At 63.6% G+C, this 54,229-nt stretch carries 57 protein-coding genes, 1 tRNA gene and 2 pseudogenes (2 of these 60 only partly in view); 32 read left to right on the top strand and 28 right to left on the bottom strand.

Annotated features, from left to right (window positions below; all coding sequences use genetic code 11):
• The 3 genes from pcsA to MTX21_RS05790 form a co-directional block, all read left to right on the top strand.
• Positions 1 to 267: the 3' portion of a phosphatidylcholine synthase gene (pcsA, locus tag MTX21_RS05780; RefSeq protein ID WP_280963860.1), read on the top strand. It extends 501 nt beyond the left edge of the window; only the last 267 of its 768 coding nucleotides appear in the window; the start codon falls outside the window, past its left edge; the stop codon is at positions 265 to 267.
• The gene (locus MTX21_RS05785; RefSeq protein ID WP_280963861.1) at positions 264 to 998 is read left to right on the top strand and encodes a TerC family protein; all 735 of its coding nucleotides are present in this window, start codon (positions 264 to 266) and stop codon (positions 996 to 998) included. The genes pcsA and MTX21_RS05785 overlap by 4 nt, the downstream gene beginning before the upstream one ends.
• 89 nt (positions 999 to 1,087) lie before the next feature.
• Positions 1,088 to 2,062, top strand: a complete 975-nt coding sequence (locus MTX21_RS05790; protein WP_280963862.1) for a quinone oxidoreductase — start codon at positions 1,088 to 1,090, stop codon at positions 2,060 to 2,062.
• Positions 2,063 to 2,122: 60 nt separating this feature from the next.
• On the opposite strand, the gene MTX21_RS05795 is transcribed toward MTX21_RS05790, so the two are convergent.
• Positions 2,123 to 3,319: an acetylornithine transaminase gene (locus tag MTX21_RS05795; protein ID WP_280963863.1), complete on the bottom strand. Its 1,197-nt coding sequence runs from the start codon at positions 3,317 to 3,319 to the stop codon at positions 2,123 to 2,125.
• Between the two features lie 441 nt (positions 3,320 to 3,760).
• On the opposite strand from MTX21_RS05795, the gene MTX21_RS05800 reads away from it, so the two are divergent.
• Positions 3,761 to 4,705: a hypothetical protein gene (locus tag MTX21_RS05800; protein ID WP_280963864.1), complete on the top strand. Its 945-nt coding sequence runs from the start codon at positions 3,761 to 3,763 to the stop codon at positions 4,703 to 4,705.
• A 10-nt stretch (positions 4,706 to 4,715) separates the two neighbouring features.
• Here the strand turns inward: MTX21_RS05800 and rimO are convergent, their stop codons facing one another.
• Positions 4,716 to 6,041: a 30S ribosomal protein S12 methylthiotransferase RimO gene (gene rimO, locus MTX21_RS05805; protein WP_280963865.1), complete on the bottom strand. Its 1,326-nt coding sequence runs from the start codon at positions 6,039 to 6,041 to the stop codon at positions 4,716 to 4,718.
• 114 nt (positions 6,042 to 6,155) lie between these two features.
• Here rimO and MTX21_RS05810 point away from each other — a divergent pair, with 114 nt between their 5' ends.
• From MTX21_RS05810 to MTX21_RS05835, 6 genes are all read left to right on the top strand, one after another.
• Complete coding sequence (locus MTX21_RS05810) at positions 6,156 to 6,746, top strand: ANTAR domain-containing protein (RefSeq protein WP_063699152.1); 591 nt, start codon at positions 6,156 to 6,158, stop codon at positions 6,744 to 6,746.
• Complete coding sequence (locus tag MTX21_RS05815; RefSeq protein WP_280963866.1) at positions 6,743 to 7,909, top strand: CmpA/NrtA family ABC transporter substrate-binding protein; 1,167 nt, start codon at positions 6,743 to 6,745, stop codon at positions 7,907 to 7,909. Before MTX21_RS05810 ends, MTX21_RS05815 begins: the two co-directional genes overlap by 4 nt.
• Before the next feature lie 350 nt (positions 7,910 to 8,259).
• Positions 8,260 to 9,090 (top strand): formate/nitrite transporter family protein, encoded by an 831-nt coding sequence (locus tag MTX21_RS05820; protein ID WP_280963867.1) that lies wholly within the window; start codon positions 8,260 to 8,262, stop codon positions 9,088 to 9,090.
• Positions 9,091 to 9,103: 13 nt separating this feature from the next.
• A complete protein-coding gene (locus MTX21_RS05825; RefSeq protein ID WP_280963868.1) occupies positions 9,104 to 10,906 on the top strand; it encodes a NirA family protein in 1,803 nt (600 codons plus the stop codon).
• The gene (locus MTX21_RS05830) at positions 10,903 to 12,519 is read left to right on the top strand and encodes a sulfite reductase subunit alpha (protein WP_280963869.1); all 1,617 of its coding nucleotides are present in this window, start codon (positions 10,903 to 10,905) and stop codon (positions 12,517 to 12,519) included. The genes MTX21_RS05825 and MTX21_RS05830 overlap by 4 nt, the downstream gene beginning before the upstream one ends.
• Before the next feature lie 186 nt (positions 12,520 to 12,705).
• Complete coding sequence (locus MTX21_RS05835; RefSeq protein ID WP_279369863.1) at positions 12,706 to 12,858, top strand: hypothetical protein; 153 nt, start codon at positions 12,706 to 12,708, stop codon at positions 12,856 to 12,858.
• 139 nt (positions 12,859 to 12,997) lie between these two features.
• Here MTX21_RS05835 and MTX21_RS05840 read toward each other — a convergent pair whose 3' ends face one another.
• From MTX21_RS05840 to pxpB, 3 genes are read right to left on the bottom strand one after another with little or no spacing between them, the layout of a single operon-like run.
• The gene (locus tag MTX21_RS05840; RefSeq protein ID WP_280963870.1) at positions 12,998 to 13,768 is read right to left on the bottom strand and encodes a 5-oxoprolinase subunit PxpA; all 771 of its coding nucleotides are present in this window, start codon (positions 13,766 to 13,768) and stop codon (positions 12,998 to 13,000) included.
• Between the two features lie 31 nt (positions 13,769 to 13,799).
• Positions 13,800 to 14,837, bottom strand: a complete 1,038-nt coding sequence (locus tag MTX21_RS05845; protein ID WP_280963871.1) for a biotin-dependent carboxyltransferase family protein — start codon at positions 14,835 to 14,837, stop codon at positions 13,800 to 13,802.
• Positions 14,834 to 15,565, bottom strand: coding sequence for a 5-oxoprolinase subunit PxpB (gene pxpB, locus MTX21_RS05850; protein ID WP_280963872.1), 732 nt, complete (start codon positions 15,563 to 15,565; stop codon positions 14,834 to 14,836). The genes MTX21_RS05845 and pxpB overlap by 4 nt, the downstream gene beginning before the upstream one ends.
• Positions 15,566 to 15,815: 250 nt before the next feature.
• Between pxpB and MTX21_RS05855 the strand changes: the two genes are divergently transcribed.
• Together MTX21_RS05855 and MTX21_RS05860 are read left to right on the top strand one after the other, a co-directional pair.
• Entirely contained in the window at positions 15,816 to 16,514 is a 699-nt protein-coding gene (locus MTX21_RS05855; RefSeq protein ID WP_027550912.1) for a ribonuclease activity regulator RraA, read from the top strand.
• Positions 16,515 to 16,538: 24 nt separating this feature from the next.
• On the top strand, positions 16,539 to 16,943 hold the full coding sequence (locus MTX21_RS05860; protein ID WP_280963873.1) for a cupin domain-containing protein: 405 nt from the start codon (positions 16,539 to 16,541) through the stop codon (positions 16,941 to 16,943).
• Between the two features lie 175 nt (positions 16,944 to 17,118).
• Here MTX21_RS05860 and MTX21_RS05865 read toward each other — a convergent pair whose 3' ends face one another.
• The 3 genes from MTX21_RS05865 to MTX21_RS05875 form a co-directional block, all read right to left on the bottom strand.
• The gene (locus MTX21_RS05865; RefSeq protein WP_280963874.1) at positions 17,119 to 17,901 is read right to left on the bottom strand and encodes a DUF2147 domain-containing protein; all 783 of its coding nucleotides are present in this window, start codon (positions 17,899 to 17,901) and stop codon (positions 17,119 to 17,121) included.
• Between the two features lie 212 nt (positions 17,902 to 18,113).
• Positions 18,114 to 18,614, bottom strand: a complete 501-nt coding sequence (locus tag MTX21_RS05870; protein ID WP_280963875.1) for a hypothetical protein — start codon at positions 18,612 to 18,614, stop codon at positions 18,114 to 18,116.
• A 51-nt stretch (positions 18,615 to 18,665) separates the two neighbouring features.
• Positions 18,666 to 19,445, bottom strand: a complete 780-nt coding sequence (locus tag MTX21_RS05875; protein ID WP_280963876.1) for a transporter substrate-binding domain-containing protein — start codon at positions 19,443 to 19,445, stop codon at positions 18,666 to 18,668.
• 118 nt (positions 19,446 to 19,563) lie between these two features.
• Between MTX21_RS05875 and MTX21_RS05880 the strand changes: the two genes are divergently transcribed.
• Positions 19,564 to 20,061, top strand: a complete 498-nt coding sequence (locus MTX21_RS05880; RefSeq protein ID WP_280970979.1) for a DUF1993 domain-containing protein — start codon at positions 19,564 to 19,566, stop codon at positions 20,059 to 20,061.
• Between the two features lie 5 nt (positions 20,062 to 20,066).
• Here MTX21_RS05880 and MTX21_RS05885 read toward each other — a convergent pair whose 3' ends face one another.
• The 6 genes from MTX21_RS05885 to MTX21_RS05910 all read right to left on the bottom strand — a co-directional run bounded on the left by MTX21_RS05885 (position 20,067) and on the right by MTX21_RS05910 (position 26,153).
• Positions 20,067 to 20,507: a hypothetical protein gene (locus MTX21_RS05885; RefSeq protein ID WP_280963877.1), complete on the bottom strand. Its 441-nt coding sequence runs from the start codon at positions 20,505 to 20,507 to the stop codon at positions 20,067 to 20,069.
• A gap of 169 nt (positions 20,508 to 20,676) precedes the next feature.
• Positions 20,677 to 21,666 (bottom strand): hydroxyacid dehydrogenase, encoded by a 990-nt coding sequence (locus MTX21_RS05890; protein WP_280963878.1) that lies wholly within the window; start codon positions 21,664 to 21,666, stop codon positions 20,677 to 20,679.
• Between the two features lie 34 nt (positions 21,667 to 21,700).
• Positions 21,701 to 22,801 carry a sn-glycerol-3-phosphate ABC transporter ATP-binding protein UgpC gene (gene ugpC, locus MTX21_RS05895; RefSeq protein ID WP_280963879.1) on the bottom strand — a complete coding sequence of 367 codons (1,101 nt, stop codon included), beginning with the start codon at positions 22,799 to 22,801 and terminating at the stop codon, positions 21,701 to 21,703.
• A 20-nt stretch (positions 22,802 to 22,821) separates the two neighbouring features.
• Complete coding sequence (locus MTX21_RS05900; protein WP_280963880.1) at positions 22,822 to 23,733, bottom strand: carbohydrate ABC transporter permease; 912 nt, start codon at positions 23,731 to 23,733, stop codon at positions 22,822 to 22,824.
• On the bottom strand, positions 23,733 to 24,671 hold the full coding sequence (locus tag MTX21_RS05905) for a sugar ABC transporter permease (RefSeq protein WP_280963881.1): 939 nt from the start codon (positions 24,669 to 24,671) through the stop codon (positions 23,733 to 23,735). The genes MTX21_RS05900 and MTX21_RS05905 overlap by 1 nt, the downstream gene beginning before the upstream one ends.
• Positions 24,672 to 24,812: 141 nt before the next feature.
• The gene (locus MTX21_RS05910; protein WP_280963882.1) at positions 24,813 to 26,153 is read right to left on the bottom strand and encodes an extracellular solute-binding protein; all 1,341 of its coding nucleotides are present in this window, start codon (positions 26,151 to 26,153) and stop codon (positions 24,813 to 24,815) included.
• 443 nt (positions 26,154 to 26,596) lie between these two features.
• On the opposite strand from MTX21_RS05910, the gene MTX21_RS05915 reads away from it, so the two are divergent.
• Both MTX21_RS05915 and MTX21_RS05920 read left to right on the top strand, forming a co-directional pair.
• Complete coding sequence (locus tag MTX21_RS05915; protein WP_280963883.1) at positions 26,597 to 27,394, top strand: Spy/CpxP family protein refolding chaperone; 798 nt, start codon at positions 26,597 to 26,599, stop codon at positions 27,392 to 27,394.
• A 111-nt stretch (positions 27,395 to 27,505) separates the two neighbouring features.
• Positions 27,506 to 27,883 (top strand): response regulator, encoded by a 378-nt coding sequence (locus tag MTX21_RS05920; RefSeq protein WP_280963884.1) that lies wholly within the window; start codon positions 27,506 to 27,508, stop codon positions 27,881 to 27,883.
• 301 nt (positions 27,884 to 28,184) lie between these two features.
• Here the strand turns inward: MTX21_RS05920 and MTX21_RS05925 are convergent, their stop codons facing one another.
• The 3 genes from MTX21_RS05925 to glk form a co-directional block, all read right to left on the bottom strand.
• Positions 28,185 to 28,340 (bottom strand): hypothetical protein, encoded by a 156-nt coding sequence (locus MTX21_RS05925; protein WP_280963885.1) that lies wholly within the window; start codon positions 28,338 to 28,340, stop codon positions 28,185 to 28,187.
• 144 nt (positions 28,341 to 28,484) lie between these two features.
• Entirely contained in the window at positions 28,485 to 28,688 is a 204-nt protein-coding gene (locus tag MTX21_RS05930) for a hypothetical protein (protein ID WP_280963886.1), read from the bottom strand.
• 159 nt (positions 28,689 to 28,847) lie between these two features.
• On the bottom strand, positions 28,848 to 29,822 hold the full coding sequence (gene glk / locus MTX21_RS05935; protein WP_280963887.1) for a glucokinase: 975 nt from the start codon (positions 29,820 to 29,822) through the stop codon (positions 28,848 to 28,850).
• Between the two features lie 261 nt (positions 29,823 to 30,083).
• Here glk and pncA point away from each other — a divergent pair, with 261 nt between their 5' ends.
• From pncA to MTX21_RS05965, 6 genes are all read left to right on the top strand, one after another.
• A complete protein-coding gene (pncA, locus tag MTX21_RS05940) occupies positions 30,084 to 30,710 on the top strand; it encodes a bifunctional nicotinamidase/pyrazinamidase (RefSeq protein WP_280963888.1) in 627 nt (208 codons plus the stop codon).
• Between the two features lie 16 nt (positions 30,711 to 30,726).
• The gene (locus MTX21_RS05945; protein ID WP_280963889.1) at positions 30,727 to 31,842 is read left to right on the top strand and encodes an alpha/beta fold hydrolase; all 1,116 of its coding nucleotides are present in this window, start codon (positions 30,727 to 30,729) and stop codon (positions 31,840 to 31,842) included.
• 124 nt (positions 31,843 to 31,966) lie between these two features.
• Positions 31,967 to 34,000, top strand: a complete 2,034-nt coding sequence (locus tag MTX21_RS05950; RefSeq protein WP_280963890.1) for an NAD(+) synthase — start codon at positions 31,967 to 31,969, stop codon at positions 33,998 to 34,000.
• 545 nt (positions 34,001 to 34,545) lie between these two features.
• Positions 34,546 to 36,396, top strand: coding sequence for a dihydroxy-acid dehydratase (gene ilvD, locus MTX21_RS05955; RefSeq protein ID WP_280963891.1), 1,851 nt, complete (start codon positions 34,546 to 34,548; stop codon positions 36,394 to 36,396).
• Positions 36,397 to 36,623: 227 nt separating this feature from the next.
• Positions 36,624 to 36,947 (top strand): hypothetical protein, encoded by a 324-nt coding sequence (locus MTX21_RS05960; protein ID WP_280970980.1) that lies wholly within the window; start codon positions 36,624 to 36,626, stop codon positions 36,945 to 36,947.
• A gap of 279 nt (positions 36,948 to 37,226) precedes the next feature.
• Positions 37,227 to 37,316, top strand: a tRNA-Ser gene (locus MTX21_RS05965).
• Positions 37,317 to 37,439: 123 nt separating this feature from the next.
• Here MTX21_RS05965 and MTX21_RS05970 read toward each other — a convergent pair.
• From MTX21_RS05970 to MTX21_RS05985, 3 genes and pseudogenes are all read right to left on the bottom strand, one after another.
• A pseudogene (locus MTX21_RS05970) lies at positions 37,440 to 37,610 on the bottom strand (DNA ligase); the annotation flags it as partial.
• A 524-nt stretch (positions 37,611 to 38,134) separates the two neighbouring features.
• Positions 38,135 to 38,353, bottom strand: a complete 219-nt coding sequence (locus tag MTX21_RS05980; RefSeq protein ID WP_280963892.1) for a PRC-barrel domain containing protein — start codon at positions 38,351 to 38,353, stop codon at positions 38,135 to 38,137.
• A 34-nt stretch (positions 38,354 to 38,387) separates the two neighbouring features.
• On the bottom strand, positions 38,388 to 38,630 hold the full coding sequence (locus MTX21_RS05985; RefSeq protein WP_280963893.1) for a hypothetical protein: 243 nt from the start codon (positions 38,628 to 38,630) through the stop codon (positions 38,388 to 38,390).
• Positions 38,631 to 39,669: 1,039 nt separating this feature from the next.
• Here MTX21_RS05985 and MTX21_RS05990 point away from each other — a divergent pair.
• A complete protein-coding gene (locus MTX21_RS05990) occupies positions 39,670 to 40,767 on the top strand; it encodes a transglycosylase SLT domain-containing protein (RefSeq protein WP_280963894.1) in 1,098 nt (365 codons plus the stop codon).
• A gap of 1,172 nt (positions 40,768 to 41,939) precedes the next feature.
• Here the strand turns inward: MTX21_RS05990 and MTX21_RS05995 are convergent.
• The 5 genes and pseudogenes from MTX21_RS05995 to MTX21_RS06015 all read right to left on the bottom strand — a co-directional run bounded on the left by MTX21_RS05995 (position 41,940) and on the right by MTX21_RS06015 (position 45,887).
• The gene (locus MTX21_RS05995) at positions 41,940 to 42,173 is read right to left on the bottom strand and encodes a hypothetical protein (protein WP_280963895.1); all 234 of its coding nucleotides are present in this window, start codon (positions 42,171 to 42,173) and stop codon (positions 41,940 to 41,942) included.
• Between the two features lie 742 nt (positions 42,174 to 42,915).
• Positions 42,916 to 43,026, bottom strand: a pseudogene (locus MTX21_RS06000) (efflux RND transporter periplasmic adaptor subunit); the annotation flags it as partial.
• Positions 43,027 to 43,069: 43 nt separating this feature from the next.
• On the bottom strand, positions 43,070 to 43,930 hold the full coding sequence (locus MTX21_RS06005; protein ID WP_280963896.1) for a methyltransferase domain-containing protein: 861 nt from the start codon (positions 43,928 to 43,930) through the stop codon (positions 43,070 to 43,072).
• 201 nt (positions 43,931 to 44,131) lie between these two features.
• The gene (locus MTX21_RS06010; protein WP_280963897.1) at positions 44,132 to 44,932 is read right to left on the bottom strand and encodes an SDR family NAD(P)-dependent oxidoreductase; all 801 of its coding nucleotides are present in this window, start codon (positions 44,930 to 44,932) and stop codon (positions 44,132 to 44,134) included.
• 61 nt (positions 44,933 to 44,993) lie between these two features.
• The gene (locus MTX21_RS06015; protein WP_280963898.1) at positions 44,994 to 45,887 is read right to left on the bottom strand and encodes an NAD(P)/FAD-dependent oxidoreductase; all 894 of its coding nucleotides are present in this window, start codon (positions 45,885 to 45,887) and stop codon (positions 44,994 to 44,996) included.
• Between the two features lie 211 nt (positions 45,888 to 46,098).
• Here MTX21_RS06015 and MTX21_RS06020 point away from each other — a divergent pair, with 211 nt between their 5' ends.
• Positions 46,099 to 46,782 carry a TetR/AcrR family transcriptional regulator gene (locus MTX21_RS06020; RefSeq protein WP_280963899.1) on the top strand — a complete coding sequence of 228 codons (684 nt, stop codon included), beginning with the start codon at positions 46,099 to 46,101 and terminating at the stop codon, positions 46,780 to 46,782.
• Between the two features lie 226 nt (positions 46,783 to 47,008).
• Complete coding sequence (locus tag MTX21_RS06025; protein WP_280963900.1) at positions 47,009 to 47,764, top strand: IS5 family transposase; 756 nt, start codon at positions 47,009 to 47,011, stop codon at positions 47,762 to 47,764.
• 132 nt (positions 47,765 to 47,896) lie between these two features.
• On the opposite strand, the gene MTX21_RS06030 is transcribed toward MTX21_RS06025, so the two are convergent.
• Positions 47,897 to 48,073: a hypothetical protein gene (locus MTX21_RS06030; RefSeq protein ID WP_280963901.1), complete on the bottom strand. Its 177-nt coding sequence runs from the start codon at positions 48,071 to 48,073 to the stop codon at positions 47,897 to 47,899.
• Positions 48,074 to 48,278: 205 nt separating this feature from the next.
• Between MTX21_RS06030 and MTX21_RS06035 the strand changes: the two genes are divergently transcribed.
• The 4 genes from MTX21_RS06035 to MTX21_RS06050 all read left to right on the top strand — a co-directional run bounded on the left by MTX21_RS06035 (position 48,279) and on the right by MTX21_RS06050 (position 50,358).
• Positions 48,279 to 48,437 carry a hypothetical protein gene (locus MTX21_RS06035; protein ID WP_280963902.1) on the top strand — a complete coding sequence of 53 codons (159 nt, stop codon included), beginning with the start codon at positions 48,279 to 48,281 and terminating at the stop codon, positions 48,435 to 48,437.
• A 66-nt stretch (positions 48,438 to 48,503) separates the two neighbouring features.
• A complete protein-coding gene (locus tag MTX21_RS06040; RefSeq protein ID WP_280963903.1) occupies positions 48,504 to 49,082 on the top strand; it encodes a DUF2939 domain-containing protein in 579 nt (192 codons plus the stop codon).
• Positions 49,083 to 49,157: 75 nt separating this feature from the next.
• Positions 49,158 to 49,346, top strand: coding sequence for a hypothetical protein (locus MTX21_RS06045; RefSeq protein WP_280963904.1), 189 nt, complete (start codon positions 49,158 to 49,160; stop codon positions 49,344 to 49,346).
• Positions 49,347 to 49,590: 244 nt separating this feature from the next.
• The gene (locus tag MTX21_RS06050; RefSeq protein ID WP_280970981.1) at positions 49,591 to 50,358 is read left to right on the top strand and encodes an LssY C-terminal domain-containing protein; all 768 of its coding nucleotides are present in this window, start codon (positions 49,591 to 49,593) and stop codon (positions 50,356 to 50,358) included.
• Between the two features lie 12 nt (positions 50,359 to 50,370).
• Here MTX21_RS06050 and MTX21_RS06055 read toward each other — a convergent pair whose 3' ends face one another.
• Complete coding sequence (locus tag MTX21_RS06055; protein WP_280963905.1) at positions 50,371 to 50,619, bottom strand: hypothetical protein; 249 nt, start codon at positions 50,617 to 50,619, stop codon at positions 50,371 to 50,373.
• Between the two features lie 230 nt (positions 50,620 to 50,849).
• Between MTX21_RS06055 and MTX21_RS06060 the strand changes: the two genes are divergently transcribed.
• Together MTX21_RS06060 and MTX21_RS06065 are read left to right on the top strand one after the other, a co-directional pair.
• Positions 50,850 to 51,041: a hypothetical protein gene (locus tag MTX21_RS06060; protein ID WP_280963906.1), complete on the top strand. Its 192-nt coding sequence runs from the start codon at positions 50,850 to 50,852 to the stop codon at positions 51,039 to 51,041.
• Positions 51,042 to 51,270: 229 nt separating this feature from the next.
• On the top strand, positions 51,271 to 51,600 hold the full coding sequence (locus tag MTX21_RS06065) for a DUF1476 domain-containing protein (RefSeq protein WP_280963907.1): 330 nt from the start codon (positions 51,271 to 51,273) through the stop codon (positions 51,598 to 51,600).
• A gap of 45 nt (positions 51,601 to 51,645) precedes the next feature.
• Here the strand turns inward: MTX21_RS06065 and MTX21_RS06070 are convergent, their stop codons facing one another.
• Entirely contained in the window at positions 51,646 to 52,224 is a 579-nt protein-coding gene (locus MTX21_RS06070; protein ID WP_280963908.1) for a TIGR00645 family protein, read from the bottom strand.
• 183 nt (positions 52,225 to 52,407) lie between these two features.
• On the opposite strand from MTX21_RS06070, the gene MTX21_RS06075 reads away from it, so the two are divergent.
• Complete coding sequence (locus MTX21_RS06075; protein ID WP_280970982.1) at positions 52,408 to 52,662, top strand: hypothetical protein; 255 nt, start codon at positions 52,408 to 52,410, stop codon at positions 52,660 to 52,662.
• A 972-nt stretch (positions 52,663 to 53,634) separates the two neighbouring features.
• Positions 53,635 to 54,229 carry the 5' portion of a septal ring lytic transglycosylase RlpA family protein gene (locus MTX21_RS06080; protein WP_280963909.1) on the top strand. Its footprint extends 332 nt past the window's final position, so 595 of the gene's 927 nt are visible here — the first part of the coding sequence; it begins with the start codon at positions 53,635 to 53,637; the stop codon falls past the right edge of the window.

Below are 54,229 nucleotides of genomic sequence, written 5' to 3' on the forward strand. Positions count from 1 at the left end.
CTGCACTGGCCGCCGGTAGCGTCGACGCTGCTGGTCGCGGCGCTGGTCGTGCTGACATTCATTCCCTTCCACGTGCTGCATCCGGTCCGCGTCGTGCGGCTGCGCTGGCTGACGATGTCGCTGATCGTGCTCTGGGCGCTGCTCGGGCTTTACACCCTGGAGATGGATTTCCGCGTCGGTCCCGTCGTCACCGTCGCGCTGTGCGCGATCGCGCTCTGGATCACCTTCAGCGACGCACTGATCCGGCTCGTAAAATCATTCGCATGATGCATCTGTTGACCAGCCCCGAAGCCTGGGCCGCGCTCTTGACGCTGACCTCGCTCGAGATCGTGCTCGGCATCGACAACGTCATCTTCATCTCCGTCATCGTCTCGCGCATTCCGGAAAAGCAGGCCAACCGCGCGCGTCAGATCGGTCTGGGGCTGGCGCTGGTGTTCCGCATCATCCTGCTGAGCGCGCTGGTCTGGTTGATCGGGTTGACCGAGCCGGTTTTTACCGTGAAGGGCAGTGCGTTTTCCTGGCGCGACATCATCCTGATCGGCGGCGGCCTGTTCCTGATCGCCAAGGCCACGCACGAGATTCACGGCGAGGTCGAGGCCGACGAGGCGGGCGACGGGAATGGATCCGGCCGCAGCGCCTTCTTCTTGGTGATCGCTCAGATCATCGTCATCGACATGGTGTTCTCGCTGGACTCGATCATCACCGCGATCGGCATGGCGCAGGATATCGAGATCATGATCGCGGCCGTCGTGATCGCCTGCCTGATCATGTACATCTCGTCGGGGCCGGTGGCGCGATTCGTCGCAGAGCATCCGACCACCAAGATGCTGGCGCTTGCGTTCCTGGTGCTGATCGGCGTCGCGCTGGTGGCGGATGGATTCAAGTTTCACATTCCGCGCGGCTACATCTATTTCGCAATTGCGTTCTCGGCGGCGGTGGAGTTCTTCAACGTTCTGGCGAAGCGCAACCGCAAGAAGGCCCGCCAATCGCCGCTGTAGGCGTTCTATCCGGCGTCGAGTTGACAACGCAGGCGCGATGCCTTTCGCTTGTAGAGCGAAGCGGGGCGGGGAGCGAGGGAGGCCATGTGATGACCAAAGCCGTCCGGGTGCACAAGGTCGGAGGTCCCGAGGCCCTGGTCTATGAGAGCGTCGACGTGCCGGCGCCGGACCGCGGCGAGGTGCGCATCCGCCAGCACGCGGTCGGGCTGAACTTCATCGACGTCTATTATCGCACCGGGCTCTACAAGGCGCCGGAGCTTCCCTTCGTCGCCGGCAACGAGGCTGCAGGCGAGGTCGTCGCGGTCGGACCCGGCGTGACGCATTTCCATCCCGGCGATCGCGTCGCCTACTACCACAATCTCGGCGCCTATACTGGCGAACGGAATATGCCTTGGGAGCGGCTGGTCAAGCTGCCCGATCACATCACCTACGAGCAGGGCGCCGTGCTGATGCTGAAGGGGTTGACGGTCTGGTATCTCCTGCACAAGACCTTCAAGGTCGAGCAGCATCATCGCGTGCTGATCCATGCCGCGGCCGGCGGCATCGGCCTGCTCGCCTGCCAATGGGCGCGGGCGATGGGGGCGCATGTCATCGGCACGGTCGGCTCGCGCGCCAAGGCCGAGCTCGCGGCGGCGAATGGCTGCGACCACGTCATCCTCTACAACGAAGAAGATTTCGTCGCGCGTGTGAAGCAGATCAGCCGCAACGAAGGCTGCGACGTCGTCTATGACGGCGTCGGCAAGGCGACATTCCCGGGCTCGCTCGCCTGCCTGAAGCCGCGCGGCATGTTCGTCTCGTTCGGCAATGCTTCGGGCCCGGTGCCTCCCTTCGCGATCGCCGAACTCAACAGTCACGGCTCGCTGTTTGCGACCCGGCCGAAGCTCAACGACTACATCGGCAAGCGCTCGGAGCTGCTGGAAGGCGCCGACACCCTGTTTGCCGCTGTCATCAGCGGCAAGCTGCACGTGCCGATCAACCATGCCTATGCGCTGAAGGATGCAGCGAAGGCGCATATCGATCTGGAAAGCCGGGCCACGACCGGCGCGTCGATCTTGAAGCCGTAGGTAACCGTCATTCCGGGTTCGGTCCTGCAGACCGCCCCGGAATGACGTGAGTGTGCAGAGCTACGCCACCCGCCGTGCCGCGCCGGCCTTGGTGAGGATCCCGTCCAGGCAATCGATCATCTCGGCGATCTCCTGCCGCGTGACGTTGAGCGCCGGCATGAAGCGCAGTGCGTCGAGCTGCGGTGCATTCAGGAGCACGCCTGCTTCGAACGCCTGTGCCACGATCGCGGGCGCGATCGGCAGCTTGAGGTCGAGCGCCAGCAGGAGGCCGCGGCCACGCACGCCGCCAAGGCCGTGCCGGGCCGAGATCTTCTGCAACTCGCTCTCGAGCAGGAGGCCAGTGTCCGCGACCGACTTCAGGAAGGCGGGCTTGCTGACCTGCTCCAGCACGGCGAGCCCGGCTGCGCACATGATCGGGTTGCCGTTGAACGTGCCGCCCTGGTCACCATGCTCGAAACAGGACGCGCGTTCGGTCGCGAGCAGCGCCGCGAGCGGCACGCCGCCGCCGATACCCTTGCCGAGCGTCATGATGTCGGGCGCGATCGCGGCGTGCTCGTAGTCGAAGAGCTTTCCGGTCCGGCCCATGCCGGTCTGGATCTCGTCGAAGATCAGCAACAGGCCATGCGCGGCGGTGAGCGCGCGCAGCTCTTGCAGGAATTGATCGGTCGCCGGCCACACGCCGGATTCGCCCTGGATCGGCTCCAGCATCACGGCGACGGTGTTGTCGTTGATCAGCCTCTCGACGGAGGCGATGTCGTTCAGCCTCGCTTTCTTGAAACCGGCGACCTTCGGTTCGAACAGCGGCTCGAAAGCCTTCTTGCCCGATGCCGACATCGTCGCCAGCGTGCGGCCGTGAAAGCCGCCTTCGAAGCTGATGATCTCGAAGGCGCCGCCCTTGTGTAGGCTGCCATATTTGCGCGCGAGCTTGATCGCACCCTCATTGGCCTCCGCGCCGGAATTGGCGAAGAACACCTGGTCGAAGACGCTGTTTTCGACCAGCGCCTGCGCGAGCTTGAGGCTCGGCTCGTTGTAGAACGCCGGGCTCGGCGTCAAGAGCCGCTTGGCCTGCGCGGCAAGCGCCTCGGCAATCACGGGCGGCGAGTGACCGAGGCTGTTGACGGCCCAGCCCTGCACGAAATCGAGATAGCGCTTGCGGCTGTCGTCCCAGAGGTAAGAGCCCGCGCCGCGGACGAACACGGCCTTGGGCCGTGCGGTGATGTCCATCAGCGCGTCATACGGATGGGTGGCGTTGGTCATGTCGAACTCCTCTGGAGGCGGGTGAAAAAGGCGCGCGAAAAGCAAGAAGGCCGCACTTTGCGGGTGCGGCCTTCTCGAAAACTCGGCTGATGTCAGTGCTTCAGCGGCGTCGTCGGACATGGCGCAACCCATCATCGTCGCGGGTGCGACGACGGAAAGCTGCGCGGCGGTTGGTCCGAGAATTGATCATGGGGCGCGGCCATACAGCCGAATGGCAGGGTTTGTCAAGGCGGTGCCGTTCCGAGCACCGGCGCGACCAACGGCAAAAGCGACCGCCCGGTCGCGGCTTCGCACAGGCCGCGCCGGATATCGATCACTCATCCCGCATAGAAACCATCGGGCCCCTAGCGCGTTTGTGATCGACAGACTCCGTTTGGTTCGAACCGGAGGCGCGACGAATCAGACCAAAAGGGGCGCGGGACCAACCAGACAGTTTTAGCTTTGCCCAATACGCCTTACCCGATCGACCTCGACAGCATTCGCGGCGCGTTTCCGCCGGGCATCGAGGCGCCGCCACTGCTGCTCGATTTCGCCAATTGGCTCAAGGGGCGCCCCTGGGGCAGCGTCGGCTGCTTCTCGCTGCAAGGTCAGTTCTCCGATCAGGCACCGATCTTCGATGGCAGTCCGCTGCGCGACAGGTTCGCATTGTTCATGCGCTTGCCGGACGGCTCCGCCGTCGGCGGCTGGTACGGCGCCGGTCTCGACCGGGACAATCCGCCCATCGTCGGACTCGGTTCGGAGGGCGACTATGCAGTTCTCGCGCCGACACTCGACGGCCTGCTGGGGCGGCTGACGTCGCATGCGTTTGAAAACGCCTGGCACGATCTGATGCCGGACGAGGAAGTCGAATGCCAGACGATCGAGCTCGCGCGGTGGCTGGCGGGACGCTCGCCTGGCGAGCAGCCGGCCCCGCCTGCGGAGCCGTCCTCGGAGCTGCCAGATTTCCGCGGCTTCGTCGAGAAATGGAGCCGCGATCGCGAGGACTATTGGGCCAATCACCGGATGATGGCCGAGCTCGGCTGGCGGCTTGCGGCGCACCTGCCGAAGAGCAAGAACGCCTGCGACAGGACACGGTTCGAGATCGCGATCGTCGGCGCGCAATATCAGGCGCGCGTTCTGTCGCGCGGCCCGCAGCCGTTCGAGGAGGCTGCATCGATCGAATCTCTCCTGCGCGACTTGCGCGAGGAGATGCGGCGGAAGCAGCCCGAGCTGGGGTTGTGGTATGCGATGAGCTTCGAGCTCTATGCCGACGGCCGCGTCATGCCGAGCTTCGAATACGATGTGCGGCCGACCATCGACGGCGAGCCGGCGGAGCTGTCTGGAGCAAAGGCGGATCTCGCCCGGGCACCGCGGCCGGAACGCTGGGTGCCGAAATGGCTGATCTGACGCAGCGAGATCAGAATCCCGCGACGCTGCCGTGCAGATCGTATGCGTCCGCACGCTCGATCTTGGCGGTGACGATCTCGCCGACGCGCAGGGGGCGGCGGCTCGACAGATAGACCGCACCGTCGATCTCCGGTGCATCCGACTTGGAGCGGCCCTTAGCAACGGTCGGGCCAACCTCGTCGATAATCACCTGCTGGCGGGTGCCGACCTTGCGCTTCAGCCGGCGCGCGGAGATCTTCTGCTGCCGCGCCATCAGCGCGTTGTAGCGCTCCTGCTTCACCTCATCCGGCACGGCGCCGGGAAGCGCATTCGAGGTCGCGCCCGCGACCGGCTCGTATTTGAAGCAGCCGACGCGATCGATCTCGGCCTCATCGAGCCAGTCGAGCAGATAAGCGAAATCGGAATCGGTCTCGCCGGGGAAGCCGACGATGAAGGTCGAGCGTAGTGCGAGATCAGGGCATTCCTCGCGCCAGCGCTTGATCCGCGCCAGCGTCTTGTCCTGCGCTGCCGGCCGCTTCATCGCCTTCAGCACCTCCGGGCTCGCATGCTGGAAGGGGATGTCGAGATAGGGCAGTACCTTGCCCTCGGTCATCAGCGCGATGACCTCGTCGACATGCGGGTAGGGGTAGACATATTGCAGCCGGACCCAGGCGCCGAGCTCGCCGAGCTCGCGCGCAAGGTCGAGGAATCTGGCGCGCACCGCGCGATCCTTCCACGGGCTCTCGGCATATTTCAGATCGACGCCGTACGCCGAAGTATCCTGCGAGATGACCAGGAGCTCCTTGACGCCGGCGCCGACCAGCCGCTCGGCCTCGCGCAGCACGTCGTTGGCCGGCCGCGAGACGAGATCGCCGCGCAGCTTCGGAATGATGCAGAAGGTGCAGCGGTTGTTGCAGCCTTCGGAGATCTTCAAATAGGCGTAGTGGCGCGGCGTCAGCTTGATGCCCTGCGGCGGCACCAGGTCGAGATGCGGGTTATGCGCCGGCGGCAGCGCGCGATGCACGGCATCGAGCACGCTCTCATACTGCTGCGGGCCGGATATCGACAGCACGCCGGGATAGGCCTGCTCGATCTGCTCGGGTTCTGCGCCCATGCAGCCGGTCACGATCACCTTGCCGTTCTCGGCCATGGCCTCGCCGATCGCCGAGAGCGATTCCTGCTTGGCGCTGTCGAGGAAGCCACAGGTGTTAACGATGACGAGGTCTGCCCCGTCGTGCTTGCGCGCGAGCTCGTAGCCCTCGGCGCGCAGCCGCGTGATGATGCGCTCGGAATCCACCAATGCCTTGGGGCACCCGAGCGACACGAAGCTGACCTTGGGCGCAGCCGTCTGATCCATACCTAAATCTGCCTGATTGACCGCTTGCAGCTAGTCCTAATTGCCCACAATTTCAACCCTTTGCATGAGGCTCCGGCGTGCTATGGATGCGTCGCGGGGTGGGTGAGTTGAGCGATGAGCGCCGAACAGTCGCCAAAAATTGTCATTGTCGACGAAAGCCCGATCCGGGCCGCGATCCTCGAGGAAGGCTTGCGGGAGGCGGGCTTCACCGAGGTCGTCCATATCCGCGAGATGCAGAGCCTGCTCGCGCGCATCTACGCCGTCGATCCCGATATCATCCTGATCGATCTGGAAAACCCCAGCCGCGACGTTTTGGAACAGATGTTCCAGGTCAGCCGCGCCGTGCGGCGGCCGATCGCCATGTTCGTCGACCAGAGCGATTCGGCCTCGATCCAGGCCTCCGTCGAGGCGGGCGTGTCCGCCTACATCGTCGATGGGTTGAAGAAGGAGAGGATCAAGCCGATCCTCGATCTCTGCGTGTCCCGCTTCAACGCGTTTGCGAAACTTCAAGAGGAGCTGGAGCGAACCAAGTCGCAGCTCGAGGACCGCAAGATCATCGAGCGTGCCAAGGGCATCCTGATGAAGGTCAAGGGCCTTACCGAGGACGAGGCCTATGTGCTGCTGCGCTCCACCGCCATGCGCGAGAAGAAGAAGATCGGCGAGATCGCCCAGTCGATCATCACCGCGTCGGAGATGCTGAAATGACCGCTACCCTCCGCATAGGCTTCATCCCGCTGGTCGATGCCGCAGCGCTGATCGTCGCCGTCGACAAGGGGTTCGCCGCCGCCGAAGGGCTCGAGGTCGAGCTGGTGCGCGAGGTCTCCTGGTCCAACGTCCGCGACAAGCTCAATATCGGCCTGTTCGACGCCGCGCATCTGCTCGCGCCGGTCGCGATCGCGTCCTCGCTCGGGCTCGGCCACGTCAAGGTGCCGATCGCAGCCCCCTTCAACCTCGGCATCAACGGCAATGCGATCACGGTCTCGCCGGCGCTCCACGCCGCGCTGATGGCGGAGATCGACGGCGACCGCTTCGATCCGCTTGCCACGGCGAAGGCGCTGGCGCGGGTGGTCGCCAAGCGCCGCAAGGCGGGCGCCGAGCCCTTGACCTTCGGCATGACCTTTCCGTTCTCGACCCACAATTACCAGCTACGGTTCTGGATGGCGGCGGCCGGCGTCGATCCTGACGAAGATGTGCGCCTGGTGGTGCTGCCGCCGCCCTACATGGTCGACAGCCTCGCCAACGGCCATGTCGATGCATTCTGCGTTGGGGCGCCCTGGAACTCGGTCGCGGTCGATCTCGGCATCGGCCATATCCTGCATTTCGTCTCCGACATCCTCGTGCGCGCCGCGGAGAAGGTGCTGGCGGTCCGCCAGGCCTGGGCCGAGAAGAACACCGAAACGGTTGCCGCTCTGGTGCGCGCCGCCGTCAAGGCAGCCGCGTTCATCGAGCATTCGGAGAACCGGATCGAGGCCGCGCGGATCCTGGCGCAGCCGGAGCGTATCGGCGTCGATGCCGAAGTGATCCAGCGCACCCTCGATGGGCGGCTCAAGATATCCGTTGACGGTTCGCTGCGCGAAAGCGGTCGCTACCTCCTGGTCGGGCGCGAAGGGGCAGGGCGGCCCGATCCGGCTCAGGCTGCCTGGCTCTATGCCCAGATGGTGCGTTGGGGCCAGGCTGCGCTGAACCCGGAGGCGCTCGTGGCGGCCATGGGTGTGTTCCGGCCCGATCTCTATGACGCCGCCGTGGGGCACAGGGGTACCGCGGAGGAGCCGGACGGGGCGATCGGCGCGTTTGCCGGTCCCGCCTTCGACCCCCGGGATGTTGCCGGCTATCTCGCCTCGTTCGACGTCGCCCGGCGCGCCCGCTAGGGGCTGCTCAAATATTAAGCATTTTGATTCGAAGCTTAATTTTTGAGCTAGTGCTGCCCGAAGCGGCATGAATGTTGATCCACTTCATGCGCTGCACACAAATCTAAATAGCTGAATCCGCGCGAGTTTTGGATATTTGCTGCGTTGGCACACTCCTTGAATAGGAGGATGTGAGCCGCCCGGCGTGGGCGCCGGCGGCCCCAAATCCATGATGGATTTCCGCAGCAACGAGGCTGATCGGATCGCCCAGGGTTCCGGTTAGGCCGCGTGCGCCTGCAATCGTGCTCCCAGCGATCAACGCCGTTTCAACCCGTTGTCGGCCGCCGTGCGCGGCAAGCTGGAGCTTCGATATGGATTACGCAAAACCCTCCGACGTCGTGGCCTCGATGGTCGATGCCAGCCTGAAGAAGCTGGCACTCGCCCCGCGCGACATCATGATCCGGGGCGCGATCTCGGGGGCACTGTTGGGGGCTGCCACCACGCTCGCCTTTACCGGCGCCCTCACGACCGGTCAGCCCCTCGTCGGCGCGCTGATCTTTCCGGTCAGCCTCGTGATGATCGTCCTGCTCGGGCTCGAGCTCGTCACCGGCAGCTTCGCCATCGTTCCGCTCGCGCGCCTCGAGGGCAAGGCGACCTGGAACGCGGTGATCGCCAACTGGTCCTGGGTCTTCGTCGCCAATCTGCTCGGCAGTCTCGCCTTCGGAGTCTTGATCGCGATCTCGCTCACCAACATGGGCAAGGTCGAAGTGGCCGGTGTCGCGGCGCGCATCGTTGCGGTGGCCGAGGCGAAGACGATCGGCAATGCCGCGATCGGCACGGCCGGCATGGTCTCCGTGTTCGTCAAGGCCATCCTCTGCAACTGGCTGGTTTGCCTCGGCGTCGTGATGGCGATGACCTCGACCTCGACGGTCGGCAAGATCGCGGCGACGTGGCTGCCGATCTTCCTGTTCTTCGCGCTCGGCTTCGAGCACGCCGTCGTCAACATGTTCGTCATCCCGACCGGCATGCTGCTCGGCGCCAAGGTCAGCCTCTCGGACTGGTGGCTGTGGAATCAGATTCCCGTGACGCTCGGCAATCTCGTCGGCGGTTTCGTCTTCACCGGTCTTGCGCTCTACGCAACGTACAAGCCCGCAAAGCCGGCAGCCGACGTGGCGCAGGTTGCGGTCCAGGCAGCAGAGTAGGTTCGTTCATCCCATGAAACTCGACACAGCACCCACGGCCGACTTTTCCGACGAGCAGAAGCGCTATCTCGAAGGCTTCATGTCCGGCCTCCAGGTCGGGCGTGTCGGGCGCGCCTTCGCCGCCGGCGGTGCGCCTGCCGCCGCAACTGGCGCGTCGTCGGAGCCGACCGGTCCCGATGCCGCGGCGATCAGGGCTCAGGACAAGCTCACGGCGGCGGGCAAGAAGCTCACCGACCAGGAGAAGTTCAAGCGCGAGCTGCATCCGTTCGACGGTTATGAGCGGCTGAAGGATCAGGCGCGCAACAACGCAAACCCAACGCCGGCGGACAATTTCCGCTGGCGTTATTACGGCATCTTCTGGGTCGCGCCGGCGCAGACCTCCTACATGGCGCGTCTACGCATCCCCAACGGGATCTTGAAGCACTGGCAGATGTCGGGACTTGCGGATCTGGCCGAGGCCTATGGCGGCGGCTACACCCATGTCACGACGCGCGCGAACTTCCAGATCCGCGAGATCGAGCCGAAGAACGCCGTCGCCCTGATCGAGGGCATCCAGGACATCGGCCTGTGCTCGCGCGGCTCCGGCGCGGACAACATCCGCAACGTCACGGGCACGCCGACCGCCGGCATCGATCCGCAGGAATTGCTCGACACGCGGCCCTATGCGCGCGAGTGGCACTACCACATACTCAACGACCGCTCGCTCTACGGCCTGCCGCGCAAGTTCAATGTCGCCTTCGACGGTGCCGGCAAGATCGCCGCACTCGAGGAGACCAATGACATCGCGTTCACAGCGGTCGAGGTCAAGGACGGGTTCGGCGTCGCGCCTGGCGTCTGGTTTCGCCTCGGCCTCGGTGGGATCACCGGGCACAAGGACTTTGCCAAATATTCGGGCATCGTCGTTCGTCCCGAGGACGCGACCGCAGTTGCCGACGCCATCGTGCGCATCTTCATCGAGCATGGTGACCGCACCAACCGCACCAAGGCGCGGCTGAAATACGTGCTGGATGCGATGGGTCATGACGCGTTTCTCAAGCTGGTCGAGCAGCAGCTCAAGAAGCCATTCGCGCGCGTGCCGGCGGAAGCGGTTGCGCCGCGGCCTGCAACCGACCGCATGGCCCATATCGGCGTGCACAAGCAGAAGCAGGCTGGCCTGAACTGGGTCGGCGTGGCGCTGCCGGTCGGCAAGCTCGCCTGCGAGCAGATGCGTGGGCTAGCCAAGATCGCCCAGGACCTCGGCGACGGCGACATCCGCCTGACCGTCTGGCAGAATCTTCTGATCTCCGGCGTGCGCGACGAAAGCGTCGCGCTGGTGACGGCGGCCGTCGAGAAGCTCGGCCTCGCCACGCAAGTGTCGAACGTCCGCGCCGGCCTGATCGCCTGCACCGGCAATGCCGGCTGCAAGTTCGCGGCTTCCGACACCAAGCGTCACGCGGCCGCGATCGGCGACTGGTGCGATGCGCGCATCAGCCTCGACACGCCGCTGAACATACATCTCACCGGCTGCCATCACTCCTGCGCCCAGCACTACATCTCCGACATCGGCCTGATTGCGGCCAAGGTGCCTGGCGCGACGGAAGAGGATACGGTCGAGGGCTATCACCTCTTCACCGGCGGCGGCTTCGGCCCCGACGCCGATATCGGACAGGAGGTGTTTCGCGACGTGAAGGCCGAAGATGCCCCGAAAATCGTCGAGGGCCTGCTGAGGGCCTACCTCGTCAACCGTGCCTCACCCGACGAGACCTTCCTGACGTTCTCCCGTCGCCACGACGGCGAAGCCCTGCGCAAACTCGCTGAAGCGGAAGTCACTGCATGACCCAGATGCCTGTCCCACCGAAACTCGAGATCATCCCGCCCAACGCGCCTTTCAGTGAAGGCCAGCGGCTGTGGCTGAACGGCTTTCTCGTGGGCATGTTCGGGCTCGACGGCTCGACGCCGCTGTCCCCCGCGGAGAACGGGGCCGTGCTCGCCCCGCAAGGCGATGGCGATGACGGCGAGGCGCCCTGGCATGATCCGGCGATGGCGATCGCCGATCGCATGAAGCTCGCGGAGGGCAGGCCGCTGCGCCGCCGCATGATGGCGGCGATGGCGCAGCAGGATTGCGGCCAGTGCGGCTACAACTGCGCCGACTATTCCGATGCGATCGCGAACAAGAGCGAGGCTCGCCTGAATCTTTGCGCCCCAGGCGGCAAGGAGACGGCGCGGATGTTGAAGCAGCTCTATGAGGAGCTCGACAAGGCGCCGGCGGTCAAGCCTGCCGCGGGTGCGGCGGCTCCGGCCGCGAGCGCGCCGGCTGCGCCGGAGGTGAAGGCTGAACTTGGCCGCGCCCGCGAAAATCCGGTCGAAGCGACGTTCCTGTCGCGGCGGCTGCTCAACAAGCAGGGCTCCGAGAAGGAGACCTATCACATCGAGTTCGATCTCTCCGAGAGCGGCCTCGACTATGTCGTCGGCGACAGCTTTGGCGTGTTTGCGCGCAACGATGTCGGTCTCGTCGACCAGATCATCGCGCTGCTCGGCGCGTCCCACACCACCAAGGTCAACGGCAAGACGCTGCGCGAGGCGCTGATCGAGGACGTCTCGCTGTCGCCGGCCCCCGACAAGCTGTTCGAGCTGATCTCCTTCATCACCGGCGGCGCGCAGCGCGAGAAGGCGCGGGCGCTGGCGCAGGGCGAGGATCCCGATGGCGATGCCGCCACCCTCGACGTCATGGCGGCGCTGCAGAAATTTTCCGGCACGCGACCGCACCCGGAGGCCTTCGTCGAAGCGCTGGAGCCGCTGCAGCCGCGACTCTATTCGATCTCGTCCTCGCACAACGCGACGCCGGGAAAACTGTCGCTCACGGTCGATTCCGTCCGCTACGTCATCGGCAAGCGCAAGCGCCTCGGCGTCGCCTCGACCTTCCTTGGCGAACGCATCAACGAAGGCGAGAAGCTCAAGGTCTATGTGCAGAAGGCGCATGGCTTCGGACTGCCGCAGGATCCGAAGACGCCGGTGATCATGATCGGTCCCGGCACCGGCGTCGCGCCGTTCCGCGCCTTCCTGCTCGACCGCAAGGCGACCGGCGCGCCCGGCAAGAACTGGCTGTTCTTCGGCCATCAGCGCAGCGATTGCGATTTCTTCTACAGGGAGGAGCTCAACGCCTTGAAGACCTCGGGTCTTTTGACCCGCCTGTCTCTTGCCTGGTCGCGCGACGGCGAGAAGAAATTCTACGTGCAGGACCGCATGCGCGAGCTCGGCCGCGAAGTGTGGACGTGGCTCGCCGAAGGCGCGCATCTCTACATCTGCGGCGATGCCAAGCGCATGGCGAAGGACGTCGAACGCGCACTCGTCGACATCGTCGCGCAGTTCGGCGCGCGCTCGACCGATGAGGCCGTGAGTTTCGTCGCGGAGCTCAAGAAGAAGGGGAGGTTCCAGGCGGATGTCTACTAGGAGCTGAAACTGCTCCAATTTGGTTCGGACTTGAACGAATGCCATCCTTGGAACCCGCGCTCCAGGAGAATTTCATCCTGCCAAAGGCGCCTTGAAGAGAAGTCTTATCGCTATTTCCGCGCTCGTCTTGCGTGTGGGCAGGGGTGATCCCTCATAATCGCGCAAATGGGGCGTTGGAGATCGACCATGCGCGAACTGTCGGCGGAGGCCAGGCTGCACTTCTACGCGCGCTCGCTCTCGCGGCGGACCGGGGCGAGCGTTCATCACATTGCGCTCTACAGCGCCTTTGCGGTCATTGCTGCGATCGTCTTTGGCACGCTCTCGGTGCACCCGTTCTGAGCCGGATCTGCAGGGTGGGTTAGCCGACCACGTCCGCCGTAGCTCCGCAAGCGAAGGCGGAAGGCATAACCCACCAAACTCCATACCCGCGGAACAAGGTGGTGGGTTACGCTTTGCTAACCCACGCTACAATCTTGCCTCACGATGCCCGCTTGAACGGCGCCACCTCGATCCCCGCAGCCTTCAAGGCCTGACGCAGGCCGCGCGCGATCTCGACCGCGCCGGGCGTATCGCCGTGGATGCAGACCGTGTCGGTGCGCATCTTGATGACCTTGCCGGTCACCGAGACCACCGCGCCGTCCTGCACCATGCGCACCACGCGATCGGCGATCGCCTTGGCGTCGTGCAGCACCGCGCCGGGCTTCTTGCGCGAGACCAGATTGCCGTCATCCTCATAGGCGCGGTCGGCGAACACTTCGTGCACCATCGGCAGGTTGGCGTCTTCGCCCGCCTTCACCAGCTTCGAATTGGCGAGCACGACGAAGATCAGGCTGGGATCGACCGCCTTGATGCCGGCGGCGATCGCCCTCGCCGTCGTGTCGTCCTCGCAGGCGACGTTCGAGAGCGCGCCATGCGCCTTCACATGCGTCACCTTGTGACCGGCGGCAGTGGCGATCGCCTGCAGTGCGCCGATCTGGTAGGCGACGAGGTTCTCGATCTCGGATGGCTTCAGGCCGGCGATCGGGTGCCGGCCGAAACCGTGCAGGTCGCGATAGCCGGGATGGGCGCCGACCGAGACGCCGCGCGCCTTCGCAAGCTCGACCGTCCTGCGCATGATGTCGGGATCGCCGGCATGGAAGCCGCAGGCGACGTTCACGGAGCTCGCAAGCTCGATCATGGCGGCGTCGTTGCCCATCTCCCACGCGCCAAATCCTTCGCCGAGGTCGCAATTGAGATCGATCGTCTTCATGGTGCTCTCCGCCTTTTGGTCTTCTTGTCGATTACGGCTCCGCCGATACCTGCCACGTCCCGGCATCGACCGCGCTCACAGCGTAGCCGGCAACGTTAGCATCCCTGAGCGCCTCGATGTTGAGCGCGACCGTGTCCGCCGAACGTAGCCGGTCGGGCAGGCTGCGAATGAGCTGCGCGAATTTGCGTGCCTCGTCCTGCGCCTCGGCCATGCTGACCTGCCTGAAGTGGAACGCGGTTCCCGCCGAGGTCTGCGCCAGCCGACCGAAATCGGCCGTGATCACGGTTGCGATCTTCGGATAACCGCCAGAGGTGCCGCGGTCCATCATCAGCGCGATCGGCGCGCCATTGCCGGGCACTTGGATGCTGCCGTTGACGGTGCCGTCGGAGACGATGTTGTGGCCGTGCAGGTGCTCGATCGCGGGGCCTTCGAGCCGGTAGCCCATGCGGTCGGAGGTCGCCGATATCTTCCACTCGCTCGCAAGGAACAGCGCCTTGTTGGCCTCGTCGAACTCGTCGTCCTGCGGGCCTAGCACGACACGGATCGGACCCTCGGCCGGCTTCGGCAGCTCGATCCGGAGCTCCGGCGCACCACTTGCTGCGTCGACCGTGAACTCGTCGCCGGCCTGGAGCGGGCGCGGATAGGGGCTGCCGAGACCCGCGCGCGCGTTCACCGCCAGGCTGCCGAACACCGGCTCGCCCTTGACGCCGCCTTCGATCGCGAGATAGCTGAACGCGCCGCCGCGGGCGAAGCCGAGCGTCAGCGTCTCGCCGTCCTTCAACGTCACGGAACTGTCGAGCGCCACCGCGCGCCCGGCGATGTCGGCGTTGCGCGGCGCCCCGGTGATGCCCAGGCGAACGGCGCCGTCACGCGCCGTGAAGGATGCGCCGAACGGGCCGATCTCCACACCGGCCGCGAGCGGCTCGTTGCCGACCAGGCAATTGGCCGCAGCGAGCGCCAACCGGTCCATCGCGCCGCTCGGCGTCAGGCCATAGCGCTGCGAGCCGGGGCGGCCGCCATCCTGGACGGAGCTTGCAGGGCCGATGCTGGCGACGACGAGCCGGCTCATGAGGCCACCTGCTCGGCAATCAGCTCGCCGGCTTCCGCAGCCCGGTCCTGCTCCGCGAAGGTCTTGTGGTCGATGGCAAAAAACGTCACGCGATCACCGGGTTCGGTGAGAAAGGTTGGATTCCGGTGGAGCTGATAGGTGCGCACCGGCGTGCGGCCGAGAAGGTGCCAGCCGCTGGGACCGGCCAGGCACTGGATGCCGGTCTGGATGCCACCGATCGAGATCGTGCCGGCTGGCGTGAGCAGCCGCGGATTCTGCCGCCGCGACATGTGCAGCGATTTCTCGAGGCCGCTGAGATAGGACCAGCCCGGCGTGAAACCGATCATGGCGACGCGGTAGTCGCCGGCGACATGGCGGGCGACGATGTCATCGGGGGTGGTGTTGAGCGCTTTTGCGACATCTTCGAGATCGATGCCATGCTCGCCGCCATAGGCCACCGGAATGCGCCAGCGGCGCGTCTTCGCGCTCGGCGGCAACGGCTGGCTGGCGAGCGCGAGCAGCTTTTCGCCCAGCGCGTCGAACCCGATCCTGCCGGGATCGTAATGCACCAGCAGAGAGCGATAGGTTGGCACCGACTCGGTGATGCCGTCGATGCCTGCTGCGGCAAGCGCCCGGTCGAGCGCCAGCACGCGCTGGTTGGCGTCGTCGTCGATGGTCCGGCTGAACTCGACCGTGACGGCGCTGTCGCCACTGGGCAGGAGGCGGGGCGGGGGAGGCGTCGCGGCCATGAGCTGTCGAATTCGCGCTGTCGAAATCGGCTTCCGGAAATGCGCGGTCTCAGCCTTGAGTTCCGCGTCACCCCTGCTTTGCGTAAATGCGCCCGCAAGTCCAATAAATTAATGCAAGGGCAACCGATAAAGCCTTGTTATCGCGTCGCATAACAGCCCTGCGGGCGTCGTTCGTGGCCCTTGACGGGAGCCGCGCGCCTCGCAAGATGCGCGGCGTCTTTTCCCGCCCATCCGGAGCTCGTCTGTTTCCATGTCGCTATCCCCCGAAGCCCGCAAAACCCTCGCCGGCATCACCACCGCCACCATTACCACGGTCCTGCTCAAGAAGGGCTTGCGCAACGTGTGGATGCGCGGTGCACGGCCGCTGCGCCCCGGTTTGCCGCGCCTGGTGGGACCGGCGTTCACGCTGCGCTTCGTACCCGCGCGCGAGGATCTGGCGACGCCCGAGTCCTGGTCGTCGCCGATCTCGACCCGCACCGCGATCGAGGCGATGCCGGAAGGCTGCATCGCCGTGGTCGACGCCATGGGTATCACCGACGCCGGCATCTTCGGCGACATCCTCTGCGCCCGTATGGTCAAGCGCGGCGTCACGGCGCTCGTCACCGACGGCGTCGTGCGCGACGTCGAGGGCGTGCTTGGCACCAACCTGCCGGTGTGGTGCGACGGCTACGCGGCGCCCCCGTCCGTCGCCGGCCTGACGTTCGTCGGCTGGGGCGAGCCGATCGGTTGCGGCGGCGTCGCGGTGTTCCCGAACGACATCGTGGTTGCGGACCAGGATGGCTGCGTGCTGATCCCGCAGGCGATGCTCGATCACGTGCTCGCCGAGGGCGTCGAGCAGGAACGCATGGAGGCCTGGATCGTCAACGAGGTGAACAACGGCGCCGTGCTGCCCGGCCTCTATCCCATGAACGCCGAGACCAAGGCGCGCTACGCGGCCAGCAAGAAGTAACGACAAACCAAACGAGGTCATCCCATGGAGATCCACGTCGCAGGCACGCGGCCGACCCGCCGCGCGCCCAAGGAACACTTCACCGGCACCGTGTTGCAGGACCCCGTGATCATGGCGCCCGCGCCGGCACGGCTGAACTGCTCGCGCGTCTCGTTCGAGCCCGGTGCGCGCACCAACTGGCATCACCATCCGCTCGGGCAGACGCTCTACGTGATTTCGGGCGTCGGCCGCATCCAGGCCAAGGGCGGTCCGATCCGCGAGATTCGTCCGGGCGACACCATCTGGATTCCGCCGGGGGAAGTGCACTGGCACGGCGCTTCGCCGACCAACGGCATGACCCACATCGCCATGCAGGAAGCACTCGACGGCGTCTACTCGACCTGGCTCGAGCCGGTAAGTGACGCCGAGTACTCGGCAGCGGTTGGCTAGCTGAACCAGGGTTGTCCGCATGAGACCCATCGCCCGACGGGCGATGGGGCTCCGACCCGGAAGGAGTCACCTCACATCCTTTGTGCCGTCCACATGCACATGGCGCCGAAGGCGAGGTGGTGGCAAAAATCCAGGCGCACGTGATCGAGGCTGTATCCTAGATCGCAGGCGCCCCTCAGTTCACGCGCGTCCAGGTTTGGCCGCCGCAGAACATGCCGCCGAAGGCGCAGCCTTGCACGTGGAGGCGGTCGGTGCCGCGCATGGCGATCGTGGAGTCGTAGGTCGAGCCGGAGTTGGGATCGAGGATGCGGCCGGACCATTTCTGGTCCTTGCCGGGCTTCATGTTGATCAGCACCTGCTCGCCGTTCTGGTTCGATTTGGCGTCGACCGAATAGCCGCAGAGATTGCTGCCGCATTGCTCGATGCGGACCTTGCCTTCCTTCTCCTCGGTGAGCCAGACGCCGAGGGGTGAATTGGGATCGCGCGCCGGCGCGGCTGCGGGCGCCGCCGTGGTCGCGGCGGCCTGAGCGGGGGCGGGCGCAGGGGGCGCCGCCGGGGACGCGGGCGGTACGACGGTCGCCGGTGGCGTTGCAGCCTGCTGTTCGACCCGGGCAGGTGCCGGGGGCGGCGTGGGCTGCGGCAGCACGGCGGTGTCGCCCGGCGCATTGTTGGCGGTGGTCGGCGGCGGCGCCGCGACGGCTGGTGCGGGAGCCGGAGCTGCGGCCGGCGGCTGCGGATCAACCTTGGCCTGCTGCGGCGTCTGCTGATCCGGCTTCGCCTCGTTCTTCTTGGCCTTCTTTGCCTTGCCCTGTCCGGTGTTGTCGTAGACGCCGGGGATCGACACCGTGCCGCGGTCGGGATCGATGCGGATGGTACGGCCGCCATATTCGATGGTGTACTGCGCCTGCGCAGCCGTGCTCGCCAAAAGCAATGCGGCCGTGGCCAACAGCTTCCTCATTTCCGTCTCCTGAGCAGGTGGTCCCCCGGCACCGATGCTTACGCTTCGGTTGGATCTTAAAGCGTGATCTAGATCACTGTCTCCGTATGAGTCGTCCTCCGGCGGATATCGGTTCAATACCACCGAAGTCGGTCCGGAGTTTGGACGGCGGCACTACACCGAGACGATGAGCCATCACGAGCGGATAGGGGCAAAAGCTCAGCCGATCCGAGCTACTTCTCTGGACAGCGTGAGTCCGCCGCTTGCTCTGCGCGAGCGAGCGCGGTCTCATTCGCCTTGTCGGTATGGCTATCGATCGCCGCATAAAGGCAGGCGCTCTCAGGATTGATCGCGAATATGGAGAGCTCCTGGATTTCGCTCTCATCGTCGCCTTGCCGGTGCCAAGTCCGGATCACGGCGGCCTTGGGAATTCCGGCCCGCATGATCCACTGCACCTTGTCACCGAAGGCCTTGCCGGCGCCGCGCCACTGTGCCGACGGCCCTTGTCGCTTCTCGAGTGAGCGCCTGGGCGCGATCGTGAGCGAGACGATGTTGCCTTCGTCGGCGAAGCGGATCGCGTAGCCCGCCGGGCCGGGACATGTCCACTGGCCGAACTGGTCACTGGATTCGTCCTTGCAACCGGGGCCGGTTGCTGGCGTGAACTTCGTCTCTCCGAACGCGCTGTCCGCACCGGCCATTGCGAGTACGGTCGCGAGCATCATCACGTGTCGCATGATCCCTTGCCTGGCATTGCTTCTCGCGGGCTCGTCAGATCGATGGTCCTGCTAGTCGAACCAGGCGGCGTAGATCTTCTTGTAGCTGCCGTCCTCCATGGCGATGTGCAGCCACTGGTCGACGAAGGCCTTCAGCGCCACGTCGCGCTGGAGCCAGTAGGCCTTCTCGGAGAAGTCGAACGGCTTGTCCGGATGCACCGCGCAGAGCACCCCGGAGTGCTGCTTCTGCTGATACCGGGTCTCGGATGCATCGGTCATCATCAGGTCGGCATTGCCCTTGGCGATCTCGTCGAAGATCACGGTGTTGTCGGGGAAGACGTTGATCTCGGCGTCCTTGATGTTGGCGCGCGCGAAGCGCTCATTGGTGCCGCCGGGATTGACGATCACGCGGGTGCCCTTCTTGTCGATGTCGGAAAGCGTCTGGTACTTGCCCACATCGGCGCAGCGGGCGATCGGCGTCTTGCCCTCGCGCATGATCGGCGTGGAGAAGAAGCCCTTCTTCTGGCGGTCGAGTGTCACCGAGACGCCGCCCATCGCGATGTCGAACTGATCGGCCTCGAAATCCTTCATCAGCTTCGGCCAGGCCGTCTGCACGAATTCGACCTTGACGCCGAGCGCCTTGCCCAGCGCCTCGGCCATGTCGACGTCGAAGCCGCGGAATTGCTGGGTCGTCTTGTCCAGATAGGTGAAGGGCTTGTAGTCGCCGGTCATGCCGACCCGCAAGGTGCCGCGCTTGACGATCTCGTCTAGCCGCGAGGGCGCCTGCTGCGCCTGCGCCGAGAAATTCGCCAGCACCACCACGGCAAAGGCCGCCAAGATTCGAACGAGCATGTCTTTTCTACCCCTGCGCGAGCTGTCATTGTGCAGCTCTTGAAGCGTGGGATTTAAACCAGAAGCCAGCCTCTGGCGAGATGGAATTGGCAAGGAGCAGCCGGACGTGACGATCTCGATGTATGACGCCTCGGTCGGCATCTTCGTGCCTCACCTGCGCAGCCTGTCCGGGCTGCTCGACAAGGGCGCAGCCCATGCGGAGGCTCGCAAGTTCGATTCCGCGATGCTGCTCGGCATGCGGCTGTCGCCAAACATGTACGACCTGGCGCAGCAGGTCGGGGAAGCCTGCCGCCACGCGGTGGTCGCCCCGGCTCTGCTGGCGCAGCGCGAGCCGGTTGCCCTGCCGGCGCTGGAGCACGACATGGCCGGGCTTCAGGCGCGCATCGCGACATCGATCGAATTCATCGAGAGCCTGCCGCGCGGCGAAATTGACGCGGCGGCGGAACGAAGCGTCGCCTTCAGGCTGAAGAACGGGGCCGAGCTGCCCTTCACCGGACGGACGCTGCTGTTGACGTTCAGCGTGCCGCAGTTCTTCTTTCACGTGACGACGGCCTACGACCTGTTGCGACACGCAGGCGTCGAGCTCGTGAAGAGGGATTTCCTGGGTCGGAGCTAGAGAGCCTAAGCCTCGCCTTTGCGCTCGAATTCGGCGACCGAGCTGCGGCCGGCGATCTCGCTGCGTAGCTCCTCGAAGCGCCGGTGCGCCTCGTCCTCGTGCTCGTCGACGAAACGCACCGCGGCCTCGCTTGTCATGGGACCGCTGATCACGGGCGCGGACTGCTCGCCGATGGTCTCGTGCACATAGAACTGGCCGTCCTCGCCGCGATGAACCGTCCATTTGAGACGGATTGCGACCATCGGTCCGGGACCGACCTTGCTGTAGCCCTCGGCATCAGTGGGCTCAGGTGCCAGCGGCTGTTCGTCGACCACCGGATGTTCATCGGCGACGGGATGTTCATCATCGACGGCCTGCTCGGCCTCGCGTGCGGGGGCGGGCTCGGAGTCCTCCAGAATACTGGCGATGGTCGCCAGCGCATGATCGGTCGGGTCGATTTCTGACACGGTCCATCCTCCAGCTCGACGCCGCCGGTTCATCTGTCCCACTGCCGGCCGCGGTGGAACATATTACGCCCGTTTGATTAAGGCTGAGTTGGGGCTCGATCTGCACCAAAATGGGACGCATTCTGGCATTCCGAAGGCGGGCGATGTGCCGCCCGCCTGTCGGTTTGGCTTAGCCCAGCACGTCCTGATTAATGATGTTCTGGCGGATCGGATCGCCGTCCAGCACACTCAGGATGTTGCGCGCGGTCTGCTCGCTCATGCGGTTCACCGCCTCGACGGTGACGCCGGCCACGTGCGGGGCCATGATGACGTTGGGCAGCGCGAACAGCGCATTGGCGACCGGCGGCGGCTCCTGCTCGAACACGTCGATACCGGCGCCCGCGAGCTTGCCCGAGACGAGCGCATCGTACAGTGCCTTCTCCTTCACGATGCCGCCACGCGCGGTGTTGATCAGATAGGCCCTCGGATTCATCCGGCCGATCCGCGTCGCATCGAACAGGCCGACGGTTTCCGGCGTCTTCGGACAATGGATGGTGACGAAGTCGGCTTGGGGCAGGGCCGCGTCGAGGTCTGCGACCGGCTCGCAACCGGCGGCCTCGATCTCGGTGGCCGGCTTATAGGGGTCGTAGACCTGCACGTTCATCTCCATCGCCAGGCAACGCTTGGCGGTGCGGGAGCCGATACGGCCGAAGCCGACGACCAGGACGTTCTTACCGTAGAGATCGAACGGCAGCATGCCGAGCCGGTCGGCCCATTTGCCGTCCTTGACGCAGGCGTGCAGCTCGTTCGCGCGCTTGGCGAGCGTCAGCATCATGAACAGCGCCGCTTCCGCAACCGACGGCGAGTTCGCCGTGCCCGCAACCATCAGCGGCACCTTGCGGCGGGAGAGGGCGGGCACGTCGACCGCGTCGTAGCCGACGCCGATACGGGTCACCACCTTCATGTCCCTGGAGGCCTCGAGCTCGGTCTCGCCGAAGGCGGTGGCGCCGAGCGCCACGCCGTGGACCGGCGCATGGCTCTTCAGCATCGCCTCGAAATCCCGGGCCGAGATCAGGTTCGAAAACTCGACCAGTTCGATGTCGTCCCGCTGGGTGAGAAGGGCGCGGGCGCCCGGCGACATGGTTTGCGTAACGAAAATCTTCTTCTTGTTGGTCGCCATCGTCTCCTGCCTGAGCGAGTTTCTTGTCCGGCCGTCACAACACGACGCCGGTCGCCTCGTTTAGCAGGTGCATGTTGTTGAGGTCCATCGCCAAACGCATGGGAGCCCCGTCCTTGGCGCCGGCATTGGGATTGACGCGGCCGCAGATGGGCGTGCCGTCGAGCCCGAAATAGACCAGCGTCTCCATGCCCATCGGCTCGGTGACATCGAGCACGGTGTCGAAGGTCTCGACGCCCGGCTCCAGATGCGCGTGCGACTCGGTCAAGTGCTCGGGCCGGATGCCGAGCAGCAGCTTCTCGGTGCGCGGCAGCGCGTTGTAGCGGGCGGCGCGGGCCGGCGGCAGCGCAAAGGCGATGCGGTCGGTCAGGCGGATCTGAAGCGTGCCACCGACGTCCTCCAGCCGGCAGGGAACGAAGTTCATCGCGGGCGAACCGATGAAACCGGCGACGAAGCGGGTCGCCGGCTTGTGATAGAGTTCGTTCGGCGTGCCGATCTGCTCGATGCGTCCCTTGTTCATGACGACGACGCGATCGGCGAGCGTCATCGCCTCGACCTGGTCATGGGTGACGTAGACGGTCGTGGTGCGCACCTTCTGATGCACCTTCTTGATCTCGATCCGCATCTGCACGCGCAGCTTGGCGTCAAGGTTGGACAGCGGCTCGTCGAACAGGAAGACCTTGGGGTTGCGCACGATGGCTCGCCCCATTGCCACGCGCTGGCGTTGGCCGCCGGATAGCTGCTTCGGCTTGCGGTCGATCAGGTCGGTGATGTCCAGAAGGCGCGCGGCCTCCGTCACCCGCTCCTTGATCTCGGCCTTGGGATAGTGCTTCAGGCGCAGCCCGAACGACATGTTCTCGGCGACCGTCATGTGCGGATAAAGCGCGTAGTTCTGGAACACCATGGCGATGTCGCGATCCTTCGGCGGTACGTCGTTGACGACGTCGCCACCGATCAGGATATCGCCGTCGCTGATGTCCTCCAGCCCTGCGATCATCCGCAGCGTCGTCGACTTGCCGCAGCCCGATGGCCCCACCAGCACGATGAACTCATGGTCGGTGATTTCGAGATCGATGCCGCGCACGGCTTCAACATCGTCGTAACGCTTGACGACCTTACGGAGAGAAACGTCAGCCATGAAAATTCAACCTCTCGATTTCAACCCTTTGTCGCACCGGCGGTCAGGCCGGCAATGTAGTAGTCCATCAGGAAGGCATAGATGACCAATGGCGGCGCGGCGCCAAGCAGCGCGCCTGTCATGATCTGACCCCAGTTGAACACGTCGCCCTTGATCAACGTCGTGGTGATGCCAACAGGCAACACGAACTGGTCTACGGAGGTCGTGAACACCAGGGGATAGAGGAACTGCGCCCAGGAGACGGTGAAGGCGAAGATGGTCGCGGCGATCAGGCCGGGCAGGGCGACCGGAATGAAGATCCGCGTCAAGGTCTGGAGCCAGGAGGCACCGTCGATGAGGGCGGCCTCATCCAGCTCCTTCGGGATCGATGCGAAATAGCCGATCATGATCCAGGTGCAGAACGGCACCGTCAGCGTCGGATAGATGAACAGCAGCACATACCATCTGTTGAGTAGCGTGATGCCAGTATAGTCCTGAAAGACCGCGAGCATCTTGAACAGCGGAATGAACAAGAGGCTGTCCGGGATCAGGTAGGTGAGGAAGACGCCCGTGGCGAGCGTCGCCGAGCCCCAGAACTTCATCCGCGCCAGCGCGAACGCGGCGGGGATGCTGATCAGCATCGTGATGATCACGACCGCGATCGCCACGACCGAGGAATTCCAGAAGAAGCGCAAAAACTGGTTCGATGTCAGGAGCTCGACATAGTTCGATAGCGTCGGATGGAACACCCACCAGGGGTTGGTCGCTGCCGATATTTCCGCACTGCTCTTGAGCGACGTGATCAGCATGTAGACCGGCGGCGTCAGGAAAAAGATCGCGAACAGCACGAGAAAGAAGTAGGACCAGCGCAGCGCCCAGGCGCGGTCGCGGCTCATGCTGCCATATTTGACCTTGCGTGACGGTCCGGCCTTATCGATTGCGAGCGTGCTCATCAGGCTTCGTTCCCGCGTTTGGAGACATCGCGCAGGATGAAGATCGCTGCGACGGCAAGGATCGGCACCATGAACAACGAGACGCAGGCGCCGAGGGGAATGTCGTTGCTCTGGATGCCGACCTGGAACGCCCAGGTGGCGAACAGATGCGTCGTATCCAGCGGGCCGCCGGAGGTCAGGATGCGCACGATGTCGAAATTGGCGAACGTCACGATCAGCGAAAACAACGTGGTGATGGCGATGATGTTGCGCATCATCGGCAGCGTGACGTACCAGATCCGCTGCCACCAGTTGGCGCCGTCGATCGCTGCGGCCTCGTAGAGCTGGTCGGGCACGGATTTCAACGCGGCGAGATACATGATCATGAAGAACGGCGCCCCGTACCAGACGTTGACGAGGATGACTGAGAAGCGCGCCCAGAAGGTATCGCCGAGCCAGGGGATCGGGCCGACGCCGAAGAAGGAAAGCGTGTAGTTGAAGGCGCTGTAAGAGGGATCGAACAGCCACAGCCAGGCGAGCGTGCTCATCGCCGGGGGGATCACCCACGGCACCAGCAGCATGCCGCGCCATTTGCGCTGACCCTTGGCCGGAATGTTGTGGACGAAATGCGCGACGATGAACCCGATCAGCGCCTTGAAGACGACGGCGGTGATAGCGAAGATGCAGGACTGCTCCACCACCATCCAGAACGTGTCGCGTTTGAACAGGAAGGTGAAGTTGCTGAGGCCGACGAACTTCGTCATCGCCTTGTTCAGCGTCGCCAGGTGAACCGAGTAGAGGGCAGGGTAGAGCACGAGCAGCGCGATCAGGAGGATCAGCGGCAGCGTCAGGAAGAACGCGACCGTCGATTTTCGCCCTAGCGTATTGCGCAGGCTCGATCCCTTGCGCGCGCCCTTCGCACGGGCAACGCGACCTCGCTCAACGACGACATCGGCCATGTCAGCTTCCTTTGGTCAGCTTTCTCGTAAACTGTCCAACCGCGAGGCCAGCCGTATGGCGAGCTTCGCGATCATGCGGATCGGAGGACGGGATGAGGGCGGTTCACGCGCGTGGCGTGAACCGCCCTGGCACATCCCGGCTCAGCTCCGCATGAAGCCTTCGCACTCGCCCTCGGCCCAGGCGAGCGCCTGCTCCAACGTCTCGCCCCGCGCAAAACGCAGCGCCATCTTGGTCAGCGTCGCCTGGAAGTAGATCTGCTGCGCGATCTTGGGCGGCGCCGGTGACGCTGCGATCGACAGCGTCTGATGATTGTAGGGATTCGGATAGTGATAGAGCGTTCCCTTCGGCGGCCCTTCTTCCGCCCACGTCTTCAACGTGCTCATCTTCGCGTAGGCCGGCAGGTCATAGCCGCCGCTCACCGCAACGAACTTCTCGATCGACGATGGCGAGGACAGGTGAACGAGCAGGCTCTTGGCCGCCTCCTTGTTCTTGCCGAAGCTCCAGACGCCCCAGAAGTAGGGCAGGTATGGCGCGAACCGGCCCTTCGGACCGGCCGGGAAGCCGTGCGTCCAGCACTGCTCGGCGACCTGCGGCGCATCGCGCTTGGCAACCGCCCAGGCGCTCGGCGGATTCAGGATCATTGCGCCGCGGCCGGAGATCAGCCACTTGTTGTTGGAGGCGTCGTCCCAGGACGGTGCGTCCGGCGGCAGGACCGCGATCAGCTTCTTGTAGAATTCCATCGCCTGGCGAACCTGATCGGTCTTCACCGTGATGTCACCCTTGGCGTTGACGAGCTCGGCGCCGAATGACTGAAAGATCGCGCCCGCGGTATCGACGCTGTCGGTGGTCTCGCCGAGGCCGATGCCGAACGCAAAGCCGGCCTTCTGGCAGGCCTCGGCCGCCTTCAGGAAGGTCTCCATTGTCCAGTTATCCGCCTTGGGCGGGCTGCCGGCCGGATACATCTCCTGCACGTCGATGCCGGCGTGCTTCTTCATCAGATCGATGCGGGAGCAGGGCCCTTTGATTTGGCTGCCGGGTGTCGCGGGCACCGCGAGCCATTTGCCGCCTGACCGTCCGAGATAGTTGACGGTGCCGTTCACCTCGCCATTCTGCTTGATGATCGGCTCCATGATGTCGTTGAGCGGCTCGAGATTCTCGGAATAGGCCTGCGGCCACCAGCTCGGCATTTGGAGAATGTCATGACCGGACTTGGCCTGGGCTTCGGCCGCGGCGGTCAGCTCGATCTTCTTGTTGTTGCTGGTGATGTAGTCGATGGAAACCTCGACCTTCTCCTTCGCGGCCCATTCGTTGACGAGGTCGGTGGAGGCCTTGTTGGCGCCGGGCACCCAGTGGTCCCAGAAGCCGATCGAGAGCTTGCCAGCGGCGTAGGCGCCGCGCACATAGGGCGCTGTGATCAGCGCCGCGGAGGACATCGCAGTTGCAGCCACAAATTGGCGTCGCGTCAGTTTCTTCCGTGACATCTCGTTTCCTCGCTTGGGTATTTATTGTTGGAGTTTCCTCTTCGGTCTTCTTGTTCGAGTTTCTTATCTTGGATCTTTTTTGATCCGTCGCCCGGTGGTTCATCACGCAAGGCGCGGAAGTTGGTAGCGCGATCAGACCATGATTGTTCGCGTCTGTCGAGAAAGCCGAACGGGTCGCTGTCTAGAACTAACGTTGTGTCCGGACGGCGGCAGTGTCTGTCGATTTTGCGACGCACACTGCAGACGACGGCGTTCGATAGTGGTCCATGCGCAATTACGCCGCAGTTCCGAATAAGCCTGCATAACCGCTTCGCGCGAAACACTTTTCGGTGCGTAGACAGCAATTGCCTGCGACTGGACCTCGAAGCGGCGAAAACGATAGAGTTGCAACCGGCAGGTGGCTCCCACCTCAATAGGCAATCAGAGCGACGATGGAGACCAGAATGATCAACCCGGCGCCGCCAGCGCGGCATCGCCTGCGAGGATGGTTTGCGCTCGGGTCCGTGCTCGCATTGCTGCTCGGTGCGGCCGCGGTCGCGAATGCACAAGGTTTGGTCAAGGGCGTTCAGGACGGCGCCGCCGCCGGCAACAAGGCGGCCGGTCCCGTCGGCGGCGTGCTGGGCGGCGCGATCGGCGGCGTCGTCGGCGTTTTCACCGGGGTGCTTGGGGTTGGCAACAACAACGGCAACCAGGCGCCTGCCGCCAAGGACGCTGCCAAGCAGGGTGCGGGCAAGGACAAGGATGCCAAGGATAAGAGCAGCGCCAAGGCGGGCAAAGGGGCCAAGGCGTCCAAGGAAGCCAAGAACGCGCCCCAAGACAACAAACAAGACAACAAGCAGGACAACAAGGACGTCACGGTCCTGACCCAGAACGGCGCGCCGCAGCTCACCGCCGAGCAGATCGTTGCCAACAGCGACTCTTATATCGAGCGGATCAAGACTGAATTGAACCTCACGCCCGAGCAGGAGAAGCATTGGTACGGCTTCTCCAGCGCCATGCACTACCTGGGACACAATGGTGCAGAGCGGCTCAACCTGCGGATAGCGCGCGCCAAGCGGGACCCGCCCGACGACATCATCGAGCAGATGCGCAACGAGGCGCAATTCCTGATCGACCGCGCCGCCGACCAGCGCAATGTCGCCGATGCCGCGGAACCGCTCTATTCGAGTCTCGACGACAAGCAGAAGGAAGTCTTCATCCAGGAGATGGTGCACTTGAGCCATGAGCGCGGGCTGGATTGATCAACTTGAATCGGATTGGGCGCGCCAGAGTTAACGCCGCGCGCCACGAATTCGTGAATCCTCCCGCAGCCTCGGTTATGATTAGCTTTGTGTGTTGGCTGCGGAGTTGACATGGCTGGCGGACTCTCCGTTTTCCTGGTTGAAGACGAGGCGTTGATCCGGATGATGATCGCCGACATGGTGGAGGAGCTTGGCCACCATGTCGTCGCGGAGGCGGACAATGTCCGGGACGCCAGCGCCTTCGCCATGACCGCGCAATACGATTTCGCCATCCTCGACATCAATCTCTTCGGCGTCTACGTCGACCCGGTCGCCGATTTGATTGAGCGGCGCGGCAAGCCGTTTCTGTTCGCGACGGGCTACGGGCCGGAATTGCTGCCGTCATTGCTCCGCCGCAAACCGATCCTGCGCAAGCCGATCGCCATCGACCAGCTCAAGGCCATGATCGACTCGCTGTTTCCGGAGACATCCACAAACGCTTCGCACTGACCACGCGCGACCTGCGCGGGCGACGAATAGCCGGGCAGCCTTGCCCTGGGGTAGGTGAAAGGCGCGGCGCCCGACTATCCTGCCGCAGCGGCGCGGCCCCCCGAATTCCTCATTGGAACTTGAAGAAAAGCGGACCGATTCACGCCCAACTCATGGCCGTCTCGCGGCGTTGTCGGGAACCGCAGGTGAACGGGCTTCCGGAGGGCGCGATGAATGGTGCCAATTAGGTCAGTCCTTCTGCCATAGCGCGAAAACGGCCACCCGAAAGGGGCGGCCGCTGCACTCGAATTCGCAGGTTTCGTCAGATCAGGCCGGCGGCGATGTCGATGCCGTGCGCCATCAGGCTCACGGAGGCCAGAAGTCCGGCGCAGCAGAACAGGATAATGGCCTTGAAAGGATAGTCGCTGGAATGCGTCTCGACGCTAGCCGGCATCGCGGCCAGTGAAATCATGCTCATCTTCAGTCCCCCCTTATTGACCCTGAATTGCATCAGGCGAGGGAACTTCTAAGGCAAAAAGTTTTATGGGGGATTGCGAGGGATCCTTAACGAAATCGCAATCGATTCCCCTGCTCGCCGCGAGCGGCGATGGTTCATCAAGAACTAGTTGCGGCCCGTTCTCAGCACGTTGGCGATCGTTTGCGCGGTCATCGCGGCGCGGTCCGAGGCGCGTTGCGCGGCCAGCCGATCCCTGGCCTTTTCCTCGATCAACAGCTCGATCAGGGCGAGCTGCTTGTCCTCGTCGTCCGCTTCGCTCAGCAAGCGGTGATAGCGGTGATAGTCGAAGCCGATGTCTGGTTTACGCATGCTACGCCCCATCCGACACGCCACGCACGGTTGAATTGTTTCCCAGTGGAAACAGACAGGCAAGTGCGATCCTGCGCGGAATGCGGCGTTCGAGCTAATGATCTGTGAATTACTGCCGGCAACGCGCTGCGCCGGCCCGACTATCTGTGATGGCGCAAGTCAATCGGCGCTGTGATCGGCAAACATCTTGAGCCCGACGAAGCTCGCATCGGACTTTATGACGAGCCAGCTCGGGATGTTGTGCAGATAGTCCTGGAAGCGTCCTTTGGCCTCGAAGCGTGCCCGGAACGCGGAAGCCGCAAGGAACTCCGGAAAGCGCGGCGCGATACCGCCGGCGACATAGACGCCGCCGCGGGCCCCGAACGTCACCGCCAGATTGCCGGCGACGGAGCCTAGGATGGCGCAAAACATCTCCAGCGTCCCGCGGCTGATACTGCAACTGCCGTCAAGCGCCGCCTGTGTGATCTCAGCCGCGTTGCGCTTCGGCGCCTGGGCGCCGTCGACCTCGGCGAGGGCCTCGTAGAGGCTCTGCAGACCCGAGCCGGATAGCGCGCCGCGCTCGATGGAGACATGGCCAAAGCGCTGGCGCATGCATGCGATCACGCGCTCCTCGCGCTCATTTTCCGCCGGCAGGGTCGCATGTCCGGCCTCGGTGACGACCGCCAGCCGGGCGCCATGGCGTTCGATCAGGCATGAGACGCCAAAGCCGGTCCCGGGCCCGATGACCAGCAACGGCTCTCCGGCGAGGCCACCTTGGCCGCCAAGAGGGATCAGGTCGGCGGGTTGCAGGGCGGGCAGGGACCAGGCCACCACCTCGAAATCGTTGAGCACATGCACCCGGTCGAAGCCGAGTGCCGGCTGAAGCTCGTTGCCGTCGATGACCCACGGGCTGTTGGTCATGACACAGCGGTTGTTGGTCACGGGACCTGCGACGGCCAGCACGGCCCTCTTGGGCTGCTCGCTACTGGACCAGCGCGCGAGAACATCGCCGATCGCTTCCCGGACCGTCGGGAAGTCGGCAACTTTCACATAGTCGATCGCTCCGATCTGATCGCCCCGGCTCAGCGCGAAACGCGCGTTGGTGCCGCCGATATCGGCGAGAAGAATCGTCTGTCCTGTCTTGCCGATGCTCATGGCGATGCGGCTGCCGCGGCCTCGCCGGCTGCGGGAACCTTTGCCTCCAGTCCTTCGATCCGCAATTGGCGAACGGTTTGAGAATCCGCCGCCGGGCGCGGGTAGTCAACACTGGCGAGGCCAAACCGTTGCACCCGAGAGGAACGAACAAATCCTGCGACATCGCCCCGCGCGGCCGGGGAGGCGGTTGCGAACCGGCGAGGGAAGATCGACATTGGAGGGGCCGGTGCTTGGCGCGCCGGATGCACGGGAGAGGCTCCGATGAAGATCTCCGACCACGACGTGCTGCTCGTGATCGACGTGCAGAACGACTTCTGCACCGGCGGGGCGCTCGCAGTTCCCGGCGGCGAGAAGGTCGTCCCCGCGATCAACCGCATCGCCCGAAAATTCGCCAATGTCGTGCTGACCCAGGACTGGCATCCGCACGATCACGTATCCTTCGCGGCGAACCATGCGGGCAGGCAGCCGTTCCAGACGATCGAGCTCGGCTATGGCACACAGGTGCTGTGGCCCTCCCATTGCGTGCAGGGCACGGCCGGCGCCGCTTTCCATCGCGATCTGGACGTCACCCGGGCGAACCTCGTGGTACGCAAGGGATTTCGCCGCGGCATCGATTCCTATTCGGCGCTGTTCGAGAACGATCACAGGACGCCGACCGGTCTGCTCGGATATTTGCGAGAACGCGAGCTGAAGACGGTCTTCATTGCCGGTCTCGCGCTCGATTTCTGCGTGCGTTTTTCGGCGGAGGATGCCCGCAAGGCGGGCCTTCAGGTTGCGGTCATCGAGGATGCCTGCCGCGGCATCGATCTCGACGGCTCGGTGGCTGCGACCCATCAGAGTTTTCGCGAGCTCGGCATTTCCGTCGTCAGCCTCGAGGCGTTCTTATGACGATGGTGAAATAGTCGTGGCGGAGAAGACCCACAAACGGCCAACCGGATCAGGGCATGTCCCGGACGATCCGCTGCTTTGGCCGTTTGCGGCAGCACGGCTCGCCATGGACGCCTGCTTCTGGTGGCTGGAGCGCACACCAGTGGAGCAGGGCGACAGCAGCCTGCCGTGGACGACGCAAAACACCATCGCGCTGGAGCTTCCGACCATGCTTCTGCGCCGTTTCGGCGGGGCGCGATCCAGTCAGCCGGCCCTGGTCTGCGCGCCCTATGCGCTGCATCGGGCGCTGATCGCCGATTTCGCGCCGGGGCACAGTGTCGTGGAATCCCTTCAGAACGGCGGCATCGAGCGGGTCTATCTCACGGACTGGCGCTCGGCATCGCCTGAGATGCGCTATCTCTCGATCGACAGCTATCTCGGCGATCTCAATGTCGCCATCGATGAGATCGGCGGGCCGGTCGATCTCATCGGCCTGTGCCAGGGCGGTTGGCTGTCGCTGATCTACGCGGCGCGCTTTCCCGCCAAGGTGCGGCGGCTCGTGCTGGTCGGCGCGCCCGTCGACCTCTCGATCGACTCGGCGCTGTCCAGGCTCGTCCGCAACGCACCGGAGCTGGTCTACGACCAGATCGTGGCGCGCGGCGGCGGCAACGTCAGCGGCGAGGAGATGCTCCGCGTCTGGTCGAACGCGCCGACCCGCGACGATATCGTGGCGGCGTTGCAGATGGACTTGTCCGACGACGAAGGCGCGGCGTTGCTTCAACGCTTCGACCACTGGAACGCCGAAACACTCAATCTGCCCGGCACCTATTATCTTCAGATCGTCAACTGGGTCTTCCGGGAGAACCGGATCGCGGCCGGCAACTTCACCGCACTCGGCCGCGAGATCCACCTGAAGGACGTCAAGGCGCCGGCCTTCCTGCTGGCCGGGCTCGACGACGACGTCGTGCCGGCTGGGCAGGCGCTGGCCACTGCCCATCTTCTCGGAACGCCGCCGGCCTTCGTCGCGGCGGCCTCCGAGCCCAGCACTCACCTCGGCCTGTTCATGGGGGCGCGGACCCATGCTCAGGCCTGGCCTCGGATCGCACAGTGGTTGCGCGACGATTTGACCGACGTCCTGGCGCGCAGCGCCTGATCCAGCCGGTTTGCATATTCACTATGCATGTCGGCGAATTGCCTGCCCCCGCATGCGTCGATCAGCTAAGAATGAGTTCGCAACTGCTTGAGGTTGCCAGTGAACAGAAGGTACTGCGGTTAGGATGAGCTTCCACTCGATCTATGCCCACGGATTTGCCCGCGTGGCGGCCTGCGTCACCACCTCCCAGGTGGCCGATCCCTCGGCCAATGCGAAGGCCATCCTGGCGGCGGCGACTGCTTGCCATAAGCAGTCGGTGGCGGTCGCTGTCTTTCCGGAGTTGTGCCTGTGCGGCTATGCGATCGAAGACCTCGTCATGCAGGATCCGCTGCTCGACGCGGTCGAGCGCGGGCTTGCCGCGATCGTCGAGGGGGCGGCGGCCCTGATGCCTGTCCTGATCGTCGGCGCGCCGCTGCGCTTCGGTGCCCGCATCTACAATTGCGCCGTCGTCATCCATCGCGGCAGCGTCCTCGGCGTCGTGCCCAAGACTTACCTGCCGACCTATCGCGAATTCTATGAGGGACGGCATTTCGCCTCCGGCGCCGGCATCGTCGGCGAGACGATCAAGATCGGACAGCTCCGTGCGCCCCTTGGCGTCGATCTCGTGTTCGCGGCCGAGGACGTTCCCGGCCTCAGCATCGGCGTCGAGATCTGCGAGGACATGTGGATCCCGGTGACGCCGGCCTCCGAACTCGCGCTCGCCGGCGCCAGCGTGCTGATCAATCTGTCGGGCAGCCCGATCACGATCGGCCGGGCGCGCTCACGTGCGCTGCTGTGTCAATCCACCTCGGCACGCTGCCTTGCGGCGTATGTCTACGCCGCCGCGGGCGCGGGCGAGTCGACGACAGATCTCGCCTGGGACGGCCAGACCTCGATCTACGAGAACGGCGTGCTGCTGGCCGAGGGCGAGCGTTTCCGTCAGGACGGGCAAATCACGATGGCTGACATCGATCTCGATCTGCTGCGGCAGGAGCGATCGCTGATGGGCACGTTCGACGACAACCGCAGGCAGCGCGAGGGCAGCTTCCGCAAGGTCGCCTTCGCCTTGAAGCCGCCGGCCGCCGACATCGGCTTCCTGCGCAAGGTCGAGCGCTTTCCATTCGTGCCGAGCGACGAGAGCCTGCTCGAGCAGGACTGCTACGAGGCCTACAACATCCAGGTCGCCGGCCTCGTGCAGCGCATGCGTGCGACCGGCACCAAGCGCGTCGTGATCGGCGTCTCGGGCGGTCTTGATTCCACTCACGCGTTGATCGTCGCCGCCAAGGCCGTCGACCTGCTCGGCCTGCCACGCAGCAACATCCTTGCCTACACCCTGCCGGGCTTTGCCACCGGCAGCGAGAGCAAGACCAACGCGCTGGCGCTGATGAAGGCGTTGCAGGCGAGCTCGCAGGAGCTCGACATCCGCCCCGCGGCGACGCAGATGCTGAAGGACATCGGCCATCCCTTCGGCAAGGGCGAGGCGGTCTACGACATCACCTTCGAGAACGTGCAGGCGGGCCTGCGCACGGACTATCTGTTCCGGCTCGCCAACCATCACGGCGGCATCGTCATCGGCACCGGCGATCTCTCCGAGCTCGCGCTCGGCTGGTGCACCTATGGCGTCGGCGACCAGATGGCACATTACAACGTCAATTCAGGCGTGCCGAAGACACTGATCCAGCATCTGATCCGCTGGGTGATCGCGTCGAAGCAGTTCAGCGCCGACGTGAACCGGACGCTTGCGTCGATCCTCGTGGCCGAGATCTCGCCCGAGCTGGTTCCGGTCAAGCCCGGCGAGAAACCGCAGAGCACGGAAGCTTCGGTCGGCCCCTACGAGCTGCAGGATTTCAACCTGTTCTACACACTGCGTTTCGGCATGCGGCCGTCCAAGATCGCCTTCCTGGCGCTGCATGCGTGGAAGGACGTCGCCGAGGGCGCATGGCCGCCGGCCTTCCCCAGCGATCGGCGCAGGGCCTATGATCTGGCGGAGATCCGACGCTGGTTGGAAGTGTTCCTGCGACGCTTCTTTGCCTTCAGCCAGTTCAAGCGCTCGGCCATGCCGAACGGACCGAAGGTTTCGGCCGGCGGCTCGTTGTCGCCGCGCGGCGATTGGCGTGCGCCATCGGATTCCAGTGCTGCGGCTTGGCTCGAGGATCTCGCACGGAACGTGCCGAACTGAAACGGGCAAGACGGCTGGCAACGCGGCCCAAAACGAGTTCGCGCCGCATGGCTCATCGAGCTGGCGGCGCGATGTCGCGTTCAATCGGGAAAAGCACGAGGTCCGGAGTGCCTAGGAGTCCGGACCTCGTAACCTTGCCCCAGCCTTCAAATCCCCGCCCGTATGGCCCCCAAGCCCCTTGGTGCGCGATCAGAGGATGATGCCCTTGTGGCCGCCGATCGACCTGCGCGATGTACGTGGGATCGGGCTGGGATTCCAATCCGGATCACTACGGACGCAAATACCGTTGCGCTCGCGGCTCATCATGTGCAGCGCTGCTGATGCGATCCGACGCTCAGGCGTGCACGCTCCCCCTCATCATGCGTTCGCGACGTTCGCCTTTGAGGCTGCGCACGGAGCAGGGGAGGCCTGCGCAAGGCCGGTCCAGCCTCATTCGGGGCAAGTTCTCGTTGCACCCGGTGGCCCCGTGCGCTATCCGGCCGGAAAGGCCTGAGGCGGCTCGGAAATTTTCCCGCCCGGCCCACCCAACAAGGACGGAAACCGCCATGCCAGCCTATCGCTCCCGCACCACCACCCACGGCCGCAACATGGCGGGCGCCCGCGGCCTCTGGCGCGCGACGGGCATGAAGGATGCGGACTTCGGCAAGCCGATCATCGCGGTCGTCAACTCCTTCACCCAGTTCGTCCCCGGCCACGTCCACCTCAAGGACCTCGGCCAGCTCGTGGCGCGCGAGATCGAGCAGGCCGGCGGCATCGCCAAGGAGTTCAACACCATCGCGGTCGATGACGGCATAGCGATGGGCCACGACGGCATGCTCTACAGCCTGCCGTCGCGCGAGCTGATCGCCGACAGCGTCGAGTACATGGCTAATGCGCATTGCGCCGACGGCCTCGTCTGTATCTCCAATTGCGACAAGATCACGCCCGGCATGCTGATGGCGGCGCTGCGTCTCAACATTCCCGCCGTGTTCGTCTCGGGCGGACCGATGGAGGCCGGCAAGGTCAAGCTGCAGGGCAAGACCAAGGCCGTCGACCTGATCGACGCCATGGTTGCGGCGGCCGATTCCAAGGTCAGCGACGACGACGTCAAGGTGATCGAGCGCTCGGCGTGCCCGACCTGCGGCTCCTGCTCGGGCATGTTCACCGCCAACTCGATGAACTGCCTGACCGAGGCGCTCGGCCTCGCACTGCCCGGCAACGGCTCGGTGGTCGCAACGCATGCCGACCGCAAGCGGCTGTTCGTCGAGGCCGGCCATACCATCGTCGATATCGTCCGCCGCTACTACGAGCAGGATGATGCGTCGGTGCTGCCGCGCAACATCGCAAACTTCAAGGCGTTCGAGAACGCGATGACGCTCGACATCGCCATGGGCGGCTCGACCAACACTGTGCTGCATCTACTCGCCGCTGCCCATGAAGGGCAGGTCGAGTTCACCATGCGCGACATCGACCGCCTGTCGCGCCGCGTGCCCGTGCTCTGCAAGGTCGCGCCGTCGGTTGCCGACGTTCATGTCGAGGACGTGCACCGTGCCGGCGGCATCATGGGCATTCTTGGCGAGCTCGACCGCGCCGGCCTGATCGACACGAAGGTGTCGACCGTGCATGCGCCGACGATGGCGGATGCGCTGGAGCGCTGGGACGTCAAGCGCTCGAAGAGCGAAGCGGTGCGCACCTTCTATCGCGCCTCGCCCGGCGGCATCCCGACCCAGGTCGCCTTCAGCCAGGAGCGCCGCTACGACGAGCTCGACACCGATCGCGAGAAGGGCGTGGTGCGTGATCTCGCGCACGCCTTCAGCAAGGACGGCGGCCTCGCCGTGCTCTACGGCAATCTCGCGCAGGACGGCTGCATCGTGAAGACCGCAGGCGTCGACGCCTCGATCCTGAAATTCTCCGGCCCCGCGCGCGTGTTCGAGAGCCAGGACGCTGCGGTTGAAGGCATTTTGGGTGGCAAGGTCGTAGCCGGCGAGGTCGTGGTCGTGCGCTATGAGGGGCCGCGCGGCGGCCCCGGCATGCAGGAGATGCTCTATCCGACGAGCTACCTGAAATCGATGGGCCTCGGCAAAGCCTGCGCGCTCGTCACCGACGGCCGCTTCTCCGGCGGCTCGTCCGGCCTGTCGATCGGGCATCTGTCGCCGGAAGCCGCCGAAGGCGGCAACATCGGCCTCGTGCGCGATGGCGATAAGATCGCGATCGACATTCCGAATCGCAGCATCAAGCTCGAGGTCTCCGACGAGGAGCTTGCCAAGCGCGGTGCGGCGGAAGAGGCGAAGGGCGATGCCGCCTGGCAGCCGACGAACCGCAAGCGCAACGTCTCGACCGCGCTGCAGGCTTATGCTGCACTCACCACCAGCGCTGCGCGCGGCGCGGTGCGCGAGGTGAAGCGGCGCGGCAAGTAAGCACTGCTCCGTCCGTGGGATGCGGATGGTCAACGAGTTGTTAGCGACCGGCAAACCCCTGCCGGTCGCGTTAAGGATGCCTCGACGAACTTCGGCAGCTTTGGATTTAGCGGCGTATATTGGTGGGCGCCGACCTTCGCATCCAAATCATTTCGGGCAACTGGGGCGCCACCAAAATGTCTCGTACTCTCGCTGTCGTTTTCGCAACTGCCGTCGCCGCCATTTCGATGACGAATGCCGCCTCCGCGGGCTGCTACAATTGCTACACGCCGCCGCCCTGTACGACCTGCTATCAGCAGCAATACGTGCCGCCGCAGTATCGCACCGTCGATGAGACCGTGATGGTTTCGCCGGGCTCCGTGGTCGCGCACCGCACGCCGGCGCAGTACCGCACCGTGATGGTGCCGCAGACCGTGATGGTCGCGCCCCCGAGCGTCCAGTACGAGCGCATCCCGCCGCAATACGCCACCAGCCAGCGCGTCGAGATGGTTTCGCCCGGCTATTCCTATTACGCCCCGGTGGCGATGGGCTGCGCGTCCTGCGGTTATTGACGCCAGCTCAGCGACCAAAGCTTCACGCGGCGCTCATCCCGGGTGCCGCGTTTTCGTTTGCCGATACAAACAAGGCCCGGACGTGGAGGGGACTCCAGCCGGGCCTCGCAACCGGCAACGCCCTGGGCGGTGTCACCGATGCTGCCCAAGCTAGAGGATCAGGCTGACGCTCGCCTGACAGGTCCCGATTCCGGTGAAGGGCTCAGCCGTCGGGCGAGGGCGCCAACTTCGCGTTGCCTTGCGCGACCGTCTGCGTTAAGCGACGGCAATTCCAGGCTTGGAAGGGTGGCCGAGTGGTTTAAGGCACCGGTCTTGAAAACCGGCGTGCCCGCAAGGGTACCGTGGGTTCGAATCCCACCCCTTCCGCCAGTATATTGTTCGCCGCTGTTCGTGGCCGTTCGAACTCCACAGCAAAATCAATGATTTGCGCAAGAACTGTACTTTGCAGTTCCTCACAGCTCCTCCAACCTGCGACAGCCAAGACGTTAGCGCGGCCGCGCACCTCGTCCAGTCGCTGCCATTGCGCGAGATCAGGCGCACGCGGTCGCTATCCCGGATCACCAGGAGGCGATAGCCATCCGCTTTGATTTCATGGAGCCAATCCGGTCCAGATGGGACCTGTTTCCCGGCTGTCGCCAGGCAGAGCTCGTACGCCATACGCATGCGCCGAAGATAAGAAATTTGCGGGCCGGTCAAATCGCTCAGGTTCAATGAACGTTCACAGGGCGTTCATGAACCTTTTTCCGCTGCGGCGAGTTCTTATCGATGAGGCAGGTTCACGGATGGGGACCGATCAATGAAGCGCCTCCGGTTCAAACCAAAGTCCTCGCTGAAGGTACGGCTTGCTATAGAAGCCCGGCAGTTGAGCGACGAAGCCGAGACTTTCCCACCCGGACACAAACGAGACAGTCTGCTTAGGAAGTCCCGACAGACCAAAGTTGCGTCCGATATAGTCGAATGGCTGATATCACCGGGTAGGTGATCCTGCCGCTCGCCGCGGTGGCCGCAAAGACAGGCTACATCAGCGGAATGGGCGGCAAAGGCTGATCTCCGGATCAGGTCAGGCGAGCTTATACGGCGGCCTTCCGGTGGGCCGATTAAATCGATAACGCCAGCCCGCTCGGCACCGCGCCTAATTCGGCCCGACGCCCTACCGTCATCGATGCAGGCTGCAAGGCCGTGGGTGATCAGCTCTCGATTTGCTTCACCGTTGAGATCGGCCATCGACCCTCATGCCCCGCGATCGAGATGCGGAGCCCATGCTCGTCATCGAGGAAGACGCCATCGATTGTGCCAGCCTTGCCGTCAGTCAAGACGACGGCTTTGCCGACTAACTCTTTCTCGGCCTCGCGCAATTCGCGCAAGATGGTCATGGCTCGTTGGTCGCCTGTGCTCGAGGCGCTCATGGTGCCAACTCCAAACGGGCCGCCGATCGGCGCGTCAAGCGCGGGCGATCTCAACAGTCTCGCTGAGCTTGTTCTCGGCGTCGTAGATCTTGACCTGAAGCCGAGGGAATCGGTTCTTGAGCTGTGTGCCAGCTTCCAGGGCGCTCGCTTTCGCCGCGAAGGTCGCCTTGACATGACCGTCGACGATTAAGGCATAACCGGTCCTCAGAGGTTCAATCGATGCCTTGGTGGTGCGGGCGGACGCCGCTGGCGCTGCCAGCCTGCGCTTCTCGCGCATGGGAGAAACTCCGCTTGTCGGGGACTGCTGATCAACTGCTCGCGCTCTCCAAAGTTCCCGTCACTGGATGCACGCCAACGCACAGACGGCGCGCACTCGCGGTCCTGGAATGCAAAACGGTCCGCCCGAAGGCCGCCGGCAAGGCAAAGCGCCGCCCAGTGTCGCAAAGCGAACCGAGGGGAGATAGTGAACTCGATTAGCCTGCGCACACACTTCGCGCCCATACGAAGGAACGGCTGTGGAGACGTATACGCTTCTCGTCGACGCAATTGGGATCATCGCCTTCGCGGCGTTGACCTATGGACAGCGAACACGTCGGCGCAGGCGCGCGCGAGGCCGAAAGCTGTACGGTTAAGCCGGAGCTTTAGGCAAATCGGCGCAGCGGGGAGAGCAAGCCGCGCAATTCGGGGCATGCCACCGCCGCGCCACCAAATCGCCTGACGACTCGACGAGCAAGCTCCAGCGGGGGCGGTGCGCACGGGTGATGTATGATGCGCAATTGGTTCAATCGATACTCAGTTGCAATCTTGAACGGACTGACGGTTGCGATGCTCCTGCTGGTGCTCGGCGCGATCCTTGCTCGAAATGTCGGACCTGCCGAAAACGCTGGTCGAGCCACCTCGGATTTTGGTGTCGCAGATCTGAGAGGGGCGCTGCCGTAAGAAAGTGATCACCGGCTTTGCCCTGCCGATAGGCCGTCCCGCAGGCGGTCTGTTTGCCGCCGGCGGTGCAAAGGCCAAGTCAAAGGGGGTATTGAGCACGTTGAACGTCGCGCGACAGGCTGAAGGTGTTCTCCCCGGTGACCAGTATCCGCTAGCTGTCGTGCTTTACTTCGTGAATCCAGTCCGGACCTGAGGGGGCCTGCTTGCTGGCGGTGGCTAGGCAGAGCCCGTCCTGTTCGTCGGCAGGAGGCGCAGCAAGACTGCAACTTCCAATTTGGGCGATCTTGGCGACGCGGCCGAAACTGACCGCACCTGCGCCACAGGTGTGCCCCATTGTCTTCTCTCCGCCTCCTTAATCTGCGTGCCAAGTCGGGGACATGAATGGGGGAACCGCGGCCGCGCGGCTGGCGACATTGAAGATTTGGCAAGCAAGCTGCATTGCCGGCCTGCTGACCGCGACTTCGCTTGCCACGATTCATCAGATCGCGGTATCGCGCCCGAGCGTCGCAACGCCGAATGCGAGAGTTGCTGATGCATTCGGCGCCATCCCGCTGAATGTGACGATGGTCCTGACAAATGCCCGCGCAGCGTTTCAGACCCCGGTCATCGAGGCGAAATTCGATACAAGATCATCGGCTAATGCGATCGTCGCGGCGGGATTCAGCGCCGCGGCGCCGGACTCGGTGCTGCCGTCCGATGTAGCCAGTTCGCAAGGGCCAATGTTGCAGGTCGCCAGCCTCGAGGCGGCGCCGCCAGAAAACGAGGCGATGCCACAGCAGGACCATCCGCCCGCGGCCCCGCCCAATCCGGGCGAAGGCAAACCGTCGTATCTGAAGTACTACGTCTACTCGGAAATTCCGCCGCCGGAGAAACCCGCGAAGATCGCCTTGTCGGCGTTGAGCGACATTCCGCTCGGAACGCCCGTCCAGGAGATCGAACGCGCGGCCGAAGCGTTCGGTGTCGATGCCAATTTCATGAAGGCGGTCGCCAAAATCGAATCCGATTTCAATCCCAAGCAACGCACCGGCTCCTATATCGGTCTATTCCAGCTTAGCAAGTTTGAGTTCAACAAATACGGATCGGGCGACATCCTCAATCCTCGTGACAACGCCATGGGTGCCGCCTACAAGTTCCTCAGCGAGGCCGCGCTATTCGAAATAATGACGCACAAGAAGCCGACCTTTTCCGATCTCTACCTGATCCACCAGCAGGGCTGGGAAGGAGCCGCCCAACACATCAGCCATCCGCAGCGGATTGCCTGGAAGTCGATGTGCGCAACCCAGGAGGGCTCGGAAAAAGGCGAGCGGTGGTGCAAGCGCGCCATCTGGGGCAACACGCTGCCGGCGGTCAAACGCGAATGGAAGTCGGTCGATCGTCTCACCTCGGGTGCGTTCGTGGCGATGTGGCGGGACCGCGTCGACACGCTCTATGCCCGCTATCCAGTGCTAACTGCGGCGGCCGAACGCTTAAAATAGAACAGCTTGCGACTGCCCACACGCACACGTCCTGGCCCACATTCGTTTCGTCGAGAAGGCGTGTCGGCAATCTAGTTTCCGGCGCCGGGCAGGTTTGCGTTCCACTTAGAGACTGGGTGGTTGTTCGGCTCCGGCGGCCGGATTGATCCAAACACCTCGACCAGTGCCGCTCCGTGACCCGGGCTCCTAGATTATTCACGAGCAATTACGTCGCTGATTGCCCAACTGAGAAGTGCACGATGTCCGCAATTTAGTCGTACGCATACGGTGAAGGCCCCTTGGCGTGAGGTCTCGCGCGCGAAGATGTGAGCCCGCCAAATGGCAGGTTACAAGTTAGCGGGACACAGATGACGACAGTTGCTGTTTTGTCGGATCCTCGGCGGTTGGTGTAAGCTCGCGGGCATCCAAAATGAGCCTGACAATGACAAGGCAGGAGAAGCGGGTGCTGATCGAGCGCTTGCACGACATCTGGAGCACGGGCGATACCCGGTCGATCCACGAGGTATATGCCGAAAGCTTCGTCGCCCATATGCCGAAGGGGTGGAGGCCAGCCCCATCCCGGGACGGACACGACGGTATCCGACGGGCAATCGAGCGGCTCCGTTCCGGCTTTCCGGACTGGCGCGAGCACATTGACGACATCGTCGTAGATGAAGACAGGGTGGCCGTTCGATATCACTCTACGGGCACTCGGTGCGTTCGCGGGTATGCCCGCCAGCGGTCGTCGTGTTCAGGTCGATGAGCTGTCGATCTTCCGAATCAAGGATGGACGCGTTGTGGAGCAATGGTGCCTCAACGACGACCTTGCCTTCGCAAAGCAGATTCGAGGCGAACCTCTCAACTAACCGAGGTCTGCTGTCCGCAAATCTCAACGTTCAGTGTACGAATCCTGTCACGGCCCCGGGCTTGGTTGCCTTGGGCGAATGGCTGACTGTGCTCAGGCAGCGTAAGCGACGTTCTGAGGGCGCCAGTTCCAGCGTCGGTGCACGCAGTGGGAATGGCCTACCGATAAATCGTTTGTCGAGGACGTGATTGGGGACCAACTGCGAGTTCTGCACTCGCAGCTTTAGCCGAAGTAGCCAGCATACCGGACGCAACGAGCGGATGTACGGCTTTGCCGTGCTGCCCACAGCTTGCACATGCAGGTCAAAAGGCCACCAACCGAGGCGACCTTACTCTTGTTCCTTTTCCGGGGAAGGCTCTTTCGACTTGCGACCTAGTAAGGCGTCGGGAGCCGGTAGCAGTTTTGCTATCGCTTGTTCTAGCTCGGCAGCAATAGCCCTGTAGCGCACGAGCAACCTCGCGAATACATCCCGCTTAATTGGGCTCTTTTCAGCCTTCTGAAGGCGCTCGCATTCAGCGATTTGGACGCGGAGCATTTCTAGGTGGGACTTCATCTCCTTCATGGCAGCTTCTTGCGCTGCCGCGCGGCCAAAAGCTCGAATAGCACGAGGATCGCGCCGACAGGGACGAGCCCAAGTACCGCCACTATCAAAACCATTTCGCGCATTGCTGCATTCTAACCTGGGAATTTCCGGAAGTACCGTGGGTTTGGAGGACGCAGCCGCCTCCTAAGCGCCACTGGCTGTCGTGGGTAGGCGGGTATCGAGTTCTGATTACGCGAATAATTTTCACGAGTTGGCTGATACCGCTAGTAAATTTTTGGCGAATATGATGGATACCCCTTCCGCCAGTTTTTTCTTCTTCTCTGTTTGCATCTGTTCGAAATCCACTGCAAGGTCAGTGGTTTGCGCCGAATAGCTGTTCTTCGCAGTGTGTCGCCGCGTAGTTGTCGTTGGTCCATTCCTTACACGGAGGGACAATGTGCTGGAAAAACGGACTCGTCCTCGCACTAAGTCTTTTGCTCGCGATCAGTGCTTCTGCGAATGCCGCCACAAGGGCACATCATACCAGGTCGCGGCAGGTTCTCGTTCGTCCCAGCCAAGCTGTGACTCCGAGCGAAGTCGCTCCGGGAGGCGTGCGGATCTATCGCGACAACTCCGCTCCGGGTGGTTGGCGGACCGACCACGACGACCCTCCTGCCTATAATGATCCGTCCAGATTCGGCGGCGGTTGATCTGGCGAGCCATCTTCATGGCGCAATAGGAAAAAGGGGAGAACTAGGCTGTGTACTCATTAAGCTGCTGTGCTCCGCTCCGGGGTCTCGGCGTCAAAATGCGCGGTCGCAACCACAACCGGCCGCGGCGGTTCGGCTTTTTGCGCCACGGTATCCTTGCACCCGGCCAGCGCAGCGGCCATCAAGGCCAGCGAGGGGCGTCTCCCCCTGCTAATCGCTATCAGCTTAAGCGGGATTGCGCGCCGTGACGATCCACGTCGCGCCGTCGATCATCACCGACCGCTCGCCGGGGCAGTCCGCGAAGGCGGCACGAACCGCGGCCGAGGCGCGGGCGCGGATGTCGTCGGGCTGATCAACAAGCGCGCGCGACAGCGGGCCGACCTCGAACGTCATCTTCACCGCGTCGTCGATCGCCGCGTCCCGCGTCGCGCCCTCGCCAAACGGGACGGAAGCATCGAAGGGCGCGATAGCGATATCGTTGAAGCCGGCCCCCGTCAGGATGCGCGCCACCCGCCCCCGGTCGCCGAACGAGAACGGGCCGGGCGTTTCGGGATCGGGCGGCGCGGTCGCCGGGACGATGCCCTTAATCGCGCCCATCGGCAGGCGCATCCAATCGTTCTCGGCCGCGCCACGCCAGCAGACGAAAGCGACCCGCCCGCCCGGCTTGAGCGCGCGGCGCATATGGGCGAACGCGCCTGTCGGATCGTCGAAGAACATCACCCCGAAACGCGAGAACAGGATGTCGAACGCCCCCTCGGGCAGCTCGGCGCTGCTGGCGTCGGCGACGCAGAACAGGGTTGGCGTATCCTGTGGCGCGAGCGCGCGCGCTCGGGCGATCAGCGGTTCGGATATGTCCACGCCCAGCACTTGGCCCCCCGCGCCGACGCGGGCGGCCAGAGCCAGACTCGACGCGCCCGCGCCGCAGCCGACGTCCAGCACGCGCTCGCCCGTCGCGGGCGCGGCGGCTTCGATCGCGGCCTGACCGAACACGGCCGCTATGGCGTCGAGCCGGGCCTGGTGGGCGACCCAGCGCTCCCCGCTTTGGTCATTCCAGCCGGCGGCTCGATCGGCATTGTGCTGTGCCATGACATATCCTTGTTCTCTAAACTGTCCGATGCCAAAGCGCGCATCGTCTCCAGCGAGCAGCGAGGGCGAACGGGATGAAGCGATCCATTCTCCGCTGATCCTTGAGAGGAACGACCAGATCCGGATCGAAGCTCCGTGTACATCGTCAGCCTTCAGAGCCCCCGCTTGTTCGATGAGCTCCGCACGCCAGCGCCCCTGCAGTTAACCGTCCACTATTCTTTTCAAAGTGGCCCTTTGCATTGATCGCGGCGTCAGACGATTTGAAAAGGCTGCCATCTTGTTCGCGAGGCCGGCGATCACCATGGCTTTTCCTTCCATAAGCGCCCGAACACCGCTCGCGGCGACCGGACGAGGCTTCATGGTGAGGAGGCGCAGCAAGGCCGTTGTGGCTGCGCCGGCTGCCGCATCGAAGCCCGTCGCGGTGTGCCCCGGGCAGAGAGTGGTAACAACCACACCATGCGAGCGGAGTTCGTCGTGCAGGGCCTCGCCAAGGGCGAGTACATATGCCTTGGTCGCCGCATACGCCGCGTAGCTGGGAACGGCTTGGAAGGCCATGAGACTGGCGACGAGAAGGATATGTCCAGAGCGCCGCGCGGCCATGTCACGGCCGAACAGGTAGGTCAGCTCTGTGAGCGTCGTGATGTTGAGCTGGATCATGTCTGTCGTGCGCTCGACCGGCGTGTCCAACAAAGCGCCGTGCAAGCCGTATCCGGCATTGTTCAGCAAGATGTCGATCGTCACCGACCTCGCATCGAGACTGCTTTTCAAGTGGCTGGCGGCGCCCGGCGCGGCAAGATCGATCGCCTCGACCAGCACGTCCACCCCGTATTTGCGGCGGAGATCGGCGGCAAGCTTTTCCATCGACTCCCGCCTTCGGGCCGCCAATACGAGATTGACTTTCTGCGCAGCCAGGAGATCTGCGAAGTCGAGGCCGAGGCCACTCGACGCCCCGGTGATCAGAGCCCATTTTCCGGCGAAGCTGTTCATTGGTTCTTTCGACATCGTTCTCTTCCTCAACTCCAATTCGATGGCACGCGGCAACCGGAGAAGGGAATCTGCGCTCTCAAACCACCATCGACTGCTGGACGAAGATACCCGCCATCGCGCCCTGCGATGATGCCTGGGTGACCGAGGGCAAGAAGGGCGTGGTGAGGTCGCCGGCGGCGTAGATGCCAGGCGTGCTGGTTTGACGGCGTTCGTCGACCTTGAGGACGATGCCGGCGGGCGTAGCCACGGTGGCAAGGCCCAGTGCTTCATGCAGGCTTGCGGACGGCTTGTTGCGCGGATTGGCGAACAGGATGTCGACCGCGACATTGCGGCCGGTATCGAGATTGACGGTGGCGATATGGCCCTGGTGATGGGCGATCTCGACGATCCGGCCATCGACGAGAGGTATGTTGCGGCGCGCCAGATCGGCCTGGATATCGGGCGGAATGTCGTGACCATCGGCGAAGAGCGTCAACTTGTCAGTCCAATCGTGGAACAGCCTGACCTGATTGTGCGACTGCGGGCTGGACCAGACGAGGCCCCAATGCTGGCCGGCGACTTCAAAGCCGTCGCAATAGGGGCATGGCACGATGGACGTGCCCCAGCTTTCGGCGTAGCCCGGAACATCAGGCATCTGGTCGGCGACGCCATAGCTCAGGATCAGACGACGCGCCGCAAGGCTTTCACCATCGCCAGTAAGGACAGAGAAATTGTCGATGGCGCCGGAGACGCTGTCGGCCCGGGCACTGACAAGCTTGATCGCGGGATAACGCGCCAACTGCCGCCGCGCCTCCGCCAGGATGTCCAGCGGCGGCTTGTGATCGTGGCCGAGCAGTCCATGCGAGTGGCCGGCGAAGCGGTTGCGTGGCAGACCGGTATCGAGAACGGTGACCTTGCGGCGGGCGCGGCCGAGCTGCAAGGCGCCGGCGAGACCGGCAAAGCTGCCGCCGATGATGATGACGTCATCCATGGTGATGGGCTCCGTGTTGTGGATGGAGGGAGACGAGTGGGCTTGGCGGTGGCCTGAGCGCGGGCGAGGCCGATGGCGGAAAGCGCAGCCAACTTCAGCAGGGCTCGTCGTTGCATCGAAGGAGTCACCCTAACCCCCTGGCTTGCACATTTCAGATACTTCATGGTATCGTAATTCAAGAATTAGGATACTGTCAAGTACTGGAATTGCCGTGACCGAAAACAGCCAGGGCCGGCGCGGCCGGCCCGCCAACGAGGCGCTTGGCCAAACCATCATCGACGCCGCGCGCGAGCTCTTTGTGGAGTTGGGTTTTCAAGCGACGACATTGGACAAGGTCGCCCAGCGAGCGAAGATATCCAAGCTCAGCATCTACAGGCACTTCGAGAACAAGGAGGCGCTGTTCGGCGCGGCCATGGCGGCCGGCTGCCATCAGTTGTTTGCACCACAGGCCCTTCTTGAAGGCGTCGACGGTTCGGTCGAAGATCAGCTCGTGGCGGTGGGATCATCACTGCTTCGCACGCTGTTGAGATCAGACGTCCGCAGCCTCGAAGCCATGGTCATGGCCGACAAGACGAGTCAAAACGCGTTAAGCAAGCTCCATTTCGAAGCCGGCCCCGCCCATGTCATCGCCGAAATCGAGGCCCTGTTGCGTCGGTTGCACGCGAAGGCGGTTCTGAACGTGCCCGATCCTCTCCGGTCCGCCCGCTTGTTCGCCGCGCTTTTCAAAGGATCCGATCTCCTGATGATCGCACGCTTCGATCAGGCGAAAGCAGAGGACGACAACGAAATCGAATCCTATTGCCGGTCGGCCGTCGCCATGTTCATCGCCGCGCACCGTGACAACGACCAAGTGGGCGGAGATTTGCCTGCCTCAAGGTCAAAAAACAAAATTTGAATCGTGCGTGACCTAGTCGGCCAGCAGGTCAAGGCAGGCAGCCGATCATGAAAATTGACGAGTCGGCCGCACGGTCCGACTAACGTCCGCTTTGAATCATTTTCGACGGACTCAACGAGGGCTGTCGGTTAGCTGAAGCTTTGCCCAGAGAGCGCCGAGCCAGGCCAGAAGCGTTGCGCTTGGACCGCCCCCCATGATTCAAACTCCCAAACTGGGGGGACGAATCATGCGCTACGAACTCGCCGACTGGCTTGCCATCAAGCCGATGCTGCCAAACAAGCCTCGTGGCGTTCCTCGGGTAAACGACCGACGTGTTTTAAACGGCATCTTCTGGGTCCTGCGATCCGGGGCACCTTGGCGCGATCTGCCGGATCATTTTGGCCCTTACACGACCTGCTATAACCGTTTCGTCCGTTGGCGGCGGGCTGGTGTCTGGGGCCGCATCATAGACGCACTTGCCACTGCTCATGATGCCGCTGTCCAGATGATCGACACATCTATTGTCCGCGTCCACCAGCATGGAGCCTGCGTTACGAGAAACCAGCGCCGATCGATGGGAAGGTCACGCGGCGGCTTGACGAGCAAAATTCATGCGGTGGTCGATAGCAATGGTCTGCCGGTACGGCTGGCGCTGAGCCCCGGTGAGGCGCACGACGTTCGACTAGCCGGAAAACTGCTGTCTCGTCTGAAATCCGGGGCAATGTTACTCGCCGACCGTGGCTATGACGCCGACTGGATCAGAGAACTTGCGATGAAGAAGGGCGCGTGGGCCAACATCCCGCCAAAGAGCAATCGCAGCGATCCGATCTGCTTCAGCCCGTATCTCTATCGCGCTCGCAACCAGGTCGAGCGGTTCTTCAACAGGATCAAACAGTGCCGTCGCGTGGCAACTCGCTATGACAAGCTGGCAGCGAACTATCTTGCTTTCGTTCAGCTCGCCTCGATCAGGCTATGGCTTCGCGTTAATGAGTCCACGTCCTAGACTGCGCTAGCCGCTGCACACGGGCTTGAGCGCCGGTGCAAACCGTTCGGAAAATGTCGCAGCCTTCGCCCCGGCGGCCGAAGTGACCGCGCGTGGCGTTGCTCACTGCCGCCAAGTAGCCCTCGTAAGAGTTTACGCGGCCACGTCGAATGTTGCGATTAGTGTCCGCATATCTATTGCAAGATCCCGGTAGCGCTTCGCCAGCCGCTGGTATAGCTCGCGCTCACCTCCACCCGATCGACGAGCGATCAATTCGCATTCGGCCGCGAGGCTTTCAAAACGCTCCAGCTTGGCTAGGAAAGCAGTCATTGGGGACTCCCAAACGCGTTACAAAAGGGACCGGGAGCCTAATCGCCCGATTAGGTCAAAGCCAACATTGTTATCGGCCATAACTGCTAAGGCGGGCGAGCGAGCAAAAGGCCCCTCAGCCGAAGGGGCGGCCGGTACCGCATCGCCGCGCAGGAACGTTTAGCCCGGTCCGGAGTCGAATGGCGACAAGTCCGCGCTTCGACCGATGGACAGAACGATTGCCTATGCGATCTCGGTATTCATCGTCGTCTTCGGCGTCGGCATCCTTGTTGCCGGGCTCAGCTCCAGTTCGCCCGCGTTATGGGTTTGCGTCGCCGTCATCCCCGTTGCGATCGGTCTCATAAGCCTTTTGGGCAACTACTAACGATTCCGTCCTGAGCTTTGGAAATCCGGGCTTGGAACAAAGCTCGGCGGGCTCGATTGCCCCTCCATGAAATGGATCGTCGGCACCCTTGCTGTCGTCCTGGCCGTCCTCGTGATCTATGCCGGATCGGCCTTACTCTCCGTGTTGGGCCTCGTTTCAGCCGTTCGGAGCGGTGACGTTTCTCAAGTCATGACGCAGACCGACTTGCCGCGTGTCCGCCATTCCCTCGTCCATCAGCTCATGCCCGCCTACCTCGAACGGCTCGGGCAGAAACGTCCGCTGCGACCGATCGAGCGGGCAGCGATCGCTTCGCTTGGCACGACGATTGCCGACGATTTTGCCACGAAGCTCGTCACGCCGGAGAATCTGTCAGTGCTGCTGAGCAGCGGTATCGTCCGCAATGCCGCAGAGAATATCAGTTTTGGGACGATGTCATCGTTAGCTGATCTGGACGCTTCAAACATGTTCGTCCTCCTCGGGCGGATCAGTCCGGTCAAGCCGGTCGAATTTGCGCTTGGGCTCGGCCGAGGCGAAAACGCCGGCAGTGTCAGCATGCATTTTGCGGGGACGGGCTGGAAGCTATCGGGCCTCGGGCTGCCGCGGCGGATCGTGGCCACCATGGTCGATCGGCTGCCGACGCATTGATTCACACCGTTAAAGGGAATCTACTCCCGCCTCGGGCAGGCTTGCGCGAGACGCTCCTTTCAGTGGGAGGCTGCAATGCTGGCTTTGGAATTGCCGCACTGGTTGATGATTGCCGGCGGCGGGTTGGTGGTCACTGGGCTCATTGGCCTGGGGCTTAACCGAAACAAGCAAGTTGAGATCGACCCCGTCCCGCTCCCGGGCGACCTGGATTCACCGAGATCCAAGGAGGCGGATGTATCGGCCGCCGCGGCCGTCCAGGATTGACGCAGGCTGCAGAAGTGCGCTGCGGAAGGGCGAGGGACGTCCACCACCGGCTCGTCTTTCGACTTTGTCCGGACCCGCTCATGCGGCACTTGAGCTCCTGCCAACGGCTTCCGATTTGCGCCTGTGCCGGATATCTTCGGTTGACGCGCCATGACGCGGTCTAGCAACGGGGCATCCTCGTTTGAACAATCCTGCGCAGGCCAGTGCCGCCGAAGGCCAGAGGAAGCGGAGGTGGGCTTCTTGGCTGGCAGTTCTGGTTTTGGCTTATCTGGCATTGGCCTATTTTTTCCTGCCGGCCCTCTGGAGTCACCACGAACATGAACCGGGGCTCGCATTACTGCCGATGGTCACCAGGACGTCGGACGACATCCCGGGTGATCCGTTGAACGTCGGGCTTGTTGGCGACAAGGAAGACATCGTCCGAGCCATGCATGCGGCAGGTTGGTATGCGGCCGATCCCGTTACATTGCGTTCGAGCATCGAAATCATCGGCAGCGTCGTGCTGGATCGCCCATACCGCGATGCGCCTGTCAGTCCCCTGTACTACCAAGGGGAGAAGGAGCAGCTTGCATTCGAGAAGCCTGATGGGCACAGCGCAGACCGGCGCAATCACGTCCGGTTCTGGAAGGTGCTCGACAAAGGGAAGGACATGCGCCCAGTCTGGCTCGGTTCGGCGACGTTCGACCGGGGTGTGGGACTGAGTCACGATACGGGACAAGTGACCCATCACATCGCTCCGGACATCGATGCCGAGCGCGATCTTCTGATGGCCGATCTGCGCAAGGCGCGCGTTGTCAGCAGTTTCTTTCAGATCTCGGGCATCGGCCCGACGCTACTCGGCAGGAATGGTGGAGGTGATCGCTACTACACGGATGGCGAAGTCCATCTTGCCGTCTTGATGCCCGGAGCTGCGATTGGCCCCGCCGACCCCGCAACCATTCCACCGCCCCAGCGCATTGTTCTGAAAGACGCTGTCTGGCGATCAATTTCTGACCGGGTCGCGGCGCGCTGACTTTAACCCGCCTCAGGCGGCGAAGTCTGTGGAGAAGCCGAAATCTTCGTGCTGAGTTGAGTAGCCGGCAATCTTTCTCGAAGCGGCTGAGGGGCGGAACGTCTTGCCGACAGCGGCAAGAATTTCCTCGTGAGCGATACCTGATGCCGCGCCAGCTCGACGGACTTTGCGACGATAGCGTGATGCCGCTGTTTTGCCCGACGTGTCAAACGATTTGAGGTTCGAAACATCAGGCCGGCGAAGGGTCTGGCTACTGTGCATGGGGTTGTTTTCGATATTTTATCTTACGGCGGCTCATGCCGCCTGACGCGACCCGAATTCCTGGTCCGGAAGGGCCGAGCGGTTGAGGACACCGGCCTTGAAAACTGCTTGGCGCAAACATCGTGCTTTCGTCGCTAAACACCTGATATCCTAATGACTTTGGTCTGCCGCGCAGGTTCGCCCAAGCGCCGGCTTGCGGAACTTCGCCGCGGCCTCCGCGTTGTCTCGGCATGAGCGAGAACGTTTCTTTCCGACGCAAACCCTTGACCCCCGAACAGCGTCAGGCACGCGATGCCGCGCGGCGTGTAGAGGCGGAAAAGGCCATGCGCGATTACGAGGCCGCGCAGAAGGCGTTCCATGCCAATCGCGAACGGCTGAAGGCCGAACGGCTCGCCCGCGAGGCGGCCGCGGCCAAGGATTGATCCAAGGATTGATCGACCTATCGCATCCGGCCGCGCAGGTCTCGCCCCTTCTCAGCTCTTCCTCAAAGGCAGCCGGCCGTGAGCGTCGGCTGCGTTTTCGTCGTGCGCTCAAGGCAGGCTTGACGGCGCTCCGTTTCCGGGAGGAAGATTCAAACATCCTGAACCGACGAGAACCACGGAGACGATCCGCTTCCAGTCCCATCATCGGCGTAACGCAATGGAGCTGAGAATGACCACGTTCGACAAGCGCGAGCAGGGTTTTGAGGCCAAATTCGCCCACGACGAGGAATTGATGTTCAAGGCCACGGCCCGATCCAACAAGCTGCTCGGGCTATGGGCCGCAGGGCAGCTCGGGCTCACGGGCGACGCGGCGGCAGGCTACGCGACCGCACTGGTGACGGCCAGCCTGGAGAACAAGACCGGCGACGAGACCTTGCGCAAGGTGTCGGACGATCTTGCCGGCAAGGGCGTGTCACCCGAACAGGTCGCGCAGAAGCTGAGGGAATGCCTGCACCAGGCGCTGGCGCAGCTCGAGGCCTTGCCGAGCGATCAGCGCTAGCGATCAATGCCCAGGCCTCGCCGGCAGCCTCCTGCCGGCGCGGCCTTACTCCGCGTGCTTGCGCACGCCGCTGTCGCTCAGCCTGTCGACGAAGGCGATGCCGATCGCCGAGGCTATGAAGGTGATGTGGATCAGGACCTGCCACATCACGCCTTTTTCGGTGAAGCCGGCGCGGTCGGAGCCGAGATTGCCGGCCTCGATGAAGGTGCGCAGCAGCGCGATCGAGGAGATGCCGATGATGGCCATCGCGAGCTTGATCTTGAGCACGCTCGCATTGACGTGGCCGAGCCATTCCGGCTCGTCGGGATGGCCCTGGAGATCGAGCCGGGACACGAAGGTCTCGTAGCCGCCGACGATCACCATCACGAGCAGATTGGAGATCATCACCACGTCGATCAGCGCAAGCACGCTCATCATGATCTGCTGCTCGGTGAGATCGAGGGCATGCCAGGAGAGATGCCAGAGCTCCTTGACGAACAGCGCGATGTAGACGCATTGCGCGACGATCAGCCCGAGATAGAGTGGCAATTGCAGCCAACGCGAGCCGAAGATGACCATCGGCAGCGCGCGCAGGCGCGGCGAGGGCAGGCGGGGTCCGGTCATGGTCTCAGGCTCAACCGACATTTGATCTCCACGCAATCCAAGTGATCCGATCCGATGTAGCCCGGCAAGATGGCCGGCGGAAGACGCCGCGCTTGCGGGCCGCTCCCCTGCGGATCGCGCGCTCCGCATGCTAGTCTGTCAAAGAGTCGTCGTGAGACGGCTGTTTGTGGAGGTGTGTCGTTGAGCAGAAGTCTTCCTGGCAGGATCGTCGTCGTTGCCATCCTTGTCCTTGGCGCCGGCACGACAGGCGGCTCGGCGTCGCCACTGACGCCCTTTCGCTACGAGGGGCAGGCGCAACGTCATTGCCCCGGCGACAAGGTGGTGTGGCTGGATTTCAGGAAGGGCATCTACTACGCCAAGGGCCAGAGGCGTTACGGCCAGGGCTTTGACGGCAGCTTCGTCTGCCTGAACGAGGTTCGGGGCAGCTCCTACCGCCGCTCGCTGTTGGGCTTGCGCTGAGCGGCGCGTCGCCGGGCGGGACGGGGAGGCCGGCTATTTCTCGCTGGGTAGCTTTACTGGCACGTGCGGCGAGCTGCTGACGACCCGGGGACTTCCGTCGGGATAGGTGTGGCTGCCGCGGATCAGCGATTCCAGGACCAGTATGAATTTCTCGGCAAGCATCTGCGTCACCCTCGTTGGTGATGGCCTCTTGAAATTGAGTCGAGGCGACAGATGCGGAAATTCAATCAACTAAAAGGGAGCCCGATAATCCGGGACAACCACGCTCTGCTGCGACGCCGTACGCTATGGTCGAGCAGGGGAAGGACGGGTGAGGTCAGCCGAAGGCCAACGCCACGAGGCTCGAGCACAGCAGCACCAGGCCGCCGGCGGTCAATGCCAAGAAACCATCGGATACGAAGTCATGGTTGCGCATGGGACACCTGCCGCTCTCGTCTTCGATGCTCCGCCGGATTGATTAAAAATGTCCGAACGTATCGTCGTGGAAGAGGTGATGCGTGTCGCCGCGCGAGCGCCGTTAGGCGCGCGTGCGGTAACCTTCAAACGCATGGGCCAGGAAGATGCCTGCGCTTACCAGACCCATCAGTGCCGAAACCGTCTCGATCATCGTCAATTTCCAATCCGCCCCTGCACCCGAGAGAACGCGTGCGGCCTTGCACAGTCAAAAGAATTTCCGTGCGCACGGCGACAATCGGGATGGAGTGAGGATTCGGCGCAACAGCCTGTGCGGGACTGGCACAGACGCAGCGCTACGGGCGCTGTCCGCGTACCGTGGTTCAACGGGGAGGGACGAACGTCTAGTTTACCATCTTCGCGCGACGCTCGCGCGCTCCCCATTTCCGCCTTGTTCGGGTTGCGATATCGTCACGACTTCCGACGCGGTGGTGGGCCGCGCCGGGCAACGGCCGGCAGAAGGCCTGCTCGCGGTAAAAGCGAGTTGGGCACGCGTCCGGCCAAATGGTATTGGGGCGAATGGGGATCCGACGGTCAGATTCGGTGGTGCGGGTCGCGCGTGGTGTTGCTGCGGCTGCCGCCTGCCTTACGCTCGCAAATTGCGCCTCGTCGGGCAAATTCGCCAGCCGCGTCGATCCGAAATACGGCGTCTCCTCGAGCCCCCGGGTCGTGGCCTGGGGCGAACCGGTCCCCAAGGGCGGCGGCACCTACCGCGTCGGCAAACCCTATGTGGTGGCAGGCCGGACCTACGTGCCGGAGGAGGACGTCAACTATCGCGCCGAGGGCCTGGCGTCCTGGTATGGCGATGATTTCCATGGCCGCCTGACCGCCAATGGCGAGGTGTTCGACATGGGCTCGCTGACGGCTGCGCATCCGACCTTGCCGATGCCGTGCTATGCGCGGGTGACCAATATGTCGAACGGCAAGTCGCTGATTGTCCGCGTCAATGACCGTGGCCCCTACCACGGCAATCGCCTCATCGACGTCTCGAACAAGGCTGCCGAACTCCTTGAATTCAAAGGCAATGGTGTCGCCAGGGTCCGCGTCGAATATGTCGGCCGGGCACCGTTGGAAGGCTCCGACGACCGCCAGCTCATGGCCACCTTGCGCACCG

It is taken from the genome of Bradyrhizobium sp. ISRA430 (genome assembly GCF_029909975.1).
GTDB lineage: Bacteria > Pseudomonadota > Alphaproteobacteria > Rhizobiales > Xanthobacteraceae > Bradyrhizobium.

What these genes read in the sequence shown, in the direction of transcription:
- MTX21_RS05815 (WP_280963866.1), top strand. Translation starts at nt 6,743, where the DNA reads ATGACCGCTACCCTCCGCATAGGCTTCATCCCGCTGGTCGATGCCGCA.
- MTX21_RS05795 (WP_280963863.1), bottom strand. Translation starts at nt 3,319, where the DNA reads ATGACCAACGCCACCCATCCGTATGACGCGCTGATGGACATCACCGCA.
- MTX21_RS05855 (WP_027550912.1), top strand. Translation starts at nt 15,816, where the DNA reads ATGTCGCTATCCCCCGAAGCCCGCAAAACCCTCGCCGGCATCACCACC.
- rimO (WP_280963865.1), bottom strand. Translation starts at nt 6,041, where the DNA reads ATGGATCAGACGGCTGCGCCCAAGGTCAGCTTCGTGTCGCTCGGGTGC.
- MTX21_RS05810 (WP_063699152.1), top strand. Translation starts at nt 6,156, where the DNA reads ATGAGCGCCGAACAGTCGCCAAAAATTGTCATTGTCGACGAAAGCCCG.
- MTX21_RS05845 (WP_280963871.1), bottom strand. Translation starts at nt 14,837, where the DNA reads ATGAGCCGGCTCGTCGTCGCCAGCATCGGCCCTGCAAGCTCCGTCCAG.
- MTX21_RS05915 (WP_280963883.1), top strand. Translation starts at nt 26,597, where the DNA reads ATGATCAACCCGGCGCCGCCAGCGCGGCATCGCCTGCGAGGATGGTTT.
- MTX21_RS05870 (WP_280963875.1), bottom strand. Translation starts at nt 18,614, where the DNA reads ATGCGACACGTGATGATGCTCGCGACCGTACTCGCAATGGCCGGTGCG.
- MTX21_RS05865 (WP_280963874.1), bottom strand. Translation starts at nt 17,901, where the DNA reads ATGAGGAAGCTGTTGGCCACGGCCGCATTGCTTTTGGCGAGCACGGCT.
- MTX21_RS05900 (WP_280963880.1), bottom strand. Translation starts at nt 23,733, where the DNA reads ATGAGCACGCTCGCAATCGATAAGGCCGGACCGTCACGCAAGGTCAAA.
- glk (WP_280963887.1), bottom strand. Translation starts at nt 29,822, where the DNA reads ATGAGCATCGGCAAGACAGGACAGACGATTCTTCTCGCCGATATCGGC.
- ugpC (WP_280963879.1), bottom strand. Translation starts at nt 22,801, where the DNA reads ATGGCTGACGTTTCTCTCCGTAAGGTCGTCAAGCGTTACGACGATGTT.
- MTX21_RS06010 (WP_280963897.1), bottom strand. Translation starts at nt 44,932, where the DNA reads ATGTCGAAAGAACCAATGAACAGCTTCGCCGGAAAATGGGCTCTGATC.
- MTX21_RS06060 (WP_280963906.1), top strand. Translation starts at nt 50,850, where the DNA reads ATGAGCGAGAACGTTTCTTTCCGACGCAAACCCTTGACCCCCGAACAG.
- MTX21_RS05990 (WP_280963894.1), top strand. Translation starts at nt 39,670, where the DNA reads ATGAATGGGGGAACCGCGGCCGCGCGGCTGGCGACATTGAAGATTTGG.
- MTX21_RS05950 (WP_280963890.1), top strand. Translation starts at nt 31,967, where the DNA reads ATGAGCTTCCACTCGATCTATGCCCACGGATTTGCCCGCGTGGCGGCC.
- MTX21_RS05890 (WP_280963878.1), bottom strand. Translation starts at nt 21,666, where the DNA reads ATGGCGACCAACAAGAAGAAGATTTTCGTTACGCAAACCATGTCGCCG.
- MTX21_RS05820 (WP_280963867.1), top strand. Translation starts at nt 8,260, where the DNA reads ATGGATTACGCAAAACCCTCCGACGTCGTGGCCTCGATGGTCGATGCC.
- MTX21_RS06015 (WP_280963898.1), bottom strand. Translation starts at nt 45,887, where the DNA reads ATGGATGACGTCATCATCATCGGCGGCAGCTTTGCCGGTCTCGCCGGC.
- MTX21_RS05985 (WP_280963893.1), bottom strand. Translation starts at nt 38,630, where the DNA reads ATGCGCGAGAAGCGCAGGCTGGCAGCGCCAGCGGCGTCCGCCCGCACC.
- MTX21_RS06055 (WP_280963905.1), bottom strand. Translation starts at nt 50,619, where the DNA reads ATGCACAGTAGCCAGACCCTTCGCCGGCCTGATGTTTCGAACCTCAAA.
- pxpB (WP_280963872.1), bottom strand. Translation starts at nt 15,565, where the DNA reads ATGGCCGCGACGCCTCCCCCGCCCCGCCTCCTGCCCAGTGGCGACAGC.
- pncA (WP_280963888.1), top strand. Translation starts at nt 30,084, where the DNA reads ATGAAGATCTCCGACCACGACGTGCTGCTCGTGATCGACGTGCAGAAC.
- MTX21_RS05825 (WP_280963868.1), top strand. Translation starts at nt 9,104, where the DNA reads ATGAAACTCGACACAGCACCCACGGCCGACTTTTCCGACGAGCAGAAG.
- MTX21_RS05920 (WP_280963884.1), top strand. Translation starts at nt 27,506, where the DNA reads ATGGCTGGCGGACTCTCCGTTTTCCTGGTTGAAGACGAGGCGTTGATC.
- MTX21_RS06070 (WP_280963908.1), bottom strand. Translation starts at nt 52,224, where the DNA reads ATGTCGGTTGAGCCTGAGACCATGACCGGACCCCGCCTGCCCTCGCCG.
- MTX21_RS06025 (WP_280963900.1), top strand. Translation starts at nt 47,009, where the DNA reads ATGCGCTACGAACTCGCCGACTGGCTTGCCATCAAGCCGATGCTGCCA.
- MTX21_RS06035 (WP_280963902.1), top strand. Translation starts at nt 48,279, where the DNA reads ATGGACAGAACGATTGCCTATGCGATCTCGGTATTCATCGTCGTCTTC.
- MTX21_RS05875 (WP_280963876.1), bottom strand. Translation starts at nt 19,445, where the DNA reads ATGCTCGTTCGAATCTTGGCGGCCTTTGCCGTGGTGGTGCTGGCGAAT.
- MTX21_RS06005 (WP_280963896.1), bottom strand. Translation starts at nt 43,930, where the DNA reads ATGGCACAGCACAATGCCGATCGAGCCGCCGGCTGGAATGACCAAAGC.
- MTX21_RS05910 (WP_280963882.1), bottom strand. Translation starts at nt 26,153, where the DNA reads ATGTCACGGAAGAAACTGACGCGACGCCAATTTGTGGCTGCAACTGCG.
- MTX21_RS06040 (WP_280963903.1), top strand. Translation starts at nt 48,504, where the DNA reads ATGAAATGGATCGTCGGCACCCTTGCTGTCGTCCTGGCCGTCCTCGTG.
- MTX21_RS05960 (WP_280970980.1), top strand. Translation starts at nt 36,624, where the DNA reads ATGACGAATGCCGCCTCCGCGGGCTGCTACAATTGCTACACGCCGCCG.
- ilvD (WP_280963891.1), top strand. Translation starts at nt 34,546, where the DNA reads ATGCCAGCCTATCGCTCCCGCACCACCACCCACGGCCGCAACATGGCG.
- MTX21_RS05925 (WP_280963885.1), bottom strand. Translation starts at nt 28,340, where the DNA reads ATGAGCATGATTTCACTGGCCGCGATGCCGGCTAGCGTCGAGACGCAT.
- MTX21_RS05930 (WP_280963886.1), bottom strand. Translation starts at nt 28,688, where the DNA reads ATGCGTAAACCAGACATCGGCTTCGACTATCACCGCTATCACCGCTTG.
- MTX21_RS05840 (WP_280963870.1), bottom strand. Translation starts at nt 13,768, where the DNA reads ATGAAGACGATCGATCTCAATTGCGACCTCGGCGAAGGATTTGGCGCG.
- MTX21_RS05830 (WP_280963869.1), top strand. Translation starts at nt 10,903, where the DNA reads ATGACCCAGATGCCTGTCCCACCGAAACTCGAGATCATCCCGCCCAAC.
- MTX21_RS05980 (WP_280963892.1), bottom strand. Translation starts at nt 38,353, where the DNA reads ATGAGCGCCTCGAGCACAGGCGACCAACGAGCCATGACCATCTTGCGC.
- MTX21_RS05785 (WP_280963861.1), top strand. Translation starts at nt 264, where the DNA reads ATGATGCATCTGTTGACCAGCCCCGAAGCCTGGGCCGCGCTCTTGACG.
- MTX21_RS05880 (WP_280970979.1), top strand. Translation starts at nt 19,564, where the DNA reads ATGTATGACGCCTCGGTCGGCATCTTCGTGCCTCACCTGCGCAGCCTG.
- MTX21_RS06030 (WP_280963901.1), bottom strand. Translation starts at nt 48,073, where the DNA reads ATGACTGCTTTCCTAGCCAAGCTGGAGCGTTTTGAAAGCCTCGCGGCC.
- MTX21_RS05905 (WP_280963881.1), bottom strand. Translation starts at nt 24,671, where the DNA reads ATGGCCGATGTCGTCGTTGAGCGAGGTCGCGTTGCCCGTGCGAAGGGC.
- MTX21_RS06045 (WP_280963904.1), top strand. Translation starts at nt 49,158, where the DNA reads ATGCTGGCTTTGGAATTGCCGCACTGGTTGATGATTGCCGGCGGCGGG.
- MTX21_RS06065 (WP_280963907.1), top strand. Translation starts at nt 51,271, where the DNA reads ATGACCACGTTCGACAAGCGCGAGCAGGGTTTTGAGGCCAAATTCGCC.
- MTX21_RS05790 (WP_280963862.1), top strand. Translation starts at nt 1,088, where the DNA reads ATGACCAAAGCCGTCCGGGTGCACAAGGTCGGAGGTCCCGAGGCCCTG.
- MTX21_RS05995 (WP_280963895.1), bottom strand. Translation starts at nt 42,173, where the DNA reads ATGAAGGAGATGAAGTCCCACCTAGAAATGCTCCGCGTCCAAATCGCT.
- MTX21_RS05860 (WP_280963873.1), top strand. Translation starts at nt 16,539, where the DNA reads ATGGAGATCCACGTCGCAGGCACGCGGCCGACCCGCCGCGCGCCCAAG.
- MTX21_RS05835 (WP_279369863.1), top strand. Translation starts at nt 12,706, where the DNA reads ATGCGCGAACTGTCGGCGGAGGCCAGGCTGCACTTCTACGCGCGCTCG.